The 57,671-nt window shown below is 43.4% G+C and carries 53 protein-coding genes, 5 pseudogenes and 1 riboswitch (1 of these 59 running past the window's edge); of the genes and pseudogenes, 11 read left to right on the top strand and 47 right to left on the bottom strand.

Annotated elements, in window-relative coordinates; genetic code table 11:
* The 4 genes from DW904_RS10995 to DW904_RS10985 form a co-directional block, all read right to left on the bottom strand.
* Positions 1-409: the 5' end (the start) of a recombinase family protein gene (locus DW904_RS10995; protein ID WP_243110391.1), read on the bottom strand. The gene continues 1,169 nt to the left of window position 1, outside the view; only the first 409 of its 1,578 coding nucleotides appear in the window; the start codon lies at positions 407-409; its stop codon lies off the left edge, out of view.
* Entirely contained in the window at positions 410-1,510 is a 1,101-nt protein-coding gene (locus DW904_RS10990) for a recombinase family protein (protein WP_243110390.1), read from the bottom strand.
* Positions 1,507-2,082: a recombinase family protein gene (locus DW904_RS23925; protein WP_243110389.1), complete on the bottom strand. Its 576-nt coding sequence runs from the start codon at positions 2,080-2,082 to the stop codon at positions 1,507-1,509. The genes DW904_RS10990 and DW904_RS23925 overlap by 4 nt, the downstream gene beginning before the upstream one ends.
* A 129-nt stretch (positions 2,083-2,211) precedes the next feature.
* Entirely contained in the window at positions 2,212-2,457 is a 246-nt protein-coding gene (locus DW904_RS10985) for a DUF6870 family protein (protein ID WP_008369874.1), read from the bottom strand.
* Positions 2,458-3,102: 645 nt separating this feature from the next.
* Here DW904_RS10985 and DW904_RS10980 point away from each other — a divergent pair.
* The 5 genes and pseudogenes from DW904_RS10980 to DW904_RS23920 all read left to right on the top strand — a co-directional run.
* Complete coding sequence (locus DW904_RS10980) at positions 3,103-3,654, top strand: helix-turn-helix transcriptional regulator (protein ID WP_118580436.1); 552 nt, start codon at positions 3,103-3,105, stop codon at positions 3,652-3,654.
* Between the two features lie 531 nt (positions 3,655-4,185).
* Positions 4,186-4,557, top strand: coding sequence for a GntR family transcriptional regulator (locus tag DW904_RS10975; RefSeq protein ID WP_015541858.1), 372 nt, complete (start codon positions 4,186-4,188; stop codon positions 4,555-4,557).
* A gap of 11 nt (positions 4,558-4,568) precedes the next feature.
* Positions 4,569-5,426 carry an ABC transporter ATP-binding protein gene (locus DW904_RS10970; RefSeq protein ID WP_016286642.1) on the top strand — a complete coding sequence of 286 codons (858 nt, stop codon included), beginning with the start codon at positions 4,569-4,571 and terminating at the stop codon, positions 5,424-5,426.
* Positions 5,423-6,049: an ABC-2 transporter permease gene (locus tag DW904_RS10965; protein WP_015541856.1), complete on the top strand. Its 627-nt coding sequence runs from the start codon at positions 5,423-5,425 to the stop codon at positions 6,047-6,049. Before DW904_RS10970 ends, DW904_RS10965 begins: the two co-directional genes overlap by 4 nt.
* Positions 6,050-6,157: 108 nt before the next feature.
* Positions 6,158-6,256, top strand: a pseudogene (locus tag DW904_RS23920) (cysteine-rich KTR domain-containing protein); the annotation flags it as partial.
* Positions 6,257-6,297: 41 nt separating this feature from the next.
* Here DW904_RS23920 and DW904_RS10955 read toward each other — a convergent pair.
* The 11 genes and pseudogenes from DW904_RS10955 to DW904_RS10910 all read right to left on the bottom strand — a co-directional run bounded on the left by DW904_RS10955 (position 6,298) and on the right by DW904_RS10910 (position 16,591).
* A complete protein-coding gene (locus DW904_RS10955) occupies positions 6,298-6,957 on the bottom strand; it encodes a DUF6040 family protein (protein WP_243110388.1) in 660 nt (219 codons plus the stop codon).
* A gap of 13 nt (positions 6,958-6,970) precedes the next feature.
* A pseudogene (locus DW904_RS23915) lies at positions 6,971-8,163 on the bottom strand (relaxase/mobilization nuclease domain-containing protein).
* On the bottom strand, positions 8,160-8,540 hold the full coding sequence (gene mobC, locus DW904_RS10945; protein WP_118392775.1) for a plasmid mobilization relaxosome protein MobC: 381 nt from the start codon (positions 8,538-8,540) through the stop codon (positions 8,160-8,162). The pseudogene DW904_RS23915 and the gene mobC overlap by 4 nt, the downstream one beginning before the upstream one ends.
* A gap of 238 nt (positions 8,541-8,778) precedes the next feature.
* Positions 8,779-9,051: a hypothetical protein gene (locus tag DW904_RS10940; protein ID WP_243110386.1), complete on the bottom strand. Its 273-nt coding sequence runs from the start codon at positions 9,049-9,051 to the stop codon at positions 8,779-8,781.
* A 311-nt stretch (positions 9,052-9,362) separates the two neighbouring features.
* Positions 9,363-9,815 (bottom strand): hypothetical protein, encoded by a 453-nt coding sequence (locus DW904_RS10935; RefSeq protein WP_118580433.1) that lies wholly within the window; start codon positions 9,813-9,815, stop codon positions 9,363-9,365.
* Positions 9,812-10,756 (bottom strand): ParM/StbA family protein, encoded by a 945-nt coding sequence (locus tag DW904_RS10930; RefSeq protein WP_182438266.1) that lies wholly within the window; start codon positions 10,754-10,756, stop codon positions 9,812-9,814. The genes DW904_RS10935 and DW904_RS10930 overlap by 4 nt, the downstream gene beginning before the upstream one ends.
* Before the next feature lie 197 nt (positions 10,757-10,953).
* Positions 10,954-12,783: a DNA primase family protein gene (locus tag DW904_RS10925; protein ID WP_302471791.1), complete on the bottom strand. Its 1,830-nt coding sequence runs from the start codon at positions 12,781-12,783 to the stop codon at positions 10,954-10,956.
* Between the two features lie 120 nt (positions 12,784-12,903).
* The gene (locus DW904_RS10920; RefSeq protein ID WP_330674573.1) at positions 12,904-13,257 is read right to left on the bottom strand and encodes a TnpV protein; all 354 of its coding nucleotides are present in this window, start codon (positions 13,255-13,257) and stop codon (positions 12,904-12,906) included.
* 189 nt (positions 13,258-13,446) lie between these two features.
* On the bottom strand, positions 13,447-14,571 hold the full coding sequence (locus tag DW904_RS25505; RefSeq protein ID WP_347562126.1) for a S8 family peptidase: 1,125 nt from the start codon (positions 14,569-14,571) through the stop codon (positions 13,447-13,449).
* A 26-nt stretch (positions 14,572-14,597) separates the two neighbouring features.
* A complete protein-coding gene (locus DW904_RS25500) occupies positions 14,598-15,197 on the bottom strand; it encodes a hypothetical protein (RefSeq protein ID WP_347562116.1) in 600 nt (199 codons plus the stop codon).
* Between the two features lie 212 nt (positions 15,198-15,409).
* Positions 15,410-16,591 (bottom strand): MFS transporter, encoded by a 1,182-nt coding sequence (locus DW904_RS10910; RefSeq protein ID WP_118580427.1) that lies wholly within the window; start codon positions 16,589-16,591, stop codon positions 15,410-15,412.
* Positions 16,592-16,849: 258 nt separating this feature from the next.
* On the opposite strand from DW904_RS10910, the gene DW904_RS10905 reads away from it, so the two are divergent.
* Positions 16,850-17,752, top strand: coding sequence for an AraC family transcriptional regulator (locus DW904_RS10905; RefSeq protein WP_118580424.1), 903 nt, complete (start codon positions 16,850-16,852; stop codon positions 17,750-17,752).
* Positions 17,753-18,052: 300 nt separating this feature from the next.
* On the opposite strand, the gene DW904_RS10900 is transcribed toward DW904_RS10905, so the two are convergent.
* From DW904_RS10900 to DW904_RS10835, 13 genes and pseudogenes are all read right to left on the bottom strand, one after another.
* The gene (locus tag DW904_RS10900; protein ID WP_202187708.1) at positions 18,053-19,774 is read right to left on the bottom strand and encodes an MATE family efflux transporter; all 1,722 of its coding nucleotides are present in this window, start codon (positions 19,772-19,774) and stop codon (positions 18,053-18,055) included.
* Between the two features lie 365 nt (positions 19,775-20,139).
* On the bottom strand, positions 20,140-21,018 hold the full coding sequence (locus DW904_RS10895) for a methylenetetrahydrofolate reductase (protein WP_118071790.1): 879 nt from the start codon (positions 21,016-21,018) through the stop codon (positions 20,140-20,142).
* Between the two features lie 41 nt (positions 21,019-21,059).
* Positions 21,060-21,680: a methylenetetrahydrofolate reductase C-terminal domain-containing protein gene (locus tag DW904_RS10890; protein WP_118580418.1), complete on the bottom strand. Its 621-nt coding sequence runs from the start codon at positions 21,678-21,680 to the stop codon at positions 21,060-21,062.
* A 1-nt stretch (position 21,681) separates the two neighbouring features.
* Positions 21,682-23,646: an electron transport complex subunit RsxC gene (gene rsxC / locus DW904_RS10885; RefSeq protein ID WP_118580415.1), complete on the bottom strand. Its 1,965-nt coding sequence runs from the start codon at positions 23,644-23,646 to the stop codon at positions 21,682-21,684.
* A gap of 274 nt (positions 23,647-23,920) precedes the next feature.
* Positions 23,921-25,089, bottom strand: a pseudogene (locus DW904_RS23905) (APC family permease).
* Positions 25,090-25,133: 44 nt separating this feature from the next.
* Positions 25,134-25,328, bottom strand: a complete 195-nt coding sequence (locus tag DW904_RS10870; protein WP_118580409.1) for a hypothetical protein — start codon at positions 25,326-25,328, stop codon at positions 25,134-25,136.
* A 110-nt stretch (positions 25,329-25,438) separates the two neighbouring features.
* Positions 25,439-25,783 (bottom strand): P-II family nitrogen regulator, encoded by a 345-nt coding sequence (locus DW904_RS10865; RefSeq protein ID WP_195409055.1) that lies wholly within the window; start codon positions 25,781-25,783, stop codon positions 25,439-25,441.
* 72 nt (positions 25,784-25,855) lie between these two features.
* On the bottom strand, positions 25,856-26,701 hold the full coding sequence (locus DW904_RS10860; RefSeq protein ID WP_118580404.1) for a helix-turn-helix domain-containing protein: 846 nt from the start codon (positions 26,699-26,701) through the stop codon (positions 25,856-25,858).
* Between the two features lie 39 nt (positions 26,702-26,740).
* A pseudogene (locus DW904_RS10855) lies at positions 26,741-27,780 on the bottom strand (tyramine oxidase subunit B).
* Positions 27,781-28,014: 234 nt separating this feature from the next.
* Positions 28,015-29,141, bottom strand: a pseudogene (locus tag DW904_RS10850) (FAD-binding oxidoreductase).
* The gene (locus tag DW904_RS10845; protein ID WP_118580504.1) at positions 29,134-29,463 is read right to left on the bottom strand and encodes a (2Fe-2S)-binding protein; all 330 of its coding nucleotides are present in this window, start codon (positions 29,461-29,463) and stop codon (positions 29,134-29,136) included. Before DW904_RS10845 ends, DW904_RS10850 begins: the two are co-directional and overlap by 8 nt.
* A 17-nt stretch (positions 29,464-29,480) precedes the next feature.
* Entirely contained in the window at positions 29,481-31,058 is a 1,578-nt protein-coding gene (locus tag DW904_RS10840; RefSeq protein ID WP_118580401.1) for an FAD-dependent oxidoreductase, read from the bottom strand.
* A complete protein-coding gene (locus DW904_RS10835) occupies positions 31,055-31,402 on the bottom strand; it encodes a (2Fe-2S)-binding protein (protein WP_118580398.1) in 348 nt (115 codons plus the stop codon). Before DW904_RS10835 ends, DW904_RS10840 begins: the two co-directional genes overlap by 4 nt.
* A 308-nt stretch (positions 31,403-31,710) precedes the next feature.
* Between DW904_RS10835 and DW904_RS10830 the strand changes: the two genes are divergently transcribed.
* Positions 31,711-32,169, top strand: coding sequence for a hypothetical protein (locus DW904_RS10830; protein ID WP_118580395.1), 459 nt, complete (start codon positions 31,711-31,713; stop codon positions 32,167-32,169).
* Positions 32,170-32,255: 86 nt separating this feature from the next.
* Here DW904_RS10830 and DW904_RS10825 read toward each other — a convergent pair whose 3' ends face one another.
* Both DW904_RS10825 and DW904_RS25495 read right to left on the bottom strand, forming a co-directional pair.
* On the bottom strand, positions 32,256-32,870 hold the full coding sequence (locus tag DW904_RS10825; RefSeq protein ID WP_118580392.1) for an NUDIX hydrolase: 615 nt from the start codon (positions 32,868-32,870) through the stop codon (positions 32,256-32,258).
* A 15-nt stretch (positions 32,871-32,885) separates the two neighbouring features.
* Entirely contained in the window at positions 32,886-33,029 is a 144-nt protein-coding gene (locus DW904_RS25495; protein ID WP_325064550.1) for a DUF6783 domain-containing protein, read from the bottom strand.
* On the opposite strand from DW904_RS25495, the gene DW904_RS25490 reads away from it, so the two are divergent.
* On the top strand, positions 32,961-33,140 hold the full coding sequence (locus DW904_RS25490) for a DUF6783 domain-containing protein (RefSeq protein WP_319017188.1): 180 nt from the start codon (positions 32,961-32,963) through the stop codon (positions 33,138-33,140). The genes DW904_RS25495 and DW904_RS25490 overlap by 69 nt on opposite strands.
* Here DW904_RS25490 and DW904_RS10815 read toward each other — a convergent pair.
* From DW904_RS10815 to prfB, 11 genes are all read right to left on the bottom strand, one after another.
* Positions 33,104-33,739: an ECF transporter S component gene (locus DW904_RS10815; protein WP_118580386.1), complete on the bottom strand. Its 636-nt coding sequence runs from the start codon at positions 33,737-33,739 to the stop codon at positions 33,104-33,106. The genes DW904_RS25490 and DW904_RS10815 overlap by 37 nt on opposite strands.
* 165 nt (positions 33,740-33,904) lie before the next feature.
* Positions 33,905-34,042: riboswitch (FMN riboswitch) on the bottom strand.
* A 94-nt stretch (positions 34,043-34,136) separates the two neighbouring features.
* The gene (locus DW904_RS10810) at positions 34,137-35,045 is read right to left on the bottom strand and encodes a mechanosensitive ion channel domain-containing protein (protein ID WP_226815076.1); all 909 of its coding nucleotides are present in this window, start codon (positions 35,043-35,045) and stop codon (positions 34,137-34,139) included.
* Between the two features lie 179 nt (positions 35,046-35,224).
* Positions 35,225-35,488: a DUF1294 domain-containing protein gene (locus DW904_RS10805; RefSeq protein ID WP_118580382.1), complete on the bottom strand. Its 264-nt coding sequence runs from the start codon at positions 35,486-35,488 to the stop codon at positions 35,225-35,227.
* Between the two features lie 110 nt (positions 35,489-35,598).
* Entirely contained in the window at positions 35,599-37,758 is a 2,160-nt protein-coding gene (locus DW904_RS10800) for a Tex family protein (RefSeq protein WP_118580379.1), read from the bottom strand.
* A 30-nt stretch (positions 37,759-37,788) separates the two neighbouring features.
* A complete protein-coding gene (locus tag DW904_RS10795) occupies positions 37,789-38,541 on the bottom strand; it encodes a DUF975 family protein (protein ID WP_195992725.1) in 753 nt (250 codons plus the stop codon).
* Positions 38,542-38,705: 164 nt separating this feature from the next.
* Positions 38,706-39,593: a DegV family protein gene (locus tag DW904_RS10790; RefSeq protein WP_118580373.1), complete on the bottom strand. Its 888-nt coding sequence runs from the start codon at positions 39,591-39,593 to the stop codon at positions 38,706-38,708.
* Between the two features lie 49 nt (positions 39,594-39,642).
* Complete coding sequence (locus tag DW904_RS10785; RefSeq protein WP_118580370.1) at positions 39,643-40,854, bottom strand: hypothetical protein; 1,212 nt, start codon at positions 40,852-40,854, stop codon at positions 39,643-39,645.
* 31 nt (positions 40,855-40,885) lie between these two features.
* Positions 40,886-42,094 carry an aspartate kinase gene (locus DW904_RS10780; protein ID WP_118580501.1) on the bottom strand — a complete coding sequence of 403 codons (1,209 nt, stop codon included), beginning with the start codon at positions 42,092-42,094 and terminating at the stop codon, positions 40,886-40,888.
* Positions 42,095-42,190: 96 nt separating this feature from the next.
* Positions 42,191-43,408 carry a homoserine dehydrogenase gene (locus DW904_RS10775; RefSeq protein WP_118580367.1) on the bottom strand — a complete coding sequence of 406 codons (1,218 nt, stop codon included), beginning with the start codon at positions 43,406-43,408 and terminating at the stop codon, positions 42,191-42,193.
* 7 nt (positions 43,409-43,415) lie between these two features.
* The gene (locus DW904_RS10770) at positions 43,416-43,868 is read right to left on the bottom strand and encodes an ACT domain-containing protein (RefSeq protein ID WP_118580364.1); all 453 of its coding nucleotides are present in this window, start codon (positions 43,866-43,868) and stop codon (positions 43,416-43,418) included.
* Positions 43,869-43,981: 113 nt separating this feature from the next.
* Positions 43,982-45,110, bottom strand: a protein-coding gene (prfB, locus tag DW904_RS10765) for a peptide chain release factor 2 (protein ID WP_118580361.1) whose coding sequence is annotated in 2 segments (ribosomal slippage) — positions 43,982-45,034 and positions 45,036-45,110 — 1,128 coding nt in all. Because the reading frame shifts where the segments join, the coding sequence is not laid out codon by codon here.
* A 383-nt stretch (positions 45,111-45,493) separates the two neighbouring features.
* Here prfB and DW904_RS10760 point away from each other — a divergent pair.
* Positions 45,494-45,862, top strand: coding sequence for a NusG domain II-containing protein (locus tag DW904_RS10760; RefSeq protein ID WP_226854382.1), 369 nt, complete (start codon positions 45,494-45,496; stop codon positions 45,860-45,862).
* Between the two features lie 3 nt (positions 45,863-45,865).
* Positions 45,866-46,351, top strand: coding sequence for a Gx transporter family protein (locus DW904_RS10755; protein ID WP_118580355.1), 486 nt, complete (start codon positions 45,866-45,868; stop codon positions 46,349-46,351).
* A gap of 296 nt (positions 46,352-46,647) precedes the next feature.
* Here the strand turns inward: DW904_RS10755 and DW904_RS10750 are convergent, their stop codons facing one another.
* The 6 genes from DW904_RS10750 to dapF form a co-directional block, all read right to left on the bottom strand.
* On the bottom strand, positions 46,648-47,703 hold the full coding sequence (locus tag DW904_RS10750; RefSeq protein WP_243110385.1) for an FAD:protein FMN transferase: 1,056 nt from the start codon (positions 47,701-47,703) through the stop codon (positions 46,648-46,650).
* A 193-nt stretch (positions 47,704-47,896) separates the two neighbouring features.
* Positions 47,897-48,685, bottom strand: a complete 789-nt coding sequence (locus DW904_RS10745; RefSeq protein WP_118580352.1) for a 4Fe-4S binding protein — start codon at positions 48,683-48,685, stop codon at positions 47,897-47,899.
* A complete protein-coding gene (locus DW904_RS10740) occupies positions 48,682-49,317 on the bottom strand; it encodes an FMN-binding protein (protein WP_118580349.1) in 636 nt (211 codons plus the stop codon). Before DW904_RS10740 ends, DW904_RS10745 begins: the two co-directional genes overlap by 4 nt.
* A gap of 86 nt (positions 49,318-49,403) precedes the next feature.
* Positions 49,404-51,287, bottom strand: coding sequence for an FMN-binding protein (locus DW904_RS10735; RefSeq protein ID WP_347562115.1), 1,884 nt, complete (start codon positions 51,285-51,287; stop codon positions 49,404-49,406).
* Positions 51,288-51,422: 135 nt separating this feature from the next.
* Positions 51,423-54,782, bottom strand: a complete 3,360-nt coding sequence (locus DW904_RS23895; RefSeq protein WP_243110383.1) for a penicillin-binding Tp47 domain C-containing protein — start codon at positions 54,780-54,782, stop codon at positions 51,423-51,425.
* A 522-nt stretch (positions 54,783-55,304) separates the two neighbouring features.
* Complete coding sequence (gene dapF, locus DW904_RS10720) at positions 55,305-56,153, bottom strand: diaminopimelate epimerase (RefSeq protein WP_118580346.1); 849 nt, start codon at positions 56,151-56,153, stop codon at positions 55,305-55,307.
* Between the two features lie 250 nt (positions 56,154-56,403).
* Here dapF and DW904_RS10715 point away from each other — a divergent pair, with 250 nt between their 5' ends.
* Positions 56,404-57,234, top strand: coding sequence for an AraC family transcriptional regulator (locus tag DW904_RS10715; protein WP_118580343.1), 831 nt, complete (start codon positions 56,404-56,406; stop codon positions 57,232-57,234).
* Positions 57,235-57,671: the final 437 nt, after the last annotated feature.

Genomic DNA, 57,671 nt, shown 5'->3' with positions numbered 1-57,671 from the left:
CACATACAGAAATAAACCGCACTTTCATAAAAGGAAAAATCTTTTCCAGATAGTTACCAGTTTCAATGTAATTTCTTCCAAATCGTGAGAAATCCTTTACCAGAATACAGTTTATTTTACCTGCCCTGACATCATTCATCATCCGCTCAAATCCCGGTCTGTCAAAATTTGTTCCGGTTTTTCCCAAATCAGAATATATGTCATATACAGCAATCTCATACTCTCTGTCTGGATTTTCATTGTGCTTCTGAATGAATTCTTTTATCAGCGTAACCTGTGTTTCAATAGATTCTGACTTTTTTTCATCACTGTCTACGGATAATCTGGCATAAATTGCAGCCATACATACCGGGATCCCAAGAACTTTCTTCTCTGTGTTTTTCTTATATCTTTTTGCTGTCCTTGCCATTTATCCCACCTCTTTCCTGCACTCTGTCCGGTGTTCTGCATAAAACCGTCTTATAACTTTCATTTTCTCAATCATATCCTGATAACGGATGTGAATTTTAATTTGCTTATTTTCATAAATATAGATTTTATCTACGGTCAGTGCCAACAATGTGCGATCCAGTTCTTTGATTTCCAGTGATTTCTTCCAGTCCTCCAACTGAACAGTTGCAGACACTCCACCCTCAAACATTTGCTTTACCAGCTTTTTCTGATTTTCAATCATCTGCTCCAGTTCTTCACATTTTCTTCCGTAACTTTCCCGAAAATCATCAAACTCCTCTTTGCTGATCAGTCCCTCTTTCAAGTCATCACCCAAAGATGCTTTCAGACTGTAATATCGGTTATATTCTTCCTGTAACTTACTAATCTGTGTATCATAACCAATTACCTGATCGTAGCTGACTTGCATCTCACAAAGTTCTTCCATAATCATCTGATAGTCTATAAAAAGTGCCGTATATGCCTGAATCTCTTTCAGCACAATTCTTTTCAGCACCTCTTCCGGAATACTATGTCTGGTGCAATCTCCACCTTTATTCTTTGTCTGGCAGATATAAAAGGATTTTTTCTTCCCCCTATACTGATTTACCCTGCGTATCATCGGTGTCTTGCAATCTCCGCAAAACACAAATCCCGAAAAAAAGTTTGCACTGTCTGATGTTTTCGATGCCCTGCCATCATATTGAAGCAGCTTCTGAACCACATCAAAATCATTCTGCCTGATAATTGCCGGATGCGTATTTTCTACTTTCACCCACTCTGATTCTGGCTTATCTAGGCGTTGCTTTACTTTATAGCTGATTCGTTCCTGCTTGCCCTGTACCATGTTTCCAATGTAAACCTCGTTGGTCAGAATCCTTTTGATCTGCACTGCCGACCATTTTGGTGTATCTGAACTATGGAATCCGGAATTGTAATTTTCACCATTTGCCTTTTTATATTCTTTTGGCGACTGCACATGACGTACATTCAGTTTTTCTGCGATTGCTCCAAGACTGAACCCATCAATTTTCCATGAAAATATTTTTCTTACAATATCCGCTGCATAAGAATCAATCACCAGACAGTTCTTATTCTCCGAATCTTTGCAGTACCATACGGTGCAAATGCTCCAATAAATTCACCTTTCTCACGTTTGATTTTCTGATGGCTTCGCACTTTACCGGAAATGTCCCGGCAATAGCTTTCATTTACAAAATTTTTGATTGGAACTACAAATGACTTCTCTGAAAAATCTGCTGTTTTACTGTCAAACTGGTCTGTAACTGAAATGAAACGCACATTTAAAGCCGGGTAGGTCTTTTCGATCCATCGCCCGGCTTCTATATATTCTCTTCCGAATCTGGATAAGTCTTTTACAATCACACAGTTTACTTTTCCAGCTTCTATATCAGTTGTCATTCGTTTAAACTCAGGTCGGTCAAAATTTCCTCCTGAGTATCCGTCATCCACATATATATCAAAGATCTGAATATCCGGCTGGCTTTTTACAAAGCTCCGAAGTAACTCTCTCTGATTTGCAATGCTGTTGCTCTCTGACTTCGCACCGCCCTCTTCCATATCATCTTTCGATAATCGAAGATACAATGCAGCATCGTATATATCTGGCATATTCATTTGCATCTGTTCCATTTTACATCGCTCCCAACTTACTTATTCCATTGAATTTGAAGTCAGAAACCATGTATCACGTTCATTTTCCCTGACCTCACATTAACATAACATCTGTAGCTTCGCAAGATATTTTTTCAAGACTTGCATCTAATACATCAACTCCGTTCTTTTTCTAAGATAATCACTAATGGCATCTGTGGCATCCATTTCTCCGGTCATTTCCACGACCACCACATACCCTTCATTCATGTGAGCATACGGTTGATCGCCGGATTTATCCAGAAAAGTTTCCACTTTCTCAGAAATAGCTTTATCCATATCAGGAATTAAATCTTCAATGTCCTTTAACTGCTCCAGATCAACACTGGAATCTATTACTGACTGATTCACCATGATGCTCACCTCTTTTCCAACATATTCTTTTTATAAGTCGTCCTATACCTACAATTTTCTCAACCGCATCACCTTAACTTTCTTCCTCTTTTCTCCAGTTATCCAGATATCTATAGCATTTTGTATTCTGTTCAGCGTATTGGCTTCCATTCGTATAATCTGTTGTCAGCGTTACGTCCAACCTCTATCAGAATATTTCTGAATGCTGGCAGCTTCTTCGCAAACTTACCAGCGTTTCCGGAGTATCTTCGACGCTCGCCCGTAAAATCATTTACAGGGTTATGGCATCTGTGGAATCAGATTATACAGCTCATGTAATTTTCAAGGTACAAAAGAGATTTTTTTGAATATCCTTTCACTTATTACAGCCTGGAAACACCAAAATGTTGTTCTCTTCAAAAAAATCCTCTCACTAATAAAGCCTGACAGAAGGATTTTACCAACCTCATTTTGCAATAATTTACAAAAAAATATTTATCCTTATCTGTACATTCGCTTTCATGCGAACCTTTATTGTACTGTCATTTTAATTCGCTTTTATGCGAATGTCAAGTATTTTGTTCGCTTCAATGCGAATCTTTCTGTTTACATTCCTTGTTTTTGGTAGTAAAATGGCTTTATCAAAAAGAAAGTTGGAAATCTGATATGACAATCGGTGATAAAATAAAAAAAATCCGGACATTCCGGAATATGACACAGGCAGAACTTGGTGCTGCCCTCGGCTGGGGCGATAAAGGTGCAAACCGCCTTGCCCAATACGAAACGAATTACCGGGTTCCCCGCAAAGATCTGGTAAGTGAAATGGCTAAGATTCTGGACGTGAATCCGCTGGCACTGCACGAACCTACTACTATGGATGCTTCGGAACTTATGGAAATTCTGTTCTGGATTGATGAATTTAACCCGGCAGCTATCAATCTCTTTCAATTAGAAACTTATCCGGGTGAAAAATGCAATTCTAATGAGGATACTGCTGTCCGTTATCATGATTCTGATAGCTGGCCAGCTCATCCACCTGTCGGCATGTGGTTTAATTATGGGGTTCTGAATGAATTTATGAAAGAATGGGTTCTCAGAAAAGAAGAACTGAGATCTGGTGAGATTACCAGAGATGAATATTTTGAATGGAAAATCAACTGGCCACAGACCTGTGACGGGTGTGGGAAATATGAACCTAAGAAAAAATGGCGAATATAGCAAATACAATGCTCTCCAAAACTGGAAAATATTCCAATAATGGGGAGCTATTCTTTTTTTAATCTAATGCTCTTCTACTATATGTATTCTTCACAGCATATTCCCGTCTATTTGGATATTCTTTAGCAACTACTTCACTGCCAATCTGAATATATGATAAGCGCTTAATTTTTAGGTATGATAGAAAAAATCCCCGACTACTTTTCAGCAGCCAGAGCCCCTTGACAATTCACATATGATTGATTTGATTCGTTTGCACGACGTTCGATTTCAGCTTTGACAATTTCGTTCCATGGAGCCAGAAGTTCTTAATTTATCATCGCTCATCCTATCATTATCGTGCTGATTTGCACAAAGAAATAACCTTGTTATGCCGGTTGACAGGTTGGATTACGCTGATTTTTTGAAAACTTTATATGGTATATTTTAATGAATTGTAGGATTACTTTATTGACATTTCTGACACTATCATATACACTGTACATATCGTATAAGTACGCATATATCGGAAGGTGGTGAGAGGAAATTAGAATGGAAATTATCATAAGTAATAGTAGTGATAAACCTATTTATGAACAAATTGCTATGCAGATCAAGAGTTTAATCATGAATGGTACCCTATTTGCCGGAGAAGCCCTGCCTTCCATGCGTGCACTGGCAAAAGACCTGCATATAAGTGTTATTACTGTTCAACGAGCTTACGAAGATTTAACTCGAGATGGGTTTATCGAAACCGTATCGGGAAAAGGTAGTTTTGTTGCATCACCAAATAAAGAATTTATTCAAGAAGAACAACTACGAATAGCGGAAGAACTTTTAGAAAAGGTTGCTATAATCGGTCGTACCCATGGTATCAGCTATGAGCAAATGGCTAATATTCTAAAACTATTTTTTGAAGAATGAGAGGTGGAATTATGGAACAGAACAGTATTGTTGTAAAAAATGTGACTAAAAAATTTGATGATTTTATGTTAGATCATATTTCATTTACAGTTCCTACAGGACGTATTGTGGGTTTCATAGGAGAAAATGGTGCTGGAAAAAGTACAACTATCAATTTAATTTTAGACCAGTTGAAGTTGGATGCGGGTGAAATAAGAATATTGGGTAAACAAAATCATTCTTATTTGCATAAAGAAAACATTGGTGTTGTTTTTGACGAATGTAAATTCCATTCCGTCTTAAATGCAAAAGATATTGCCCAAATCCTTTCGGGATCTTATAAAACATGGGATATGAATTTGTTTGAAGAATATATGAAACGCCTTGATGTTCCATTAAATAAATCAATAGGGCAACTTTCAAAAGGTATGAAGATGAAATTGTCAATTATTTGTGCACTATCGCATAGACCCCAGATTTTGATTTTAGACGAAGCAACAACAGGGTTAGATCCTGTTGTACGAGATGAAATTTTGGACATTTTTTTAGAATTTATTCAAGATGAAGAACACTCTATTTTGTTCTCTACACATATAACCTCTGACATACAAAAGGTTGCTGACTATGTAATTCTGATTCATAATGGAAAAATTATTTTTGAGGAAAAGAAAGATGACCTCATTTATAATTATGGAATTATACGCTGTAAAAAATCAGAATTTAATACTGTTTCACCAGATGACTATGTATGTTGTCGAGAAACAAATCTTAGCGTGGAATGCTTAATACATGACAAAGTAGCTGCAAAAAAAAGATACCAAAATCTAATTATTGATAATGCTTCTATTGAGGACATTATGCTGTTCTATATCAAAGGAGGTGTCAAATGAAAGGATTGGTTTTTAAGGATTTATTGCTTATGAAGAAAATGAATAAAAAAGTCATTTTTGTAATGTATTTTTTTGTAATAGCAATTTCATTCTTCGGAGAGAATGAAGTTTACTCAATTATGTCATCGGCTTTTTTTTCACTTTTTATCGGTATGCACTTAATGATGACCATGACCTATGATGGATTGACTTCATGGAAACAATATGAATTAACCTTGCCGCTGAGTAAGTACCAAATCATTTTCAGTAAGTATTTGACTAGCTTGCTTCTTGTTCCGATTAGTATAATGGGTACAGTTATCATTTATATCATTCGTTATGTGGTTTATCATAATTTTACGCTTAGCCAGTTTGGTTTTTCTATCGCCATTGCAATAGCATTACCTGTTTTATGGTGTTCTATATGTTTAGCAATAGCACAGTGGTTTGGCTATATGAGTGTTCAGTATGTGAGAATGATTTGCACACTTCTCGTTATCTTTTTCGTAAGTAAAATATCAAAAGATATGAAATACGTTACTCAAAATTTGGTTAAAAATTCTATGTTGATTGCTATTTTTGTTTTGGGTATAGTAGTTGCATCGTATTTTGTTAGTGTTATAGGATATTCAAGGAAAAAATAAAAAGTAGAGGCTCAAATAAAAGTAAGTGTCGAGTGGGTGCATTTCCCTGTCTACGGAAATAAAACACGCGACAAAATCTGAGAAAATGAGCCAGTAAAAAAATTTTCCACTCTTTTGTCGAAGTGCAAAAGCGAATGCCTAATCGACATTGAACAATTCCATATAACTGCTATTAAAACGCCAGACGCACAGCCGCAGAGCCGATAATACACAGTTCTTGAACTGTGGTTATCGGCTTTTGTATTTTCCTAATCATAGTGATTATCAGCATACAGGCTTTTCTCTTCAAACTTCTTTTGAAAATATATTTTAAGCAACATGATTCCCACATTGATAAATCCAAATGTCAAAATCAAATTCACTGGCAGATATTCTCTAATTACATCTCCAAGTACTGCTATCCCCGAAAGACTTCCGATTAAAAACATCTGTGAAATTTTATCCCACATTTTTTTGTATTTCTTTATTATTTCCATAATTATCGCCATTATAATTACCACTATGAGAAGGACAGCTACGATTGCCAGAATTCTGATAACCCATGCTTCTCCACATGTATATGCTATTTTCTGGTTAAATCCGTTATCATAGGTTGGATGTGCCAACCATTCACAAAATTGAAAATACCACATGAATGGAGTCCTGAAAAAATCTATGAAATCATTTTGAAAAGCACCGTTCTGTATAATTGCAAACAGGATTACCGTAATGTATCCCATTCCCCAAAAATATTCCGTATCCCTCATTTTTTCGGTTCTGGCTTTTACTTCTTTTTTCGCTTTACGGATTTCCAGCTCTGCCCGTTTCTTTTCGTTACGGGCCTTTGTTTCTGCCTGTTCCATCTTTTTCTCTGCTTCTTTCTGTTTCTTCTGTGCTTCATCTACTGCTTCAACAGATGATTTATTCACCTGTATCTGAAGTTTAGAGTTCTGGTCCCGAACGTCTCTTATTTCTTCTTCGAGCTGCTCTTGCTCGCTCCTGCTCTTCAAACCATTCCTGTTCCTCAGATCGTCGTTGCTCTGCTGAAGCGATTGATTCAGCTTCTGCGTTTCGGACAGTTCTGTTGTTAGACGCTGAATTTCTACGGTTGATTTCCGAACTTCTTCTCGCAATCTCTGCCTGTCGGATAAGATCGTCTGTTTCTCTTCTTCCAGTGTCTGGATCTGCTTTTTCTGTGTTCGCATGAACGCTTTCGCTTTCTCGAAACTCTGTACGAGAATATCCCTCTCCACTTTGAGTTTGATCGGCGATTCCTCTGGCGTCTTTGATGGCTGCTTCAAGCTCTCTGTAATAGTTTCTGAGTTCTTCGTCTGCTCTGCTGTCTCTGTCGGCTGCAACTCTGGATTTTTCCCTATTTCCATTAAATTCATTCTCTAGTCCCTCCTTGCTGATATCCAAATGAAATGTTTTTGACAGATTGCTGTCTCGCACCTTCTTCCCATCCTGATTCTGAAATGTGATGTGCTTCCGTTTATCTGTCCAGTTTACGTTCCATCCAAACTGTTTCATTTTTTCTATAAACTTTTCTTTGCTGATACAATTTTCCAGTGCCTTTAATACCGCCATTGCACAGTCCGCTGCAAAACTGTCCTTTACCTGTTGACGGAACAGGTTATATTTATCTTTGCTCCACGCAATGACTTCCCCTTTTTCAATCTGGCATCCATCAAAGTGCTTTCCTTTCTCGGCAACTGTCAGTCCACGTTCCCGGCACATCTGTTGGTAAGCTGTTTCATACGTTCCAGATCTTTTCTGGTATTATGCAGCTTTCTCCCATCTTCATAACTCACTGAATTAGTCACCAGATGGCAGTGGATATGGTCTTTATCCTTATGCACAGCCACTAAAGTCTGGAATCCACTGAACCAATTTTCTGCAAACTCTTTTCCAAATTCTAATGCCTGCTCCGGAGTAATCTGCTCGTCTTTATGCCAGGAAATAATGTTGTGAGCGTACATTCTCCCAGAATCTTTATCCCACATCTTCTTTTCTTCCAGAAAGGTTCTGTACACCAGATCATAATTAATCTCGTCATGACAGTACGGGCCTGTTACACAGGTAAATAATTCGTTGGTCTTGTCCTGTCGCAAAACATATTCGATGCAGTTTCTCATTGCTCCATGTGTATTTGTCCGCTTATTAATCGTCTTATTAATAGCCATATCTTTTCACTCTCCTTCCGGTACTTAAGAATATTTTTATTGAGGAAATACAGCGTACTGTCATTTGGAACTTCTCCATCTGTATGCAGCTTTCTTGCAATCTGATTGATATTTGTAGTAGCTCCCCGGAGCTGACTGATAATATCTGCAAACATCTGGTTCAATCTTTTTAGTTCTTCCACTTCCGCTGTAGAAGCTATCTTCAAATCTGCGATTGCTTTTATTACAACTTCCTGTTGTGTTCTTCCAGATTCCTTTACTTTGCTTTGAAGTAGCTCATATTCTGCTTTATTCATTCGTATGGTTACTGTATGATTTCGTTTTCTCATAGGCTTTTGTCTCCTTTCTTTGCCTGATTTTTCATTCTTTATTAACAGACACAACGTTTTAGTGTATATTGGCAGGAGATTTATAAGAGAGTGCAACGCTCTCTTATACAGGTGCAGGGTGCATGACGTCCAGTGACGTCAGCTTTGCACCGACCGGAGCGGTAGCGGAGACAAGTCCTAGTCAATCAGTAAGTATTCCGTAGGAATGTCCGGTGGACATTTCGCAGGAATACTTACGCTATTGACGTGCCGGGGTTCCAAGGGGCGGAGCCTCTGGCAAGTTTAGGAACAGCCCAAAGGCTGTCTCCGGTGCAGAGTGGCTTGCCACTTTGCGAAACTTGCCTGTCATCTCCCCACCACTGAACCGATACCAGCCAAGCAACATTTCCCCCACTGCATTATCAACCCTAAATGTAGATGACGGTGGTTTTGTGGTGCAGGAACAGACTGTGGAAGAAATAGAAAAGCTCCCATTTCGATAGATTTTCTCTTTCTGAAACAGGCTGTTCATGCATCACTCCGATGCGAAGTATCGGACAATCATGTGCCGTATCCGGCACTCTATTCTTTTCTTCGCCTTGCTTGTTCCATCCACCCATCTGCCAGCGCTTTTCTGTTATATTTTCCTGTTATTTCTGTCTTTCTTTTTCTGGATCTCTTTCCATTTCTGCTAAAAGACATAAAAATAGCAGTCATAAACATTTCTCCAATTCATAATGTCTGAAATGCCATCACTGCCATTGTCTTTTTCTGCTATTCTGTTTTTGTAAAGCTATTCCTTACTGTCAGTCTATTTTCCTGTTACTGCTATTTCATAACCATCTAAAAACTGTCCGCAAAATCCAGTGCTGCATCCATATCAGCTTCTTTCTCCCAGTCCAGATTATCTTCTGCGATCTCTCCATCCGTTTTCTCCATTGTTAGTGTTCTGTCCAGCAGATTAATTTCTCCTACCGATTCTTTTACAAACGGTACAAGCATTTCCATCAGATTCTTCGCTATAGCCATCGGAACGGATTCTTTCACTCCATCCCGGACAGCTGTTTCCACTCTTTCCAAAAACGCATCTTCCTTTTCTCTGGTTTCCAGATACGGATCTGCTTCATTCCTGTACTCTCTAGAAAAATAATCATTCAAAGCTACTACAACTGCTCTGGTGTACGATTTATATTTTTCCCTGTCCATCGTCTGCAAATATTCCCATGCCTGCCTGTCCTGTTCATCACAAAGGTTCAAACGGATATTTGTGTTGATGATTTTCCGTTCTTTTCTCATACAAGCATCCCTCCGTTTCTCTGGATTTTCCTTACGGTCATTACTTCATAGCCTTTCGCTGTGGCACAGATGTCCCGTACAATTGTCACCCGGCTCTTGTCATATTCTCCATAATTCTGGATCATACAACCGCCACCGCCGACCACATACAGACGCATCAGTTCTGGATTGTATTCCCGTTCCCTCAGCTTATGGAAAATTTCTTTCGTATAATCTCCGGCAGCTTTACGAATGACTGTCAGATATTTCTCACCAATATCTGCTGTCCCGGTACGGATCACCTGCTCAATCACCAGATCATCCACCACTGTTCCCAGTTCTTTCAACAAAGATTCCCTGACTGCAAGCACACACTGGTGCGTTCCATATTTCTCTGTAAAGCATTTCTTCTCTAATGGACGGGAATTATTGATATACATGATGTTCATAGTCCCGTTTCCAATATCCACAAGCATGTTGATTCCTTTGAAATCCTGTAAACGGTAAAAGGCTGCTGCAAATCCCTGTGGGTAAATATCAGCTCCTGCAAACTCCACATGATATTCTTTATTGCGGAATGTAAAATCCACACATTCATTCTGGAGAAGATATTTCTGGAAATCTTCTTTCTGTGTAGCTACCCAGGTAAGTGGAAGTCCGGCTGCAATGTGTACCTTTGCCCGATTCATACCTTTCCCATCCAGTTCCCTTGCGACAGCTACCAGTGTCAGCACATAATAGTCCTCGTCCTGCGTTTTCTCTGCACAGAACTCCTTGTGTTCCTCTCCGATCTGGTAATACATGCCATTGTAAACAAGAAGATTATTCTGGAAGATTGGCTCCTTGTCATATCTGGCTACACCGGCTGGAAAGCATCTGGTGGCTGTTTTCATGTTTCCATACCCATGATCAATCCCGATCACCATAACTGTCTCATTATTGTTGTTTTTCATCATTCTCATAATCATACCTCACACTTTCTTAATTTTTATTTTTTTACTTTTTCCCAAATTCGGGAAAAACCTATATTTGTATCAGCTAGAACATTGATACATGAAAAAGGGGCAGTCAGTGTAAAAAAAGCAAAATTTTATGTACTCTGGCAGCTATCTTTGTTATTTCTCCTGCTCCGGTAACATTTCTTTTTGCTTATTTTGCCCTAAATGCCCTTAATTCCCTGATTCATATTTAACTGTAACTGTTTATAATCTGTATCTGTTTCTTCAAAAGGTATTCTTTCTTCTGGATCTACAGGACAAAAATCTTCTTCCTTAACTGCAATATCCTGATAATAAAACTCACCATTGTACTGCTTCAGAAGGAAACCTTTATCTGTCATGTTCCTGAAAAAGTTGGATTTACCATGCCCCTGTCGGCCATTCTCTTTGCAGTATTCCTCATACATATGGAACACTTCACTTCGTTTCAGACGTTTTCCTTTGGCATGCACCAATGACTCATCAATAAAAGCACAGATACTATCTGACGTCCGTTGCACTTCTCTTACACATTCTTTGCTGTGTTCGCTCTCCGTGAACTTTCCCTGTTCGTACAGATTTTTCAATGCAATCATCGCCATATGAATTGCATAATCGGATTCTGCCTGTACCTTTTCCTTTAAGTGCAGATCTTTTTCACCACTTTTTACTACCCGGTTCATATCAAGAATCAGTAGTCTGCGATAAAAAGCATCCGACTTATCCTCAAGATTCTGCGGCATTTCATTGGTAGAAAAGAGTAACTTTGCATAAGAGTGAAAATGGATTGCATCCTGTCCCTTTTTCTCATAGATCAGTGTATCTTCACCGACTGCTTTCTTTAATACATCTGTGTTCTCCATTGCTTTACATGGAATATCCGCACAGGCATTTAGTAGCTTTCCGTACATTCCAGTCGCATAGAATCGTTTGTTCAAATCCTGTAAAGAAATGCTGGACATATTGGTGATTCCAACCACATACTGGATCAGTGATACTGCCACAGACTTTCCGGTTCCACCATTTCCTTTCAGTGTAAGGAATTTCTGAAACTGCGTATCCTGTGTCATGCAGTATCCAAAATACTCCCAGAATGTCTGCTGTTCTTCTTTATTTGGAAGAGACGATGCAAGATACTTTTTGATATTTTCTCCACCTTGTAACACCTGCTCACAATCCTCTGGATAATAGGGAAATGGAATCTGATTGATTGTCAGATAATCCGGATTGTGTTCCAGCATTTCACCCGTAACCGGATCATAATATCCATTTTTGAAGTTGATCCACCTCACAGGTTGTTTATTTAGTTCATATGCCTCTCGGTGAACTTTTGGCTGTGCGATCAGCAGATTATAGATTCTTTTGATCACTCCACTCTGTACCTGGTCACGATAGATCAGCTTCTGGATACGGTATTTCATTCTTACCCCATCATGGTCTTCCAGGAAAACACCATGCTCATAATAATACGGTGTGATTCCCACCACAAAAAACTGAACATTCTCCACCAGGTAATCTACAATCTCCATATCCCGGACACCTTTCACATTTCCTTTTGCATCAAATAAGTGAAAACGGCTCAGTTCCGGTTCTTCTTTCGGATCTCGCTCAAACCGAAGAATATACTTTTCCAGTAATTTCTCAACTTCTTTCTGATTATCCAGTTTGCCAAGGTACTCCTTCTCTTTGAACAACTGCCAGCCCGCTTTTCCATCAAGACCAGCGTCTTTGAAAAATGTCTGTAACTTATCATTCATCCACTTCACCGTACAGGCAGTCACATAATGATAGGCACTCTGACAGCTTCCAGTAAACTGAATAGATCTCATTTCCTCTATAAAAGAATCTGCACTGAAATAATATCCATCATCTTCCTGCACCAGACAAAGTGCCTGATAACCTGACATCACAATATTCAATGCGATATCCTGATTGTCCACCAGAAAAATATAGGTCTGTGCTGTCCCTTCCGGATTGGTTTCCATATAATGCTTCAAAAACTTCTTGTTCAAACTTATCACTTCCTTTCAGACAAAGAAAAAGACGCAAGCCATATTTTATGACTCACGCCTTACTTCACTCACAATATTCTATTTTTATCAGTTACCTGCCAGATTGGTTACTGGCAATTCTTATGCATAAATCAATTCTTTCAAGATAATCTCCTCTGCAATCGCTCTGTGCTGATTAGCTGCTCTTACCCATGCCATCTGATCTTTCTCCTTATCTGGCAGTGGTTCTTTTTCTTCCAACTGCTCCAAGATTACTTCTTCCCGTTCTCTTGCTGCCTTGTCCACTTCCAGAAGATGCTCGCCAATCGTATCCTGTAAAAGCATCACCTGATACGTTGAGTTTCGATGGTTCTTCAGATAATCTCTGCGAAGAAATCCATATTTGCCAAGTCGCTCCATCTGCTCACCGGATTTATAGGTGAGATTCGGAATCAGGTATCCATTTACATTTGTATAAGTCAGTTTCATATCCATATGACCTCTCTTTCGTTTAAACTGTTGTCTGTAACAGAACCAACTGTTCATGTTACGTCATTGCTACAAATCTTTCTTTCCATATCATTTTGAATCCAACCCGGGCAGATTTTCTTCAAAATCATGGTGAAAGTGCTTCGTTTCTGTGTTGGGAAAATGAACGGAAACACTTGATTTTACTGACTTTCTTCAATGTAACCTTATTATAACGTCCTCCCCCCACCCGATTAAGTCATTTGGCAACTTTTCCGATCCTTGCAAGGCTTTTGCACCACGACGGAGATAGGCTTTTAGTTTTTCGCCATAGAGGTAGGGATCTTTTCGGCGGGTGATTCCCCATTCCATAAGGAGGGCGGCTGCACCGGTAACGAAAGGCGTGGAAAAGGAAGTGCCAGTGAAGGATGCATAGCCTCCACCAGAGCGGGGAGCATAGATATCAACACCGGGAGCGACAAGGTCGGGTTTTGGATAGGGGAGGGCACGACAGCCGCGGCCAGAGAAATCAGCATAGGTATTTTGACGGGCGTCGTAGGCGCCGACGCTGATCACGCGTCTGGCAGTGGCAGGGATTGTAAGGGTTCCCTGAGGACGTGGAAGATAGAAGGCTGTGCCTGGGTTTAGCGTTTTGCCACCTGGAAGCCACAGGAAATATTCCCCGTTTTTTATATTTCTTGCTGCTAAGATTATTTTCCACACACCGCTGTCTACATAGGGGGTTTTCTCATCCTGCGGCAGAAAATCCACATAAATCTCCTGCGTCACATGATACGGTGCCGGTTTTCCATAATAAATCAGAAGTTCCGTATTTCCCGCCTGCCAACGCTGGGCGCCCAGTGTTTCAAAAAGGGGGCCAACACGCTCCCCGGCTGGATGTTCCAGATAGATTTCCATCTCATCTTCGTAATTTTTCCAAAGCTGCACATTTAAGGTAGGCTCAAAGGCACCAACACCAAGTTCAATTTCCTGGATTTCACCTGGCGAAAGCTTTCCTCCGGTATGCAGAGCATCATTTCCATTGTTGCCCATTCCTACACAGATCACATTTTTCCCCATGCCGGACACATTGTCCAGGTAAGTTTCCAGCAGAGAATCGCCTCTGTGTGAGCCATAATTATTTCCAAAGCTTAAATTGATCGCAATTGATCTTCCAAGCCGTATGGCCTGCCGAACCAGATAATCCACGCCTTGCATCAGCTCTGTAGTTCTTGGAAAAGAATCCTGTCTTGGAATTCCCATTTTTACAACCAGAAGGTCACTTTCATATGCCACACCCCGGTTCACTGCCCCACGGGAAAAATCGCTGCCAGCTGCCACTCCAAGCACAGCGGTTCCATGACCGCTTACATCTTCAGACGGAACAAGGCGCCGCCCCTCCTGTACAGAGAGGGACAACGCCTCATTAATTTCCTCATTGGTATATTCAGTTCCTGTTGCATAGCCCTCCGGGGGATTACCGGGAATGCTCTGATCCCACAAACGCAGAATCCTGGACTTTCCATCTGCTGTAAGAAATGCAGGATGCCTGTAATCCACCCCGAATCCACAATTCCGATCAACACGCCGCGCCCTGTCAGCTGCAGATTCCCCGGTTCATCGCGCTGTACCTGGGTAATACAGCTTGCCTCTTTTGAAAAAAGATCTTCAAAATACAGACGGGTGGGCTTTTCTATAAATTCTATCTGGGGACGTCGGGAATATTCTTCCAGCATACTTTCAGGAAGCGTCACAATGGCATACCCGCCAAGGAGAGGAACCACGGAAATTCCGGATCCACCAAGCAACGCCTCAACAGAATCACCCATTTCACTATACTTCACAATAATTTCCCACTTTCGTGTCTGCTTCTCATACCCCACATTCAGATTTCGGGATTTCTCTCTTTCCTCTTCTGTGGCATCCAGCGCAAGGTTCAAAAGATTATCCAGCTTCTGATCTGGCATATTTCCTCCATTTTGCAGCATATGCATACTCAGAATATACTTATCTTTAATTTACGCCAACCCGTTTTAAATAATACCTCAGCCTTCCTATTATATTTCAGAGCGTGTTTGAAAATCATTCCCACCATCTGTACTCCCTGCTTTATGGAATTTTTTTGCAGAAAGCCTTTTTCAAACACGTTCTAAACCCTCTGTAGATTTTCAAATACCAGTTATTTTTCCTCTACTTTCACCTTTTTCAGCAGAAAAATCATCACCAGCAGCACCACTGGGAAAATCAGTCCTACGCCCATACCCACGCGGATATTATCTCCTGCATTCTGTGTAACACGCCCCACGATTCCAGGGCCTATGCTGCCTCCAAGGTCTCCTGCCATGGCAAGAAGGGCAAACATGGCGGTTCCGCCGGCTGGAAATTTCTTAGAGGAAATACTGATGGTTCCAGGCCACATGATTCCAACGGAAAATCCGCATACAATACAGCCAATCAGTCCTGCTGCCGGATTAGAAGACAGGGATGCAAGAAGATAGCAGAATACGCATAAAATTCCGGATCCTGCCATAAATTTCATCAAGTCCATTTTATCTCCGTATTTTCCAAAGATCATACGGCTGATTCCCATCGTAATGGCAAACATGCAGGGACCGGCCAGGTCTCCGATGGTCTTTGACAGTCCAAGTGCCGCCTCTGCATAGGCAGATGCCCACTGGGACATGGACAGCTCTGATGCCCCTGAACACACCATCAGACACACGGCAATCCAGAACACAGGCTTACGAAACAGTTCCCTGATTTTCATGCCTTCCCCTTCATCCACCAGATGTTCGATGGGACAGGTGGCAAAGTTGTAAACATTAACGGCCGGAACGATTGCCCACAAAACTGCCAGCCACTTCCAGCTGTCCATTCCAAAAACTGCGAAAAACAGGGTGGAAACTGCAATGGTTCCCACAGAGCCCCAGCAGTAGAAGGAATGAAGAAGACTCATGGTCGCTTCTTTATTTTTGAAAGGACATGCTTCCATAATAGGACTGCACAGCACTTCAATCAGTCCGCTTCCAACAGCATAAACAATAACACTAATGATAATTCCCATAAAAGGATCTGGCAAAAGCTCCGGAAGAAATGCCAGTCCCACCAGTCCTAAAGCGGAACTGATCTCAGAGGTTACAATGCACACGCGATATCCGATTTTGTCCACAAATCGGGCACAAAACAAGTCAACCAGCAGCTGGGTAAAGAAAAAGCAGGTGGAGATCAGTGCAATATTTCCAAGGGAAATATGATAATCTGTGTGAAATTTCAGAAACAGCAAAGGTGCAAAATTTGCTGCTATAGCCTGGGTGATAAAGCCCATATAACAGGCTCGTTTGGTTTTCTGGTAATTTGGCATGATTGGTTCTCCTTTTTTCTTCTTTAAAGAAGATTTTTGTCTTATTGGATTATATTATATTTAAATGTGTTTTTCATTGGATTATTTCTGATTTTTATTGTATAATATCGTAAAAACATTAATTTTCTATTTTTTCGGGGCACTTCCCAGAGCGGTTCGAAAAAGGTTTTCTGCAAAATATACCGCAAAGTGGGACGAGCAGATTGCGGGAATGATTTTCAAACAGGCTCCAGGTCTCGATTTGAGGATAAACAAGATATGAAAGAAACCAACGTATATACCAAAATTATTACCGACGAAAATTTAATGGAGACCATTCCCCACGGAAGCCAGGACTATCCCTTTCGCTACTATTATGAGCATTTAGCCCAATTTGATTTTAACTGCATAGACTGGCACTGGCATACGGAGCTGGAATTTGTGTATATTCAATCCGGAACCGTAACTGCATGGATTGGGGAAAAACAGCTGGAGCTGCCAGCTGACAGCGGCATTTTTATTAATTCCAAATTCCTTCACCGTTTTTCCTCTCCTGTGGATGCTGTCATCCCAAACTTTCTCTGCATGCCCTCTTTCCTTGCAGCTACAGACAGCTATATCTACCAGAACTATGTAAAGCCTATCGTTACATCGAATATTCCTTTTTGGATTTTTTGCAGAGAGATTTCCTGGCAGGCCAGAGTTCTCGATCTTATGAAGCAGATTTTTTCTGCGCAGACTTCCGGTTCTTCCTGCCATCTTCTGACCTCTGCCCTTATGCAGCAGCTCTGGCTGGAAATATACGAACATACAGACCTTTCCACTTCACCGGAAATCACTGGACAGTTCTCTGTAAACCGCGCAAGGCTCCAGCTGATGATGCAGTTTATTCACGAAAATTACAGAAGAAATCTTTCCCTGGATGAGATTGCTACACAGTCTATGATCAGCAAAAGCTCTGCCTTAAATCTTTTTCGGAGCTATCTTCACATCACGCCGGTTAACTATCTAATAAACTATCGGCTGAAACAGGCTGCCCTTCTGCTCTCCCATACAGAGAAAAAAGTCAGCACCATTTCAGCCGAAACCGGTTTTCACAATGTAGATTATTTTTGCAGAGCTTTCAAAAAGCACTACCAGGTGACACCTGGGGAATATCGGAAAGAAAAGTGGGATAAATAGCTGTTATTTGTTATTTTTACATTTCGCATTCAGTGCATTCACAACAGCGTCATAAAGCGGTTTCGCCTGCGGTGCAGCCCCAAGCAGCTCTGCCACTTCATAAACACCATATGCGGTTGCATACAGGCGGACTTTCTTTACCTTTTTATCAAGTACAAATGTCTTTCCAAATACCGGGAACGTGTGATCAAGGTAGCAGAATCCTTATTCTCCCAGAAACACAGTCTGGCTCATGAGTGGTCACCTCCATCTGGTAATTTATTTAAACTCAGTTTAGCATGTTGCCATATGTAAAACAAGTTATATCGTCACATAAAGATAATTGAACACCAGCTTTCTCTGATACTCATAATACTTCGCCTTTTTCTTGATCATTTCCATTACAGCACGGTCAACCTCGTCACCGCGAAGGTCGAAAGGATTGTAGGAATTGACATTGTCCCGGATCCGCAGGATGCATTCACCGTTGTTATCCATTACTTTTACGGATACATAATATTTCTTATCTGTTTCGCCGATACCAAATTTCATAATATTCAGAAGCAGCTCCTCCACGATCAGATGGATAAAGAAGGACTGTTTAAAATCAAGTTCCCATTCATCGCACAACCCTTCCAGATTCTGGGACATTTTTTCCATACTGCCTTCCTCGATGGGATAATATTCCTCAAAAACCCGGTTGGTAAAACTGTATTTTTCTTTTATGTAATCTTTTATTTTTCCAAATATCTGTATTGCAAAAACCAGCAGCAGGCAAACTCCCTCACTTATCACATACACAAGCGCAAGCCCTACGATTCCCTTTTTCTCAATCAGTAAAAATCCGGCCACCAGCATGAGAATGAAGTTACGTAAAACAGATAACCCGGAAGCATACCTTGTCTTTCCAATTGTTTGCCAGAAAGATGTCGTTACCACATTCACTCCTGCCAGAGCAACGCTTAATGCATAAATACGAAATGCAGCTGCTGCTGTTTCCAATGCAGGACCATCATTCAGACCGAAGAATATCAGTATGTTTTTTGCCCCGGCTGCAAAAAACAATGCCATAATCATTCCTGCTGCTGCAACAATCCGCAGTCCATCGTGGTACACCGCCAGCATTCCTTTCCAGTCCTTCTCACCACCTAAAATAGAGATAACCGTGGATGCTGCGGCTCCGGCACCATCAAACATGGCTCCCGGAATAGTGCTCATGGTATAAATAACGCCAAATACAGCCACAGAAAAAGTGCCATTTTCAGAATTTTCCTTTAACAGCATGGTATTAAACACCAGCATAACCACTGTCTGAAAAATAAATGCAGAGCCTACGCCAAATCCATTTTCCACATATTCTTTGATCTCATTCCAGGTGGGAATGTGAAAATGAAAGCTTAAAAGCGCCTGCTTGTTCCAAAAATGAGTAAGCAGAATCAGAGTTCCTACTGTTTCCGCAATACATAAAGACGCCGAAGCCCCAACCAGTCCCCAGTTCAGCACTTTCATAAACAGCAGATCTAGGCTTAAATTTGTGACAATAACGCCAGCTGAAGAAATGGCAGCCAACTTTGGTGCGCCGTCTGTACGCACTGCTATGGAAAGAATATTATACACTACATAAATCGGGGCAAAAGCAAATACCACAGTCAGATACTGCAGTGCCTGTGGCAAAAGCTCCGGTGTGGCACCAAGCAGACTGCATAATGCGCTGCGAAATACGAGCGATGCTGCTGCGAAAAGCACACCTGTTATCAGTCCTGCACTTAATACGGAGCCGAAAACCCGATTTGCACCTTTCAGATCTGCTTCACCAAGTTTTTTCCCAATTAAGACGCCTGCACCGCCGCCTAAGGTGATTCCCATAAGTAGATAAAGCAGAAATACCGGTGTTGCAATGTTCGCCACAGCCAGGCCGGTACTGCCTATAAAATTTCCTACCAGAGTAGCATCCACAAGGGTGGATACGGTAACCCCAAGAGAAGAACATACTCCCCAGAATAAAAAGGTTCTGTATGCACTTTTTGCATAGTTTGTTTCCATATAATTTTCCTCCTGCCCATCACTTCCCAATAATAAAATTATATCGTTCATTTCTGTTTAAAACAATACTATTTTTATATGAAAGTCAGCTGTTCCGCGCCTATGGCACTCCCACAGCTGCCGACCGCATTCGTAATCCGGGCTATCGCCCTACTTACTCATACGGTCTAGCCCGTCCGATACCCAAGAATTCGCTGATGCAAGCATGGCTCATTCTTGGTTGCCGTCCAGGACTTTCATAGCAAGTAAAAAAACGAGCCATCCTCCACAAACGCAGATTCCTGCATTCATGGTTCGGACGGCCCGTGTAATTTTACCGAATAAAGTAAGTCCCCTGCTGGGGTTGCGAATATCCGCTTGACTTTTTAGATTTCAGCTAATTTCAGCAGATCCGGAATCTTGGACTCCCAGCCAAGTGCCATGATATGAACACCCTGGCAGTATGGCTTGCACTCTTTGATAATACGTGCAGCGATCTCAACACCGGTAATTCCAGCTTTTGTCTTTTCTTTGTCAGCCTTCAGTTCCTCAATCATCTCATCCGGAACATGAATGCCGGCAACATTGTTATTCATGAATTTCGCCATTCCAGCGGACTTCGGAATAATAATTCCAACCTGTACAGGTTTTCCGAACTGTTTTGCTTTTTCCATAAATTTGATAAATTTCTCCGGCTCAAATACAGCCTGTGTCTGGAAATAATCAGCACCAGCAGCAACCTTTCTCTCCATCTTTGCAAGCTGTGCATCGACAGAATCACTGCATGGAGAAACAACAGCACCCTTGGAGAATTTCGGAGGCTCTCCAACAAGCTGGTTTCCACCAAGATCTACGCCAGACTCCAGAAGCTTCACTGTGTGAAGAAGAGATACGGAATCAAGGTCGAATACCGGTTTTGCCTGAGGATGATCGCCCATTTTAGTATGATCACCGGTAAGACAGAGAATATTGTCAATACCAAACATAGCTGCGCTGAGAAGATCAGACTCCAGAGCGATACGGTTTCTGTCACGGCATGCAAGCTGGAAAATGGGATTCATGCCTGCATCTTTAAGAACCTTACACATTGCAAGAGATCCAAGACGCATAACAGAAGACTGGTTATCTGTTACGTTAACTGCATGAACACCTGTAAGGTATGTTTTGGCTTCTTCTACCAGCTCATCTACATGGATTCCTTTCGGCGGTCCTACTTCTGCTGAAACTGCAAATTCACCACGATCGAATAATTCTTTCATTTTCATATTATATTTGCTCCAATCATTAAAAATTTAGGATTAACCTTTTATTTCACTTCATCATCTGTAGCAAAATTGTGGATCTGTGTCGGGCATTTCAGCACATCAAGGCGTCCAATCTCTTTCAGGCGTCTGTAAATACGCTCCCATCCACACTCCATTTCGCTGTCCACTTCGCATTTTCCATTCTTGGAACCGCCGCACTGACCATTCACAAGGCTCTTGGAACATGCTGTGATCGGGCAGATTCCACCTGTCAGATTCAGATAACACTCACCGCACTGATCGCATTTATATTCTAATGGTGTCACTCCCTGGAAACCAGGTACCGGATATGTATCACAGGCAGCACAGACCATCTTATCTTCCAGATATTCAGAAATTGTCTGCACGCCAACACCACAGGAAAATACAAGAACCAGATCTGCTTCCTGAATTTTGCTCATATGTTTCTGAAGACGCAGCTCCATATTTTCCGGATTACAAATATAATCAGTAGTCATAATTCCTGTCACATTTCCTTCAGCGGAAAGCTCCTTCTGAAGTTCAACAGCTTCTTTTTCCGGAAAATGAACCTCTTTACATCCATGACAGTTAATAATGAAAACTTTTTTTCCGGCTGTCAGTGATGTGATTGCTTCTTTTGCTTTTAACTGGGTAATCAACATATCACTTCATCCCCCTTACTGCATTTTTTCCGGCTTTAATACTGTCGATGATCGGAATCTTGGAAGAACAGATATACTGACAGCATCTGCACTCAACACAATCCATAACATTCATGTCCTTCATGCCCTGCCAGTTCTCGTCTTTGGCATATTTTACAAAGTACAGCGGAGACAGCTCCATCGGACAGACATCTACACAGCGTCCGCATTTGATACATGGCTGCTCTTTGGTCTCATCTGTATCAATTGCAATGATACCGTTGGAGCCTTTCATCATAGGTACATCCAGTGTATTCAGAGGGAATCCCATCATAGGTCCACCCATCTTAACCAGAACATCCTCATCTGTAAATCCACCGCAGTAGTCGATCAGCTCTCTTACACTTGTACCAATTTTGATGATAAAGTTTCCAGGATTCTTGATCTTCTCGCCTGTAACAGTGGCAACACGCTCAATCAGAGGCATTCCTGTCTGGATTGCGTCTGAAATTGCCTTTACTGTACTGATATTATCTACTACAACACCAACATCTGCCGGAAGACCGCCGCTTGGAACAATTCTGCCCATAACACGCTTGATCAGAGTTTTCTCAGCGCCCTGTGGGTATTTGGTTCTGGCAACAAATACTTCCATATCTCCGATATTGGCAACTTTTTCCTGCATTAATTCAATGGCATCCGGCTTATTATCCTCAATAACAATGATACCCTTCTGGGCGCCGGTTGTCTTAAGGACTGCTCTCAGACCAAAAATAATATCATCTGCATACTCAAGAAGCACTCTGTGGTCTGCTGTCAAAAGCGGCTCACATTCGCATCCATTGAGAAGGATGGTATCAACTGGTTTCGCCGGTTTCAGCTTGACACAGGTCGGGAAACCTGCACCACCCATACCAACGATTCCTGCTTCACGAATGATCTCAATGATTTCATCCGGAGTAAGCTTGTCAAGGTCTCCATGTGGCTGTACGGATTCGTGTAGAGTATTTTTTCCATCCGATTCAATAACAACAGCCATCACTTCACTGCCTCTTGTGCCGTGCATACGAGGTTCAACAGCAACTACCGTTCCGCTTACGCTGGAATGTACAGGAGCGCTGATAAATCCGGCAGCTTCGCCGATTTTCTGACCGACTTTTACAATGTCACCAACCTGAACGATGGGATTCGCCGGAGCACCCAGATGCTGAGACATGGAAATTACAACCGTCTTCGGATCCGGGAACTTCTTAAGAGCAATGTGCTCACTGAATTCCTTGCGCTCTGACGGATGAACACCACCATAATAACCATCCAGTCTGTTTTCTCTGATTGATTTCACATAATCATTGATCACCTTGAAATTAACCTTGGAGAAATCACGAACCTGTACGGGCTGATTAAGGAATTCTTCCAGACGTCCCTGTTTCGCCAGTCTCTGGTAAATTTTCTCCCATGCGCAGTCCTTATTGGGATCTACTTCGCACTTTCCATTCTTTGCTCCACCGCACTGACCATTCACAAGACTCTTGGAACAGTCGACGATAGGACAGACACCACCGGTAATATTCAGATAACACTGTGCACATGCATCACAGCTCTTCTTGGTAAGTGCCATGCCATGATGACCTCTGTAGTTAAGGGTATTGCTTGCAGCAACAACCGGCTTACCTGCCAGATCTGCAACAGTCTGAATACCAAGACCACAGGAAATTACTACCACATTCTCTGTTCCTTCCGGAAGCAGATCCTGCAATTTTCTTTCTGTATGCATTTTGTTGCATAAGAAATCAACTTTCGCACTACCTGTGACAGTCTTTCCCTGCTCCTTCGCAAACTTCAGGAATTCATCGCAATCCGGTTCCTCAACCGTCTCAAATTCCTTAAAGCACTTATTACAGGCAATCACAAACAGGTTGTCCTTGCCGTTCAGCACTGATGCAAGCTCATCACTGCTTTTCAGCTTGTACTTAGTATAATTTTCCAATTGCTCACCTTCCTTATAATAGAAATTATATTCTTATACTATCTGTTCTTATCCGTTCCCTCCACAAAAGACTTATAAAAGCAGATAAATAAGTTACTGTTTTTTCTTATATAATTTACCACAAATTGACTATTTTATCCAGTCTTTGTGACTATTCTGCCTTCAAATTATCTACAAAAATTCTAAAAAGCAAAAAAAGACGTTTTCTTTCTTCACCGGGAAAGAAAACGTCTCATTCTTTATAAACTATTTATCTGTTACCGCAGTCTACGCATTACCGCCACATTCCCCGCCTTTTCCGAATAGTATAATACATACTGTTCTCCATGGCCATAACCTTCTGAAGAGGCACACTTTTGAATACGGGCATTTTCATCTTGTATTTAATCCAGAAGAAGGAGTAAATACCAAGCACCAGGAAGGTAATGCCGGTTACCAGCCAGATCATGTTCCTCTCTACAGGATCTGTAGAAATATTCAAAATCATATATACTGTTCCACAGATTCCGATAATTGGGAAAAGAGGACCGCAGGGAACCTTAAAGGAGCGAGGTGCCTTTGGAAGTCTTTTTCGCAAAATCAGTACGTCAATATGAGCCAGTATGTAAGAGATCATCCAGAAAACAGAGCCAACCAGGATCAGGAAGGAAATGGCATCTGAGGAGCCATCACTGAGGGCTGCGAATATGAAAATAAATGCACTTACAAATACAACTCCGAAATACGGAACCCCATGTTTATTTGTTTTTGCAAAACACGAGGCATCATGTTCATTTTCGCCATTCCCTGACAGATTCCTGCCAGACCGTTTACTGTAGAATTCTGTGTACTTACAACTGCAAGTGCCGAAACAAACGTCATCCACACTTTTCCCGCATTGCCAAGAAGATTTCCACCATAAAGCAGGTGTGGTGCAGCGGAATTTTCCAGTTCCGCCCAGGGTGTATAGTTATGGAAACCAAGAACCATCACAGACTGCACCAGACAGATCAAGGCAAGTCCGATCATCATTCCAAGAGGGACATTTCTTCTGGCATTTTTCACATTCTTAGATACCGGTATTACATATTCCGCTCCGATAAACAGCCAGAATGCCACTGCTATGGTGGACACAACACCTTTAAAATCCGTGGCCATACTGTAAGGCTGATGCACCACTTCCCCTGTACCCAGTCCCAGCATACCGATCACACCAAGGATCAACATAGACCCAACCAGAAGAAATGCTACCAGATCCTGGATCTTGGCAAACATATCCACACCGTAAAGGTTGGCGATCATAACCACAGCTGTCATAATGAAGGTGTACATCAGGCTCGGAATCGGCAGATGAATGGTAGATGCCATAGCATAAGCAAAAATAGAAGCCTCAACACCTGATGACATGATATTGCAGATCAAGTATCCGCCTACCATAGAAATCAGTGTCGGAAAAGGTCCCATACAGGCCAGGGTATACTGAGCCAGACCTCCTGTGGTATTTGGCATCAGGCATTCAGCTCAGAGAGCGATGCCACCGTGGTCATATTCAAAAGACAGGCAATCACCATTGCCCCGATAAATACCACACCAATACTTCCGGCTCCCTGTCCCAGAGAAACCAGACAACTGGTCGCAATAACAAGTCCCACCGAGATGGAAACCACACTTCGCAGTCCCAAAGTTCTGTCCTTTTCTTCCATCCTGAATCACTCTCCTTCGTCACTGATCAAATATCGCGCTGTACTGGTCTGTGAGGAATAATGCTAACACATGTTTGAATAGCTTGCAGAAAGCCTTTTTCAAACACACTCTACAGTGCATCAATTCCCTCATCGCCAGTTCTCACACGGATTACATTTGTAATATCATAAACAAAAATCTTTCCGTCACCAATATGTCCTGTATAAAGCTCCTGTTTGATCAGCTCCACGATCTCCGGTACCTTGGACTTCTCTACAACCACCGCAATCTGCTGCTTTGGAAGCAACTCCATCTCATAGTTTTCATCCACTTCATATTCCTTAGTGCCTTTCTCAATACCGCATCCCAGCACCTGTGTCACTGTCATTCCACGAACACCAGCCTTGCTCAAAGCAGATTTCAATCCGTTAAATTTTGACATTCCTGTGATAATTTCAATTCTTGATAATTCCATAACAATCATCCTCCAGCCAGATTAATATCTTTATCCTCTATTCCCGTTATCTTTCATTCTAAAATTGGAATTTTAAACTCTCAATTCTATTTTCCCCGCTGCTAAGTTCTTACTTCTGTCCTTCGTCGCCAGATACTTTTTATATTTCTCCGGTGTGGTCCCTGCAAAAGCCCGGAAATCCTTCAGCATATGAGACTGGTCGTAATATCCGCAGTTCAAAGCCGTCTCCTCACTTCCCGCCTGCTCTGGCGACTTGGTAATTTCTCCCAGAAAAGCCTGAAAACGGATAAACCTCTCAAACTCTTTGGGCGAGATCCCATGGATTTCCTTAAACACTCTGCGGATGTAACACTCCGAATATCCTGTCTCACGGCTTAGCATCTGAATGGAAATATTTCCATCTGTAGCGTAAATCCTCTGCCGCATATATTTTTCCAGAACATGTGCAGAATCCTTTGAATGATTTCCCTGATTGCTGGAAAGATACTGCATCAGGATCTGCGCCCTCTGCTTCACATCCGCCGCCTCCGCCAGGCTCTCCGTAAGTCCGCTTCCATACTCATTCCGGTCAATCTCCACATCTGCATTTACTACTTCTTTTATGGAAAGAGATTTGGGCAAAATACATTTTCCTGGCAAAAATCTTGCCCCAAAATAATATCTCCCATCATCAAACTCCCAGTTCTTTGCCTTCAGCACCGTTCCACCAACAAAAACCTTTACATCCTTTTCTCCAATTCCAAAAACAAGATCTGTACTCCCATCTGGAACTGCCCGAAAATTCCCTGAGTTTCCGTTTTTTACATTAAATTCATAAAAACTGGAAATTCCCATTCTTCTGTTCAATAATTCCTGATAATCTTCCGCATCCAGTGTCAGATAAGGCTGCACCGGAGTTACGATTTTCTTGTCTTCCATAGGCTCAGCTCCTGAAATCCACCGCTATGGAGCCTTTCCTCACGCCATCTCCGGTTTGTCCCAAAGCGGTAATTTTATTCCGATGCCAAGCTTCACTGCATTGCGATAAACGGTTCCACCCCAGGCAATGTCCTCAACTGGCATGCCTCCTACAGAATATACGATAATCTCGTCATCACTTGTTCTTCCCGGATGTCTCTTCTCAATAATGTCTGTAATGTCGATAATATCCTCTGCCTCAATTTTTCCATCATGCTTCAGGTCTGTGAACTTGGTTCCGATGATCTGAACCTGCGGATAGGTAGGATAAGGATACTCTTCCTCCCAGGACTCATAAAGCTTGGAGTTATCTACCACCAGCTTACAGCCTGCAAGAAAATCATCGTCAAATCTTGCAGCTGACGGCATGCTGATCAGCGCGCCCTTTTTGATCCAGTCTCCGTTAATATAAGGGAAGGAAGAAACATCATCACGGACAGTTGTGGTAAAGCTGATGATATCGCTGTCCTTTACTGCTTCCTCCACAGAATCACAGATCTCAATATTTTTGATCTGAGGCAGTTCCTCCCTGATAAACCTGGTAAAAGCATCCAGAGACCGCTGGCTTCTTCCCTTTATTTTCACCGTATCCAGGTTCGGGCAGACACTGACGAAAGCTGCCAGAGATGTTTTTCCCATAACACCAGGTCCGATAATGGAAACTACCCTGAGTCTTTTCGCGCCAGATATTTCGCGCCAACTCCAGGAATTCCACCGGTACGGTAAGCGCTTACCAGATTTGCTGACATCAGCGCCAGTGGAGCACCGGTATCCTTATCGTTCAGAATCATCATAAGAATAGATCTGGGCAATCCCACTTTCTTGTTCTCTACATTGGAACCATACCATTTCATTCCAGCCATCTGATAGCTGCCGCCCAGATACGCCGGCATTGCCATAAATCTTCTGTCATCTGCATTCTTCGGCATTCCAGGAAACTGGGGATCATCCGGGAACATGATCATGCAGCCATGGGAATTATGATTAGCACCTCCCATTACATAGTCACCTTTATATAATGTAATCAAAAGATCCTCCATCACATCCACGCAGGATTTCATGTCCTTTACGCCTGCTTTGATCATATCCGGTTCACTTAAATATAAAAAATCAATCTTGGAATCCATATCGCCATTCTCCTTTCTGAGTCTGTAGCTGTCAAATATACTCATCCAGGAGCCGCTTTAATTCGCTTGGCTTCGCTAGGATGGAGTATAGCACATCTTTTTATTTTTGTACACTAGCATTTTAACGTGTGAAATTTTTAGCTTATTTTAAATCGCGGCATGAAACCTATCATACCTGAACGCTGACAGATCTAACGTTGTCTCCTCTTCCAGTGCCGTTTCCGCCAGCAATTTTCCCACAATCGGTGAAATTCCAAATCCATGCCCGGTAAACGCACATGCCACGATCAGCCCCGGCACCTCGTCCACATTTCCCAGAACCGGTACACCGTCAATGCAAACATCCTCATAACCAGCCCAGGTCCTTACAATCTTTGCATTTGCCAGCTTCGGGATATACTTCATAATTCCACGGCAGATACAAGGAGCTGTAATTCCCGAAGTCATATTATGTCCATTATCTTTATTCACTGTTTCAAATCCGGAGCTCCGCCGAATACAAAAGAGCCATGGTCTGTCTGGTGTCCGTAGAAATCTGCATCCGCAGTACCAAGCATCTGACCAAACATTTTCGGCTCTGCCTCTGTAACCAGCGCCTCGATCAGATCATTTGACATTGGAACATCAATTCCCACAGTGCCAAGAAGCTTCCTGCTGGCATAACCAGCCGCCACAATTACCTTATCGCCCTCGTAAACGTTTTTCTGCGTAACAACCTTCCTCAGCTTTCCCTTCACCTTCTGAAGCTCCACAACTTCTTCCCCGGTGAAAAACTGAACGCCCAGTCTCCTTGCTGCCCGGTAATACCCCAGAGTGGTCAAAAGAGGATTTGCATGTCCGTCTGTGGCGCACCAGCTGGCTCCAATTACCTCATCACTTAAGAACGGATTGATTTCCCGAACCTCTTTCCCATCGATCATTTTTACATCCAGCCCACAGGCAGTTGCCCGGTCTGTAAGCCCCTGGAGGATTTCCATATGACGAGCTGTTTTTCCAAGCCGCAGGTTGCCCTCTTTGTGATATTCCACATTGATTCCAAGCTCCTCTGAAAGAACCGGCCACATATTTTTCACTGCATACATGGCAAGTGGCAACTCCCTTGGATCTCGGCCTGACTGGCGGACACCGCCTCCATTTCTGGCAGAACCGCCATTTCCAATACTCTCATCACGGTCAAGGACGATTACGGAAGTCCCCTTTTGGGCCAGATAATAGGCTGTAGCACATCCAATTACGCCGCTTCCCACAATGATCACATCTGCTGTCTTACTCATCGTCCTCACCTTCCTTTGCGTAAATTTTCATCTCTAAGGGTCTCATGGGAGCTCTTGAGGTTGCCGGTTCCAGAAGTGCCGGGGAAACTCCAAGCTCTGCCGCCACGATCCTCTTTACCAGCTTGGCGCAGGTCTGTCCCTGGCAAAGCCCCATTCCACAGCGGAGATATCTTCTGATCTCTGTGATGGTAAACATTCCATCGTGAACTGCTCTTCTGATTTCCCCTTTTGTTACTTCCTCACATCTGCATATAATTCTGTCATCGTCAGGCTCCGGGACGTATTCTCCCAGCTGAACGGTTCTGTCATAAATACTTTCCATCATACAATCCCTCCGCCTTATTTTGCTCTGTAAAATCTGGCCTTCATTGCCATATCTGCCGGAACCTTTATGGTAAGAAGATTGGTATGGTCAAAGGCTTTCGCACTCTTTACCGATACCACCTCTGCCTCACAAACCGGCTGACCGTTTCTTCCAAGTCCCAGCCCTTTTTCCCCTTTTTCCGGCAAAGGAAGAAATTCATAAGGAATGGTGACTGTGGCAAAACCAGGTTCAAAGGTTTCGTCTACCAGGAAGATGGCCTGTCCTGAACAGGAGGCTACACACATTCCGCATCCAACACATGTGGCGTTTTCCTCCACAGCCGGAAGGGAGGTAATATGTGCCCCAATCTTAATGCAGTGCTTTGGACATGCATCCTGACAGGGGTTGCAGGGAATGTTCTGTGTGCATTCCATCACCGGATGAACGCCTGCTCTGTGGGTAACTCCCGGAAAGCGTTCAATTTCCTCATCTGCCACATAGCCTTTTGTGAGAAGATTCATGGAAACATCGATTCCCTCTTCTGTCTTTTCGATCAGCCTGCCTCTGTTCTTAGGGGCAAACATGCCTTGGCGAAGTCCGTCAAGGGCTGCCTCGTTTACCTTTGCCCCTTCTTCCAGTTCTGCCTCCTCTATGTAGCCAAGATATCTGGAAGCTGCAATTCCAGCAATTCTTCCCTCGATCATAGCGGAGCTTGCTTCCTCGATTCCGGATACATCGCCCGCTACGAAAATTCCTTTAATGGAGGTCTCCCCATACTCATCTACGATTGGCACCTGGCCACCGCGCTTCGGATTATCTTCCATCTCACAGCCGGCCATTTTTAACAGCTGTGACATTGGGGAAAGACCAACTGCCAGGCAAATGGTATCCACGTCGAAATGCTTTTCTGTTCCTAGAATAAACTGAAAATGATTGTCAACTTCCGCAATCGTTACACCTGTCACATGATCTTTTCCTTCTGCTTTCACAATGGTATGGGAAAGGTAAAATGGAACTCCCGTTCTGGCAACCTTTGCAGCATGTACGCCATAACCTCCGATTCTCGGTGCCGCGTCAACCAATGCAACCACATCACAGCCACACTGTTTCAGCTGGAAGCTGACAACCAGACCAACATTTCCGCTTCCCAGCATCAGGATCCGGTTTCCAGGCTTTACACCGTGAAGGTTCATCATGGTCTGTGCGGCTCCTGCTCCAATCACACCCGGAAGCGTCCAGCCCTCGAAGGTAACCATATTTTCTGCTGCTCCTGTGGCAATAATAATGGCATCTCCTTTATAATGGAAAATTTCTTCTCCCTTTTTTACCACGATTTCTTTGTCCTGATACATTCCAATGACTGTGGAATTCAGTTCTACATCAACACCTGCCTTAGCCGCCTCTGCAAGAAGCTCTTCACCGATTACAAAGCCTCTGATCTTCGCCTTATGCTCTTTGGAGCCAAAAAATTTATGGATCTGCTTAAACAGCTGTCCTCCAGGCTTTTCATTCTCATCAAATACAACTACCTTCAATCCTCTTTTTTCTGCCTCAATTGCCGCTGACAGACCAGACGGGCCTGCGCCAACTACGATCAAATCATATCTTTTCATCTTGTCTGTCCTCCTGTTTTCTGTTCCTCAAATGGCTCTGCCGATACACCATATTGTGTCTGAACCTTCATTCCTGCCTTCAGCGGGGTTACACAGGTTCTCACGTTCGGAACTCCGTCCACAACCATAACACAGTCTGTGCAGCGGCCAATTGCACAAAAGATTCCTCGAGGCGTATGCTCCTTCTTCGTGTAACGGTGAATCAAAATTCCCGCCGCTTTTAATGCCGCTGCGATTGGTTCCCCTTCATACCCCTGAATCTTCTGACCATCATATGTGAAATTTACTAATCTTCCCTTCTGCGGTACTCCTAAAATCGGATGCTCTGTAATACGTGTACCCATGGTATTTCCCCCTTTTTTGATAGACGGACAAATCTGCTGTCCGGGACTTTCTTCGCCAAAAAGGCGCCTGCAAAATAAATTGCAGACGCCTTTGTCTTTTACGTTGTTGGTTCTTTTTCTTAAGTTGTTCGTATTATAGTTTATGGGAATGGATATGTATTGTAAAAAACGATACTATTTTTACAAAATCATCTGAAGATATGTTATAATGGGAATATCTGTTGAATATCGTTAAAAGAAATATTATGATTCCGTTCAGCATAGAACATTGAATCATTAATGAAAGATACTTACGAGGTGTAAAGCTTATGAAATACAGAGATGAGTTCCACATTGCATCCACTGCGATTCTGCTCAGTGTGGCTATGGTGGGAATTTCCGTAGTCGTTCCCAAAGAAAGCAGAGTGCCAACTGCCAAGACCACATTAACAGAGGCTCCTGAAACAGCTGCAGAAGCGGAAGCTGCACAGCAGGAAGAATTTCCAATTTACAGCCAGGAAGATAGCTCCTACGACAACAGCTATGATTCTTCGGACGGCGATTCTTCAGGAAGCGAACAGATCACTTATCCTACTGAGGATTCTGGAGATAGCTCAGGAAGTGACACTTCCGATATTCCGGATTATACAGAAGATACCTCCGATGATTCCGGACAAGATAACAATGAGAACTGGGATTATATTGATAATGGAGATGGTTCTGGTTCCGATAGCGAAGGAGACTATACGGAGGATACCTCCGATCAGGATATTGAATACTATGAATAAAAAAGAATCCTGCCCGGCAGGGCTTGGAAATTCCAACGGAATTTCCTGTTACATAATAAAATCCCGGACTTCCGGGGATTTTATTATTATCTGATTTTATTCAAAAATCCAAATGGTTCCTTATCTTCCAGAAAATGCATCAGCATATATGCCGTCATGATCGCTACATTCTCTTCCTTCAGAATCCGCTTCACTTCCTCGCGGTCCGCCAGAATCACTTCAATCTCTTCCGTATCTTCCTGTGCCTTGGAACTGATTTCGCCGCTGGCATATCCATATACAGTCGCACAAGACTCGTCTGTCATTCCTACAGTAGTGAAATAGGGCTTCTGGTAAGCTTCTGCTACCGGAATAGGATCAAGCTTCAGTCCGGTTTCCTCGTACATTTCACGAATTGCGCCTTCATGGTAATTCTCATCTGGCTCTACCAGACCAGCTGGAAATTCATAAATATAATCACCTAATGTATAACGATACTGGCGAATCAACACCACTTTGTCATGTTTTTCGCCATAAATGCTATAAATGATCACACCGTCCGGATTGTTCTTATGTGTCACCATTTTCAGGCTGTCTACATCTTTTGCACGGGAAGACACAAAATAGTTTACCGGGGTATTGTGCACACTGGTGGCTTTTACATTATAAAGGTTTACATAACGGTTATCTGTCTGTTTGGTAATGCTGTTGATTTTTCCCATAGGAACCTCTTTTCGTCAGTTCTTGCTGTTCTGGTCAGAGGTCTCGCTAGAGCGTGTTTGAAAAAGGCTTTCTGCAAGATATGCGTCACAATTTGTGGGAGATTTTGTCCGGATAAGGGCGCCGTAGCGGGCTACGGCAACCGAATTCGGGCAAAATATACCGCAAAGTGGGGCGTGCAGATTGCGGGAATGATTTTTCAAACAGGCTCTAGATCTCACCAAGGAACAGAGAATCAGTCACCGCGAAGAATCACACGGATTCTTTTATAAATAAAGAACACGATCACTGAGGTTAATGTGTATTTGAATAAATTGAATGGTACAAGGATCATAATTGCAAAAGTAAGAAGGTTGGTTACACCGCTGTGTACTGCTGCACCCATTTCAATAAATGCCTGTACCGGCATTCCAAATGCCTTGCCGTATGCCGGAAGAAGTACAAATGCGTTTACAAAGCATGCAAGCACTGTGGTAAGAATTACACCTGCTGCCATACCTGCCACTGCGTGTGTTCTTGTCTTCTTATGCTGATAACGATAAATCAGTCCGGCTGGAACTACATAAGAACAGCCAAAGAGGAAGTTTGCCACATCACCAACGCCTGCTGTCATAGTTCCCTTGGTTACCAGATGTACCAGAATTTTCACCAGTTCAATCAGTATACCTGCTACAGGTCCCATTGCAAAAGAACCGATCAGTGCTGGAATCTCAGAGAAATCCAACTGATAAAAGGACGGTGCCAGAAATGGCAGCGGTACCTCAAAATTCATCAACACACCTGCCACAGCACCTAACATCGCTACCTGGGCAATGGTTCTGGTACGGCTTCGCTCCATTACGTTTCCATTTTTGATTACTTGTTCGCTCATACTCATTGCTCCTTAAATTATAATATTTAAAGAAAATTTCTGCAAGTATGGGATTAAAATGTTACCAGTAACCAGTAACGTTAAAATCACCACATAAAAAGCCCCGGAATCTCTTCCGGGGCAATGAGCACGTACAAAAAAATATCAACCGATCTAAATATTCTGCGCGTTCTTCTCTCATCCAGACTTTACTGTCGGTTTTGGAATTTCACCAAATCAGCCGCCAAAGCGGGTCGCGGACTATACCGCCGGTAGGGAATTTCGATTTCCAAGGATTTCGATCACCCTGCCCCGAAGAAATTTTCTTTTCATGGTGGATTATACAATAGAAATAAGATAATTTCAATAGGAAATCTATTTGTACATCTATTTCATATTTTCTATTATATATCTATTATCATTTGTCTTTATTTGTCTCCACCACATGTACATCCATCTGCGGATACGGAATGGAAATTCCGTTGGCATCAAAAGATTCTTTGATTTTCTCATTGAGGCGCCATTTGATCTTCCAGTATTTATCGGTAGGCACCCAGACGCGAAGGCCCATGACTACGGCACTGTCAGCAAGTTCGTCTACAAAGACCAGCATGTCTTTGTCCGATTTGGTTCCGGGATCTTCCTGTAAAATGTGCTGCAAAAGCTTTTTTGCTTTCTTAATATCGGAATCATAGGAAATTTCCACTTTGATTTCCAGGTTACGCAAATTCTGCGCAGTTACATTGATAATGGTGCTGTTGGATAATTTTCCATTTGGAATGATTACGTGCTTATTGTCAATGGTGATCAGGGTCGTATAGAACATCTCAACCTTATATACGGTTCCCTCCGTTCCACCAGCCTGATCCTGTATAATATAATCTCCTACCTGAAAGGGCTTAAACAAAAGCAGCATAACACCGCCAGACAGATTCTCCAGACCGCCCTGCAAAGCAAGACCAATGGTAACGCCGGCAGTTCCCAGAAGAGCTGCTACGGAAGATTCCTTCACACCGAAATTAGTAGCTATATTAAAAATCAGAATCAGATACAGCAAAAATTTTCCAAAAGAACAGATGAACTGGGCAACCCCCATGTCTATGCCGGCCTTTTCCATGGAACGCTTCGCAACCTTCAGCAGCCACTTGATCAGCTTTGTTCCCACATAAAACGCTACAATAGAAAGAACCACTTTCATTCCGAAGCTGATCAAATCCGGAATATGACCGTTAAAGTAAGCCTTGATCTGATCCCAGTTGGAGTTTACTTTATCCACTGTTTCCTGGACAGTCTCCTGAACTGCATTTTCTATAACCTGTCCTTCCAAATTCCCATCTCCTTTTTTCAGTCCTTTCCCACAAACAACTCTGTCCCTTATTATCCAAAAACTATTTCGTCCACTCCGCTCAAAATCGCAAAAGCGGCAGGAACTAATACCCATTTAAAACAGGGCAATCTGCCCTGTTTTCCACTGGAAATTCATTTTGGGAACAAATTATCCACCGCCTACTGCAAAACTCTCCACAGTATCAACTGCGCTGCCAGAATTAACGGCACACCCAGGCGAAATTTCCACTTTCTGGTTTTATGATGAAAAAACTGCATTCCAAGAAGAGCCCCAGCGGAACCGCCAATGACAGCCACCGCAAGAAGCTGAGCCTCTGGGATGCGCCACTGTTTTCTGATGGCTTTCCGCTTGTCCATGCCGTACATCCCGAAGGCTGCGATATTAACTAAAACCAGATACACAACAAGCATATTTTCTAACATTTTAATCCAACTCTCTAATTCCTCTGCCAAACACGCTATAAAGCGTGTTTGAAAAAGGCTTTCTGCAAGGCAATGTCAAGAGAAGAGAAATAATGTTTTCCCTCTTCTCTTTATTTATTCAACCCTTTCATAGAAAGGCTGATCCGGTTCTTCTTCTCATCCACACCGAGAACACGAACCTCCACAACATCTCCGACGCTTACAGCTTCCAACGGATGTTTGATAAATTTTTCACTCATCTGGGAAATATGAACAAGTCCATCCTGATGAACTCCGATATCAACGAAAGCTCCGAAATCGATTACGTTGCGGACAGTTCCTTTCAGGATCATACCCTCTTTCAGATCCTTGATATCCAGTACGTCTGTGCGGAGAATCGGCTTCGGCATCTCATCACGCGGATCTCGTGCCGGTTTCTCCAGCTCTTTTACAATATCCCGAAGAGTAATCTCTCCAATTTCCAGTTCATCTGCAGTCTTCTTGTAATCCCTGATCTGTCTGGAAAGTCCGGCAAGCTTGCCTCCTGCAATATCTTCAGCGGAATATCCCAGTTTCTCAAGAAGCCTGGAAGCCGCCTCATAGCTCTCCGGGTGAACGCTTGTCGCATCGAGAGGATTGGAGCCGCCTGTAATACGCATGAAACCAGCACACTGCTCGAATGCTTTCGGACCAAGCTTCGCAACCTTCAGAAGATCTTTTCGGCTTGTGAAACGGCCATTCTCCTCACGGTAAACTACAATGTTCTTCGCAATAGCCTTGGAAACACCGGAAATATACTCAAGAAGGGAAGCCGAAGCAGTATTTAAATCCACACCTACTTTATTTACAGAATCCTCAACCACACCTGTCAGAGCCTCGCCAAGCTTCTTCTGGTTCATATCATGCTGATACTGCCCTACACCAATGGATTTCGGATCGATCTTAACCAGCTCAGCCAACGGATCCTGCACACGTCTTGCAATGGATGTGGCACTTCTCTGTCCTACATCAAAATTGGGAAATTCATCTGTAGCAAGCTTGCTTGCAGAGTAAACAGAAGCACCCGCCTCATTTGTAATTACATACTGAACCTTCGCTTCCGGAATCTCCTTCAGCATATCAACAATCACCTGCTCAGACTCTCTGGAAGCAGTACCATTTCCAACAGAAATCAGGGAAATGCCATACTTCTTGATCATAGCTTCTACTGTATCCTTCGCAGCGCGAATCTTCTTCTCGTTAGTAGGAGCAGTTGGATAAACAACTGTGGTATCCAGAACTTTTCCAGTAGGATCTACAACAGCCAGCTTACAGCCTGTACGGAAGGCCGGATCCCATCCAAGGACAGTCTGTCCGGCGATTGGAGGCTGCATGAGAAGCTGCTCCAGGTTCTTGCCAAAGACTTTGATAGCACCGTCTTCTGCCTTCTCTGTCAGGTCACTTCTGATCTCACGCTCGATTGCCGGCGCAATAAGACGCTTGTAGCTGTCCTCTGTTACCTCTTTCAGGATTGGTGTGGTAAACGGGTTTTCACGGGTGATCACCTGCTTCTCCAGGTAGCGGAGAATATCTTCCTCCGGTGCTGCTATCTTAATAGTAAGGAATTTCTCTTTCTCACCGCGGTTCAACGCCAGCACACGATGTCCAGCCAGCTTCTTCACCGGCTCTTCAAATTCGTAATACATTTCGTAAACAGACTGTGTCTCCGGATCCTTTGCCACAGAACTGATGGTTCCTTTCTTTGCAGTAAGGTCACGGATGTGGATTCGGTAATCTGCCTCGTCGGAAATATGCTCTGCAATAATATCCTTCGCACCAGCAATGGCGTCTGCCACAGAAGCAACCTCTTTTTCCTCTGACACAAAGGCTTCTGCCTCTTCCTCAATAGACTTGTTTGTCATCTGGAGCATAATGATATTTGCCAGGGGCTCCAGGCCTTTTTCCTTGGCAATGGTTGCCCTGGTACGTCTCTTCGGACGGTACGGGCGGTAAAGGTCCTCTACGACTACCAGCGTCTGTGCTGCCAGGATCTGTGCCTTCAGTTCTTCTGTCAGCTTGCCCTGGTCCTCAATGCTGGAAAGGACCTGATTCTTCTTGTCTTCCAGATTTCGGAGATAAGTCAGTCTCTCGTTCAGGTTACGAAGCTGCTCGTCATTTAAGGTTCCGGTAGCTTCTTTTCTATATCGTGAAATAAAAGGGATAGTGTTTCCCTCGTCGATCAATTTAACAGCAGCTTCTACCTGCCATTTCTGCACCCCCAGTTCCTGGGTGATTGCCTGTAAAATATCCATTTTTTCAATCTCCTCTTGTTGCTTGTATTTCTAAATAGTCCTATCTTCCGGCAGTCTGTAGTCCAGTTCTCCATCCAGATCCCGGTAAAATGCCACCATGGACATTTCCATATAAGGCATGATCCAGAAAAGTGCAATATAGAACGTGAACACAGATAATAACAAAAGCGGGATAAAGCTAAGATTCAGCTTCACATATCTCCAGATATTTCCCTTCATCAGCCTTGCGCTCTCTTTCAGTGCCTGGATTCCTCCAAGCTCTGTGTCATCCGCCATAAGAAAATAGGTCATGGCAAATGGAAGGGAAATAAGAAAATTCAAAAGCGTACTTACAGCCAGCAGTCCCAGAGTCATGGAAAGCCACTGGATCTGGGAATCCACAGTCAGTCCCGGATCTGTGGTAAAGCTCACATAATAGTAAGGGATTGCTGTGATCAGCTGGATCATCGCAAGCACAAAGCCTGCAACGATCACCCTGTCTGGCTGGTTTTTGAAAAAGTAGCCAAGATCTCCCAGAGAAAACTCCTTTTCCCGGGAAATATTCAAAAGCATATACCCCAGACCAGCAGAAATGATTCCCACGATCAGTGACACCACCAGCATAAATATTTCGCTGAGAACCAGATCCAGCGCGGATGTGCCAGAAAACAAATTGGTAGAAAGGATTGTTCCTAAGGTATTCAGACCATACACTGCCAGAAGCCCAAGGATCACAGTTCCAACATGTCCCTGCAATGACTTTTTGGCCTGCAGTTTGATTTCCTTCGTACTTCTTTTTTTCATAATCATCATTCTCCTTTGCAGTGAAACAGCAGGCCGGGATTCTGATACATCCCGGCCAGATATATTGCAGCACCATTTCGCTGTTTTCACTTTTGCTCCATTAAACCATGCCAGCTGTTCCTAATATAGCATTTTCCCATCTGACATCTGTAATTTTTTTATAACTACGCCGTCCTCTTACTTCCCCAGAAAAACACCGCTACCGTACCAGGACCTGTATGACTCCCGATGGTGGTTCCGATGTTGTTGATCTCAACCTTCCCATTTAATTTCGGGAAACGCTCTTCCACCAGCCTTGCCACTTCCCTGGCATCCTCTATACATGCGGACTGGGAAATATAACATTTCCCACTATAGTCAAGTCCGCCCTCGGCGTACTCTTCCATTTTGTCTACAATAGCCCGGATCACCTTTTTCTTGGTACGGATCTTAAATCTTGGGATCAGTTTTCCCTGATCATCCATATTCAGAAGCGGACAAATATTCAGCATAGTGCCGAAAAAGCCGCTGGCCTTGGAAATACGGCCTCCTCTGATATAGAACGTAAGGTCTGTGGAAAAGAACCAGTGATGCAGGTTCAGCTTGTGTTCTTCTGCCCAGGCATGAACTTCCCCGATGGATTTACCCTCATCCCGGAGGTCAGCAAGTTTATCCATAAAAAGACCATATCCTGAAGACGCGCCCAGAGAATCCACAACCAGAATCTTACGATCCGGGTATTTTTCCTCCAGCTCCGCTTTTGCAACGTTGGCTGAATTTATAACACCGGAAATCCCGGAAGAAAGGCAGACGTGAAGCACATCCTTGCCCTGTTTCAGAAATCCTTCAAAATACTCTTCAAACTCATCTGCGTTTACCTGGGAAGTCTTGGTAGATGCCCCATCCTGCATGGCTTTATAAAACACATCAAAAGGCATGGACTGTCCCAGATCATCTGCATATTCTTTTCCATTTAATTCATAATGAAAGCAGATATAGGAAATATTTCTTTTCTCAAAATGTTCTTTCGTAAGGTCCGCTGTGGAACAACAGCTGATCACATAGTTGCTCATATTTCCCTCCTGTTACTAATTTTGTAAAACCTCCAGATCGGGTTCTCCCTTATTCTGGAAGAATTTCATTTCTGTACGCAACACTTGCCACTGTATCCGGATCCTCATCCTTGTTAAACCAGAACTGTGCCCGGTTGTCAATCTTGGTATCTGCAGTCTTATAAATATTCAGGTAATCTCCGTCCTCATCACACGAATAGCCTTTTTCCTCTGCAGCTGCGATCAGGTCCGCCTTCTTCGCACCCAGGGTAAATCCACCGGAAAGAGTAAGGGTAAGAGCATCACTGTCGTAATTGCCTACCTCAAGCTCCCGTACAAAACAGTTCTCGATGGCAGTTGCATCCTGGGTAAAATTGTAAACACTGAAATGCACACTCTGGTTATTCTTCATCATGTCTACAAATTCCAGATCCCGGCCAGCCACATAAGCGCCATCTTCCACATTCTGAAGCTCCCAGCCATTCTCAAGGAATGCAGACACCGGAGCCGGAAGGGAATAAAGATCTCCGCAGAATTCCAACTGTGGAGCCAGCAGATCATCTCCCAGCTCAGTAGGAGCGGTATAGGAAGATACGATTTCCGGAACTTCCTCGCTTACACTTCCCTTGTCATATCCTTCTGGCTCTACGAAGTTACGCATATCTACCTGCTTCAGAGTATTGTCATCCTTATATACATAGAAATGAACTTCCTCGTAATAATCTTTCGAGTAGGAATACTTGGTATACAGGTCTCCCTCGTAAGTATCGCTTGGATCACCATAAGCAGCTTTGATATCATCAAAATTGGATTTTCCCATTACGATTCCGCCAGGCAGTTCTACAGGAGTAGCCGCCACATCAAAATCATAGCTTGCATCAATATCAATTCCCGCCACCAAACACTGGTTTAATGGCAACTGGTTGATTCCAAGATTGATCACATCTACGGAAACGCGGTCGTCCCCTTTGTAAAAACTGATGGAACCATAGGAATTGGTTCCAACGCCCATCTCCGGGTCCTCGTTCTTGCCAAGTGTCCAGTCTGCTGCAAAATCCTGGTAATACATAGGGAACTGGTAAACCTTATCCCCGATCTTCACCTGAAAATCGTACAGGCTGTCGGACAGCTCTGTAACCGTTTCTGCACCAGCCTCAGGCTCATCAGCAGCCTCTCCTGCTGCCTCTGTAGTTTCGGCTTCCTGTGCCTCTGCATAAGCCGCGGACGGAACCGCACACAGGCACATTGCTGTAAAAAGCACTCCCAATACTTTTCTTTTCATACAGAAATTCCTCCTTAGAATTTATATTCGATCAGTCGGCAAGGCCGAAAGCATCGTGTACTGCATTCATAGCCCGGATTCCGTCTTTTTCATTGATGAGGACGGTAATACGGATTTCAGATGTGGAGATCATATTAATGTTTACCCCTTCATTGTAAAGGCTCTCAAACATCTTGGCAGCCACGCCAGGATTGCTGAGCATACCGGAGCCAACAATGGAAAGCTTGGCGATATTGCGCTCAGAGTGAAGCTCCTTGAAGCCAAGGCGCTCCTGGCTCTCCTCCAGAGTGGCAACTGCATCATCCAGATCATCCTTATTTACTGTAAAAGAGATGTCCTTTGTTCCTGCACGTCCGATAGACTGCAGAATAACATCTACATTAATATTCTTCTTTGCAAGGGTATCAAACACCTTAAATGCAACACCTGGCACATCACGAAGTCCCAGCACTGCAATTCTTACAGCATCTGTATCCAGCGCAACACCGCTGATCAGCATTCTTTCCACGCTAACTACCTCCTTCACTACCGTTCCTTCACTGTTATTCAGGCTGGAGCGGACCACAAGGGGCACTCCGTATTTCTTCGCCATTTCCACAGAACGGTTGTGAAGTACACCCGCTCCTGACGTTGCCAGATCCAGCATCTCATCGTATGTGATTTCTTTCAGCTTTCTGGCATTTGGCACCTTACGCGGGTCGGCTGTGTAAACGCCGTCCACATCTGTATAAATTTCACAGGCATCTGCATGAAGTGCTGCTGCCAGTGCCACTGCAGTGGTATCAGAGCCGCCGCGTCCCAGAGTGGTGTAGTCATCGTATTTATCTACGCCCTGGAATCCGGTAACGATTACGATCCTGCGGGCATCCAGCTCCCGGCGGATACGCTCTGTATCGATTCTTTTTAATCTTGCATTCTGATGGCTGCTTGTGGTATGCATGGTCACTTGAAAGGCATTCAGGGAAACCGCCGGAACGCCTAGCTTGTGCATTACCATTGCCATCAGGGATACGGACATTTGCTCACCGATGGTAAGGAGCATATCCATCTCACGCTTCGGAGGCTTGTCGTCCATATCATGAGCCATACGGATCAGCTCATCTGTATATTTTCCCATGGCGGACAAAACCACCACCACGTCATTTCCTTTTTTATATTCTTCGATACAACGGTTAGCAACATTATACATTCTCTGTTTGTCCCCAACGGAAGTACCGCCGAATTTCTTAACTATCAGCATAGTTTTTCCTTTCACGCTGTCAGTTTTATTTTTATCTGCGCATGCAGACAGTTTCACGCAGCTGCCCATTACCTGAATAACTGCGGTTTCATGTTATCAGTCTTTCACTCGGATCATGCCCAGAACATTCTCTCCAAGCGCTTTCACACGCTCTTTGTACTCGCCCTGTGTCATAAGTCTGGTAATAAAACCAAATTCTTCCGGAAGGGAATCCGGCTCGATCACAGCCTCAACCTTACCAAAAGCCTTATCCACTTCATCCAGGGAAGTATCCTTCACACGGACAAAGAAACGGCCTTCTACAGAATCCGGCTCCATCAGGGTCATCTCTTCATTGCTCCAGTTATTCGGAATCGTATCATGAAGATGCTTTGCAGCCTCCACAACGTCTGCTACAACTGCACTTGCAGTAGGAAGCTTGCCGGCTCCGCTTCCATAGAACATGGCATCGCCAAGCATGTTTCCATGTACGAAAATACTGTTGAACACTCCCTTTACGCCATAAAGAGGATTCTCCTGTCCTACAAGGAAAGGTGCTACAAGTGCGTAGAAGGAATCGTCTCCCAATTTCTTGCTTGTGCCAAGAAGCTTGATACTTCTGCCCATTTCTCTTGCGTATTCCATATCCTCTGGTGTGATCTTTGTAATTCCTTCTGTATAAACATTTTCAAAATTCAGGAATTTTCCATATGCCAGAGAGGAAAGAATGGCAATCTTACGGCATGCATCCTGTCCTTCCACGTCAGCGGTAGGATCAGCCTCTGCGTAGCCTTTTTCCTGAGCCTCTTTCAGAACAGTATTGAAATCAGCGCCTTCTGTGATCATCTTATCCAGCATATAGTTAGTAGTTCCGTTCAGAATTCCGCTGACCTCATCGATCTCATCTGCGGTAAGAGAACCGTTGATGGCACGAATGATCGGGATTCCACCGCCGCAGCTTGCCTCGAAAAGGAAGTTAATCTTTTTCTCTTTTGCAATTTCCATAAGCTCAGGACCGTATTTGGCAACCAGAGCTTTATTTGAGGTACACACACTCTTGCCGGCTTCAAGTGCTCTTTTTGTAAAAGTATAGGCAGCACCGGTTCCTCCCATTACTTCTACTACAATTTTAACTTCCGGATCGTTTACGATCTGCTCAAAGTCATGAACAAGAATCTCTTCTACCGGATCTCCAGGGAACCCACGAAGATCCAGTACATATTTGATCTTAATCTCTTCCCCGGCTCTTTTGTTGATCAATTCATGATTGGTGCGGATGACTTCTACTACACCGCTTCCAACTGTGCCATATCCTAACACTGCAATATTTATCATCTGTCCGTTACTCCCTGCCTAAAATTTTTAAATAATGGATTCCTTCCATCTGTTCAATGTCATCCACCATTGCCTCAGCATCCCCTTCTCCCTGAAGGATCTGCACACTTAAGGTAAGAGTGGCAATACCACTGATGGGAATACTCTGATGTATGGTCAGAATATTGCCATGGTTTTCTGCAATAGCCCGAAGAACATTGGATAAAATTCCCGGCTCATCATCCATCTGTATAATAAATGTGATGGTCTTTCCCTTGGCTTCCTCGTGGAAGGGAAAAATATCATCTTTATATTTATAGAAAGAGCTTCGGCTGATTCCCACAGCGTCTGCAGCTTCCTGAACCGTAGCTGCCCGCTTTGATTCCAGAAGCTTCTTCGCTGCAACTACATTCAGAAGCACCTCTGGCACAGCCCGCTCTTTTACTACAAAATATTTATTCTTATCTGTTGTCTTTGGCATCCTGCATTTCCTTCCACTTTCACTGCGCCCTGCAAATCTCTGCCATTACAGCCGCTGTATCCAGACATAATCCGGAAGCTGGTACCGTTCCCTTCGTGAACAGCAGCATGCTTTTATTGCTGTTCTGCAGGTCTCTTCGCAAGTGCGATCCATTTCAAATATGCATTAATAAAGATATCAATGGCACCATCCATAACTGCATCTACATTTCCGGTTTCTTCATTGGTACGGTGATCTTTGACCATGGTATATGGCTGCATAACGTAGGAACGGATCTGGTTGCCCCAGCCGATATCCGTTACTTCACCTCGGATTCCGGAAAGCTTGGCTTCTGCTTCCTGCTGTTTCAGAAGATATAACTTCGCCTTCAGCATCTGCATAGCCTTATCTTTATTCATATGCTGGGAACGCTCATTCTGACACTGTACCACGATTCCTGTTGGAAAATGAGTGATACGGATAGCGGATGAGGTCTTGTTGATATGCTGTCCGCCGGCACCACTGCTTCGGTAGGTATCAATACGGATGTCCTCATCATTGACTTCTACGTCCAGATCTTTCTCAATATCCGGCATTACATCGCAGGATACGAAAGAGGTCTGGCGCTTTCCAGCCGCATTGAACGGGGAAATACGTACCAGACGGTGAACACCTTTCTCAGACTTCAGAAGTCCGTATGCGTTCTCTCCGTTTACCTGGAAGGTAACAGATTTGATACCAGCTTCATCACCGTCCAGATAGTCCAGAACTTCAATTGAAAAGCCCTTGCGCTCAGCCCAGCGTGTATACATACGATACAGCATACTGCACCAGTCGCAAGCTTCTGTTCCACCAGCTCCTGCATTCAGTTTTATAATGGCATTCTCGCCGTCATACTCTCCTGAAAGAAGTGTCTTCACACGGATACTGTCAAACTGTGCCTGGAACTCATCCAGCATTTCCTGGATTTCTTCGATCATGGACGGATCATTTTCCTCATAGCTCATCTCGATCAGGGTCTCCATATCTTCTTTCTGGGTTACCAGATTCTGATAGGTTTCCATGTCGTCCTTCATACCCTTTAATTCTTTCATTTTCTTCTGGGATATTTCTGCATTGTCCCAGAAATCAGGCGCTTCCATTTCGCGCTCTAATTCTTCAACCCGCTTTTCTTTGTTAGCCAGGTCAAAGTGAATCCCTCACTTCCACTAATGGTTCTGTGTATGTTGCAAGAATGCTCTTGAACTGGTCTAATTCAACCATAGCTTCACCTTCTTTCTAATATTTCTGTGTAACTGTCCAGTGTTTTCTGAATCGTTACATTTCTTCAACAATGCCGCCGGCCTGGAACGTGTTTGAAAAATCATTCCCGCGATCCGCACGGCACACAGACTTTCAAACTATACAATAGCATATTCCGTGGGAAATTACAATAAAAAGCGGTGTGGAAAGGAATAGCCACCCGTTACCGTTTTCTTTGTGAATAACAGGCATTCTCTCTGTTGCGATTTTTTCTCAAAAATGGATTTTAGAATAGGTTGAAAAATCTCTATATTTCTTATATCATAAACTAATAATCCGTTTGTGGGACATGTTTCTATGATATAATGATTTTTGTTAAAACTATTAATGAAGAGGTATCATTTTTGAAGAAAAAAGAAGCGGTATTTATTGGTGCACTATTGGTTATTTCAGTGGCACTTTGTATTTTTGTTTATGCGGTTCCACATGGAACTCATGGGTCGATCCAGATTACGGTGGACGGGAAGCTTTATGGGACTTATTCACTGGCGGAGGATCAGGTGATCCAGATTGGGGATACCAATGTGTGTGAAATTAAGGACGGCGAGGTAAAGATGACAGAGGCGGACTGCCCGGATCATCTTTGCATGAAGCAGCCGGCAGTGGGCAGTGCAGGCGGATATATTGTGTGCCTGCCAAACAGAGTAGTCATTCAGGGAGAGGGCGATTCAGATTCACAGGATTCCGAAAGTGGATTTGACGCAGTGGTGTAAGTGATGGATCAGAAAAAGACAGCGTATCTTGGGCTGTTTGCAGCCATTGCCATTATTTTCGGGTATGTGGAATCGTTGATTCCGTTTTTTGCGGGAATTCCGGGAATGAAACTAGGGCTTGCAAATCTGGCGGTGCTTTTTGTGCTGGAGAGGTATACGTGGAAAGAAGCGGCGCTAGTTTCCATTGTGAGAATTTTTATTATCGGTTTTATGTTTGGAAGCGGCTCCAGTATTATGTATAGTCTGGCGGGGGCGACCCTTAGTTTGATTGTGATGGTTTTTGTGAAAAATAAGATTGGATTCGGGCAGCTGGGTGTAAGTGTGGCTGGTGGCGTTTCCCATAACATCGGTCAGCTGCTGGTGGCGATTCCGGCAACGCATACGGTGGGACTGTTGTATTATTATGCTCCGGCGCTGATGGTGTCGGGAGTGATTACAGGACTGCTGATTGGAGTGCTGACGAAGGAAGTGCTTAAGAGGATTCCGTAATATGTTACCACCGTACGCATCTGGGCTGAATATATTCCACGCGGGGAGGCGCAACATTCCGCGGAGCTAACTGCTAACTGCGACTAAACATCTCAGGAGAGCCTTCGATGTTAAGTCTTCGTAAGCAGTGGATCTCCGCTCCATTAAAGGCGCGCTTGAATGCCCCGCTTAGGAATATATTCAGCCCAAATGCTGTTGATTGAAAAAGAGCTCCTGACGATAGTTTTGAACTATCGTCGGGAGCTCTTCTTGCTATTCCATAAGTTATCATTTTCTATGAATTTATCATGGACAACTTATAATTCGTTTACTATATATCCGTCTTTCATTAATTCGAATTTATCCATCAATCCACTTGTCACATACACATTTTTGTCTTCATCTACGAATACAGCTTCTGCATCATATTTCTCTAAAAGAGGTTTGGCCGCGTCCATACCCAGGACGAAGCAGGCGGTGGAAAGGCCGTCGGCCAGATAACCCTGGTCGCAGACGATGGTAACAGAGGTGAGACCATTCCAGACAGGGTAACCGGTCTTTGGATCCAGAATGTGGTGGTAGCGGATTCCATCTTCTATGAAGTATTTTTCGTAGTCGCCGGAGGTGGAAAGGAACTGGTTGGCGTCCAGGGTGATGGCGCCAAGGTAGTCACCTTCGGTGTCACGGGGATCGGTGAGGGCTACTTTCCAGGGGGAACCGTCTGGCTTTTCGCCGTAGGTCATGACACTGCTGCCACCAAGGTTCAGAATCATACCGAAAACGTCTGGCTGGGTTTGCAGGTAATCCATGATCTGGTCACAGCCCATGCCTTTTCCAACGGCACCAAGATCCAGGGTACATCCATCAAGAAGGGTTACATTGTTTCCGTCCACCTGAATTTTCTCGTAGCCCACTTCGGGAAGAAGGGTGTCGATTTCGGACTGATCTGGGACATGAGGGTTCTCGCCGGCAATGTCCCACAGGCGGATAATTTTTCCAAGGGTGGGGTCAAAAGCACCGTTGGAATCCTGGGAAAGCTGGCGGATTTTCTCAAGGTCGGCGGCAAGATCATCAGAGACTTCCATGGTCTTGCCCTCAGCATTGTTCAGCTGGGAAATCTGGGAGTTTTCCTCTGTCCAGGAAAGGAGGGTGGTTTCCATTTCGCGGAGCTTTTCGCCAATCTGGGTATTGATGTCCGCGCCTGAGGTGTAAAGGGTTTCGGAAACTACCGTGTCCATTGCGAAATCTGCGTTGGTGTATTTTTCTACGTCAGCAGCATAAACAACTGTAGTGGTTTTTCCCAGTACTGTTGCAGAAATGACAGTGAGAAGCAGGCTGCCGCAGAGGATTCCTGCCACACTTCTCTTTCTCAAATGCCTTCTCCCATTAAACATATCCAAGCAGGTAAGTGATTGACCTCTGGACTGCTTTTTATAATGTACCTTAATTAAATCGACTTCATTCTGAAATCTTACTTTACTTCTTTTTTTACTCATATCCTGTTCTTTCTGATTTTATTTTCTCTTATTTTCCAATAGCTTTCGCCCATCTTTTTCCAGCGCTTGTTTAAAAAAGGCTCTCATCTTTCGCCTTCGGAATCTCGATCCGGATATTCTTCTTCGGGCAGATTCCCTGGCAGGCGTGGCAGCAGATACATTCTCCGGAGAGAGAGGTATCACCGTCAATGTCCAGATGAGCAGGGCAGCGTTTTTTGCAGGCTCCGCATTTCGCCGGACAGGTGCTTCTGTCACGATTGAACAGTGCAGAAGGCGCTATAGGCATTATAGCAAAAATCGCGCCCATTGGGCAGAGGAACTGGCAGAAAAATCTTTCCTGGGTACACATTCCGATCAGGATCAGAAGCAGCAGCACAATCCCCACCTTGTAGGAGGCGCCAGGAAGTCTGCCAGCGGTAAGCATGGAAAACACATCCCAGGGGCTCATGCCCTGAAGCTTGCTGTACCAGCCGGTAAGGATAGATACAAGAAGCACCAGAAGCCAGATATTTTTCACCTTCTGCAAAATACGGATGGCTTTTTCTGAATATCCGTGACGGCCTTTTTTATGAAAAACCTTCTGGCGGATAAACACAGTCAGCTCATACAATGCATCCCCAAGGGAACCAAATGCGCAGGCATATCCGCAGAAATGCCGTCCGAACAGGCAGGTTACCACCAGCAGCACGGCAGTCACATCCAAAAAGGAATTCCAGCTGATTGTCTGATGTGCTGCGATTGCCTGAAAAATGGACTTCACGCCTGCGAATGCCGTGGAAAAAAGTGCCGGAGCAAAAATGAAAAACAGAAGCTGGATGCCGGCGCGGATCAGCCGGATTTTTCTCTGTCTCTTTTTCATTGATTTTCCGCCTTTCCAAGTGCATCATTTACAGCGTTGATAATTCCAGTGGAACTGAAGGTTGCGCCGGAAATGGTGTCAACGTCTGTACTCTGGGAAGCCAGAATGGTGCTGATCACGCCTTGTCCCTGGGAAAAGTATGCAGAGTCTTCGCCTGGTGCACTTACCACCTGAATGTCTGTAATCGTATCATTTTCAAGTGTAACCTGAACCTGGATGTTGCCGCCAAAGCCCTGGCCGTCTCCTGTATAGGTTCCGTTTTTATAAACAAGCTCTTCACTGTCTTCATTAGAAGAAGTGTCCTCAGCCTCTGTCTCATCTGTATTTTCCTCATCTTTTTTCGCGTCCTCGGAAGCATCCCCGGAAGATGTTTCCTCCACCTGGGCTTTCTGATTCTTCGCTTCCTCTTCTGCCTTTTTCTTCGCCTCTGCCTGCGCTTTTGCAGCCTCTTCAAGGGCACTTAATATCTCATCCTGCTGTTTTTCCAAGGCCTCCACTCTGGTTGTCAGACTGGCGATCTGCTGGTCTTTTTCGGTATCACTGTCTTTTTTCTGCATGGAGTTGTAACCAAGGACGGCACCAACGATCAGAAGCAGACATAAAACTCTCATAATAAAACTCTGGTATTTCATGGGTTATGCTCCTTTTGCCTGATTTAATGCATTTCTAAATGCCTGAATAAATCCCTGGGAGGAATATGTGCATCCAGATACTGTATCTACACTGTCTGCGGACTGCTTTCCCATAACCTGTCCAAGAATTCCCTCCCAGGCTGTATCTGCATATTCTTCATCATCATAGGAAAAATAAGTTGCTCCCACAATCTGCCTCCGGATATTGTTACGGTAACCTGTACACTGTCTGGTCCGTCATTGCCTTCTCCAATGCCAGTGTAGGTTCCATCTGTATATGCACCAGCAGGCACAGGCGTGGGTTCTGGCGTAGCTGTCGGTTCCGGCGTCACAGAATTCTCCGGTGTATCCGTCGGTTCCGGTGCAGAAGTTGGCGCTGGCGTTTCAGTAGGCTCTGGTACAGCTGTAGGCTCCGGTGCAGTCGTTGGTTCCGGAACAGAAGTCGGCTTTGGCGTATTTGTGGGTTCTGGCTTCTCGGTGGAATCCGGCGCCTCAGTGGGCTCTGGCGTTACTGAAGGCTGTACCTCTGTATTTTTTGCCTGCTCCAATGCTATTTTGGACGCATCCAGAATTCCCATAGAAGAAAATGTTGCACCACTTACAGTGTCAATTCCTTCTGTACTCTGCTTTTCCAGTATTTTAGGCTGTATGGATCTCCATGCCTTATTGAAAAAGCTTCGGGTATCTGAGTTTGTATTGGTTACTTCCGTAATTTTTCCATCTTTAATTGTCAGTGTTATGTTGACCTGTCCGGAATATCCCATTGCAGACCCTGTATAGGTGCCATCTTTCAAAAGATTTACAACCGGCTGCTCATCTGACGGATTATCCGGAGTCTTGGTAGGCTGTGGAAGCTCCGTTGGAATTGGTGTTACAGTTTCATCAGGTACAGCAGTCGGTGTTGGAGTTATATCTTCTTCCTTTGAGTCTGTAGTTCCTGATTGATCAGCCTTTGAAAGAGCCTGGGATAAAGCTCCGAGAATTCCATTGGAAGAAAATGTTGCACCACTTACAGTATCAATTTCAGAAGTACTCTGTCTGGAAATCACATTGGACTTGATTGTTTTCCATGCTTTATTAAAAAATTCAGGTGTATCTGTATTTGTGTTGCTTATTTTTTTGATTTTTCCATTTTTTATTGTAACCTTTACCGTTACGGTTCCATCAAAGCCTTCTGCCTGTCCCTCATATACGCCATCTTTATAGCTGACAGAAGTATCTTTCTTCGGTTTCTTTGCAGGTTTTGGCGTTGGCGTTGGAGTTGGTGTGGCAGCCGGTGTGGCAGAATCACTGTTTCTTGCCTGTGAAAGGGCATTCTGTACTGCCTGGATAATCCCGTTTGAGGAATAAGTTGCACCGCTGACTGCATCCACATTCGGGGACTGGCTTGATAAAACCTTACTTACAACGCCCTGTGCAGAGGCAAAATAAGAGCCTGTTTCTCCAGAGGCACTCAATATATCAACAGCTGTGATTTTCCCACCTGATACAGTTACCTGTACGGTAATCGTTCCTCCAAAGCCAGTTCCGCTTCCCTGGTAAGTTCCATCTTTATAGCCGCCTTCCGGAACTTCTGTAGTTGGTGTAGTGGTGGAGCCCTGACCTACCCCTGAAGATGCAGCCGTTTTTACTGGAAGGGTCTTTGAGCTTCCTTTTTTTATACCACTTTTTTTCTTTGAAATTTTGGAGGTTTTTTTCTTTGAAGAAGCTGATGATGTGTTCTTGCCTGCTTTCAGCAGACTCTCCTCTTCTGCCTCGTCATCTGCTGCCTCATAGGAATAGGCTGTTTTCAGAAGCGATTCCAGATCCTGGGATTTTACAACCTCTCTGGTTTCAGCAGTCACTTCTTTTCCACTGCTGCCAGCCTGAGCACCTGCTGCAGCCACAGCCGCAATAACCACTGCTGCTGGAGCAAGTTTCACCAGATTCTTTTTTTCAAAAGGATTCTTATCACTGTCTCGTTTTTTCATGCTGTCTCCTGTTAAAATATGTAGCAAAATAAGTTTCTTTTTACAAGCAAAAGCAGGGGCTGTTAAAAACGGCCCCCGTTCCTTTGCCTTGTTTTTGCACAAGTATTATTTGTTATCGTAAAAGCTTTGTAATCATTATTTTACTTTTACTTTGAATTTCTTAGATACTCCATTACTTGTAACAGTGATGGTTGCAGTACCTTTCTTCTTACCTTTTACAACACCTTTTGCAGTAACAGTCGCTACTTTCTTGTTGCTGGACTTGTATGTTACTTTTCCGGATGGTGTTGCGGTTGCTTTGATTTTTACTGTTTTGCCTTTCTTGATTGTTGCAGAAGATTTTGCAAGCTTCAGAGAAGGTTTCTTAACCTGGATTACTACCTTCTTAGTGTAGTTTCCAACTTTTACCGTAATGGTTGTCTTTCCTGCTTTTTTCGCTTTTACAACGCCCTTGGAAGTTACAGTAGCAACTTTCTTATTGCTGGATGTGAATTTAGCTTTTCCTGTTACACCTGTTTTTTCAACAGTGATTGTTGTGGATGTTTTTCCTTTGGTGTAAATCGTGGAAGCTTTTGCAGTTGCTGTAATTCCAGGAGTTGCAGTCGGTGTTGGTGTTGCTGTTGGAGCCGGTGTTGCGGTCGGCTGTACAGGTGCCGGTGTTGCGGTCGGCTCTGCCGGCACCGGAGTAGCGGTTGGAGCTGGAGCTTTTACAAGCATGTTAAGAGCTTCTCTTAAATGTCCGATCTGCTCTTCTACGCCATAAGTTGTCTGATTCTTAATATTTGCAAGCATTTCCTCGCACTCTTCAAGCTCATTTGCAATGCTGTCTTTTGCAGCAGCCCAGCTCTCCGGAGTATAATCAGCCTCGTTCAGGGCTTTTGCTTCTGCGATAATGTTTTCCAGTGGTGTGGAATCTGCATCACCTGCAGGTTTTGCAATATTCTCAGCTGTTGCCTGGAATTTTACAACGTAATCCTGGTATCCAAGGGCATGAACAGTAAGGATCCAGTAACCAGTTCCGTCAGTTCCTTCCGGAAGCTTGCATCTTCCAGATTCTGTAAGACCAAGCTGGATACCCATCATTTTATGCATCCAGTTATCAGCTGCAAATTTTGTTCCATAGTTTGCAAGTCTGTTTGTATAAGTGGAATCATTTCCATAATATGCCCACTCAACAGACTGCATATGTGCACCAAGATCGCCATAGTTTCCAGTCAGGTCAACTCTCAGGAACTCACCATAGGAACCATTTCCAGGCTTTACAGCTGCTGTAATTCCGTCTGCCACTTTCAGCTCTGCATCTTTGATACCAGACTCAGTTCCGTTCTGTCTTGCTCCGATTACAAAGCTTCCATCTTCAGCTTTTGTAGCTTTTTTCAAACCATTTGTATTTGCAGTTACATTTGCAACGGCTTCATAGGATTTCAGTTCTTTCTCGCCATAACCGCCGATCAGCTGTCCGCCATTTTTTACAATTGCATGGCTTTCTGCAAAAGCAGCAAGGTCAGCTCTCTTAATCTCAACCGGTACATATTTCAGTCCAGTTACGGTATATCCGGTTACATTGTTCCGGTTAAATACTTCTGATGTTCCATCGGCATAATAAACTGTTTTTCCGTCTGCGCTCCAGTGGGAAACTGTTTTTCCATTAAGAACCGCGATTGCCTGGAAGCTTCCTCTGTGAAGGCCATGGTTTGCAGTTGCTCTTGTTACAGCATCAAATGCTCCAAGGTCTGACTCACCTCTTCTGTCTTTTTCTTCAGAAGAAGCTGTGGAGCCTGCATTGTATACATCCTCGGAAGCCCAGTACTCAGCCCATGTAAGACCTGCGTATACATATACGTTTTCGTTGTAAACAAATGTTACATCTGGGTATCCGGCAGCACTTACAACTACTGTATCTCCATCGTTTACAGCTGTTTTAGAATAATCAAGAGTTCCATCCTCCTGAACAATCTTGACAGCACCTTTTCCGCTTGCAGCATACTCTTGGTCACCAATTTTTACTTTTGAAACTGTTTTGGTAAATGCAACAAACTGCTCAGCGGTAATATCTGCCGCAGCAACCAGTTTTCCTTCATACTCATCATAGGAAGCCATTACAGTATCTGTTGTTGCTGTAAAAGTAGCGCTGACAGGAGCATATTTTCCATTTGCATCGGAAATTGTCAGAGTATGTGTTCCAGGTGTAAGATTTGTAACCTTTACTCCTGTCTCTGTTGTCGCTGCTTCCACATCATCAACTGCATATTTCTTTGAATAATCAGATGGAAGTGCTTCAGATAATTCAACTTTAACCTCTGCATCTGTTACCTTGATGTTGTCAACGGTTGCACTGACACCTGTTTTTACCGGAACATAAGTATCTGGAATATCAAAATTAATTTCCCCCTTATCCGTATAGTACGTTACGCTGGAAATAGTTTTTCCCATCATGGATTTGTAGTGGTCAGAGCTTATTGGGCAACCGTGAGATTCTGTTGTAAAGCCGGTGCTCCATGCAAGTTCTTTTCCTTTCCAGATATTCTCAAGATGACGGAGTGCATAAGTGGTTCCGTCTGTTGTATTGATGATTACACCATAAATCTTATCACCATTAGATGCATTTACTACTGCCTTTACTGCTGTCTCATCCAGCTCAAGCTGATAATCTCCATATTTGGAATTAAGCTTTAATTCAGCATTCACACTAACATTCTGTTCGGACATTCCCTGAACAGCGCCAAAAGAAATATTTTCGTTCTCATCTACGCTCATTTCCTTGTAATATGCAGGAGTTTCTGCCGGAACATAATAAGTATAGCTTGGCTGTTCAATAAGAGCCGCTGCACCAGTATATGTATTAGTACTTACCTGGCCTTTCATGTTCGTAGTAATCTCTATAGTAGTGCTGTCTGTAATCTGTTTAAAATTTTCCAAATCAGAAGCTTTATTCACTTTTACCGGAAAAGTAACACCTGCAAGTTCATTTCCTTCCGCGCTTGTATGATAAGCAGCATTTCCATTCATCACGCCGCTCATCTTTGTTTTTGCTTTCGTCGCGGATGTAAATGCATCTACTTTTACATCATTGTTTTTCAACTCAGATCTGTAAAAAGCTTCATAGGGAATGTTCATCAGTACGATCTGACCATCCTCCACTGTTTTCACAGCTCCCGCTTCATTGTTGGTTTCGCCCTCAGTGTTTGCTAAAAAAGCATCTTCTGTGTCTCCGGTTTCGCCGTCCTCAAATCCAGACTCCTCTTCTGCGGCTTCTCCAGATTCAAAACCATCCTCTGTGTCTGTACCAAAATCTGCTGAATCGTCAGCCTCTGATGATTCGTCATAGTCGTCTGAAATCTCATCAGAATCATATATAGTCTCATCAGAAACCTCAACAGACACTTCACCAGAAGTAAAATCTTCTGCCATTACTCCAACTGGTGAACTGGTCATCGCTACAGCTGCACTCATAATGATCGGAGCAATTTTTCTTAATAACTTTTTGTCAGCCATCCTCTTCCTCCTCATTTAACTATTATTAGTATTTTCTAACCTTTGTTTATTTTACAGAATCGCGTTAGAAATGTCTATCTTTTTTTAGTTTAGACATTGCACTTTTTTTATCAACAAGAGTGGGCTTCCGTATACCGACAAGCTGATTCTGTCTCCATATTTTAATTACTTTCCTCTCTTCAGATATAATGACATCGCTTACAGACAGCACACTCATTTGCAGCAAAAAAATCCAGGCACGGAAGTCTTCTTACTTCTATACCTGGATTCTCGTACATCGAAAATTAAGTAACTGCCATATTGACTTGTCTGATTTTTCATCTGCTGCACCGCCTTCCTACGCGATGCACAAAAATTATACTGTGTATCATTTCCCTTTGGCAGCCTTTAAATTTCATTTTTATTTATCTTTTCTGCCATATCTGCATTTTGCGCCCTCTGGCGGTCACAAATACGTTTTAGAACAGCCGTTTTGCTACACAGACACGGCCGTTTGGATGCGCCATACACCATATTTTCTTTCTATGAGAAAAAGCTTTCAGCCACGCTCATCTCCGCAATATATCCAACAGTTCCTGTCATAAAAATAGTTCCATCTTCTTTAATGTCGATCTGGATCATACCACCTGGCTGGTTTACATTGATTCTGTTTTCCATCAGACCTTTTCGGTAGGCTGCAATGGCTGCTGCACAGCTTCCTGTACCGGAAGCTTTTGTGTAACCGGAGCCACGCTCCCAGATCTCGATATCCAGATTTCCTTTATCAATCTGGCGGCAGATCTGCAGGTTCACTCTTTCCGGGAACTCATCTGCATTTTCCACATATGGCCCCAGCTCTCTTACTTTTTCCTGAGATACCTGATCCATGAAAATAATGCAGTGTGGATTTCCTACTGTGAGACAAGTTGCCTTGTATTCTTTCTTGTTAAATGTAAATGGCTCATCGATCACCTCACGCACCTCGCCAGTTACCGGAATCTCTCTGGAAAGGAAAGAGGCTTTGCCCATGTTTACGCGGAACTCTGTCGCTCTGGCATTCAGACACTCTACTTCGATTGTTCCGGATAAGGTCTCAATGGCAAATTTTTTCTCTGTAACATACTCATTGTCCATAAGATATTTTGCAAAAATACAGACACCGTTTCCACTGATTGTAGCTTCACTTCCATCGGAATTAAAAATACGCATTCCCATTTTTCCGTTAATGTCAACTGGTCCGTAAAGCACACCATCCGCTCCAAGTCCGAATCCCCGCTGGCAAAGAAGTGCAATTTTTTTGCCTTGCAGCTGAAGCTGGTTTTTTTTCGCATCCAGTACCAGATAATCATTTCCAAAGCCCTGATATTTTGTCATGATAATGCTGTCTCTCATTGTTTTCAATTCCTTTCTGACGAAGCGCCCGTGATCTTTTTTCTCAAATCACATCTTATATATCCAGTATAGCGTTTATTTTTCCCATGTACATAGAATAACTTGCGAAATATATTGCAAAAAATGCGGTATTTCATTTATAATAAAGTCATATTTCAAGCGCAGATTGAATTATGACGCTACGCAAACGTAGCTGCAAGCAAAGTTTGCGGTTCCATACACACTATAGTTAAAACAGGGGCCATAACATATGAATTCTTTCAATGAACCTACTGAAAAAACCGGCTATCTGGAGCAGGATTTCCGGCTTTTTCACATCAAGGACCAGACCAAGCGAGAATTTTCTTACCATTATCATGATTTTCACAAGGTGATCATCTTTCTTTCCGGAAAGGCAGCCTACCACATTGAGGGAAAGTCCTACTACCTGAAGCCCTGGGACATTCTCCTCGTGAACCGTCACGCCATCCACAAACCTGAAATTGATTTTTCGGTTCCATACGAACGTTTTGTACTATGGATCCGCGACGACATCAAATCCACAGAACTACTCCGCTGTTTTCAGAAGGCGATTGACCGGAGTTACAATCTAATCCGTCTGGACTCTGACACTCAGGAAAAATTAAAGCAGCTTCTCTACGAACTGGAAGCTGCCCTGAAAGACGAAAAATTTGGAAGCGAGCTTCTTGGCTCAGCTCTTTTCACCCAGTTCATGGTTTATGTAAACCGCATTTTTCTGGAAAAGCAGTACATTTATGACGCTCATTCCTACAGCAGTGATTCCCAGATAGAAGAGCTTCTACGTTATATTAACCACAACCTTACTGAAGATCTTTCCATTGAGACCCTTGCACGGAAATACTACCTGAGCAAGTATCACATGATGCGGAAATTCAAGGAGGAAACCGGTTACACCGTCCACAACTACATCATTAGCAAGCGCCTTCTTCTCGCCCGCACAAAAATTTCCGAAGGCACCCCCATCCTGAAGGCCTCCCAGTTAAGCGGCTTCTCCGACTATACCACCTTCTCCCGGGCCTATAAAAAACAATTTGGCACCGCGCCGAGCCAGACAACATAATTGCTATTTAGTGTGTTGAAAGTTATTCAAGGCGGACGCATTCGGACAATGGTGATTGCTCACTCGCCGGCGCAACGCTCCAGCGAACTAACTGCTAACTGCGACTAAATCGTTCAGGAGAGCCTTCACGATTAAGTCTCCGTAAGCAGTGGATTTCGCCTACGCTAAAACCGCGCCTGAAATGGCTCGCTAGAGCAATCACCATTGCCCGAATGCTGTGTACTGGCTGGGACTTATTTGTACATAGGAACTTTCAACAGGTGGGGTGGGTGAGTGATTGGTTTCCCTATACTGTATCGGAAACGAAAGTTTATGGGAATCTTGCCGGAAATTAGCGGCTTTTATAATTTCTATGAAGTATTTGCACATTCTTAGGGCTGTTTTGCAAACAAAGAACTTGACATATTATTTTATGTGTCTTCGATACCCCATTTAGA

The organism is Ruminococcus sp. AM42-11, from assembly GCF_003480145.1.
Lineage (GTDB): Bacteria > Bacillota > Clostridia > Lachnospirales > Lachnospiraceae > Blautia_A > Blautia_A faecis.
This window is presented reverse-complemented; position numbering and strand designations above follow the sequence as displayed.

Excerpts from the sequence above, each read along its gene's own strand:
- DW904_RS10835 (WP_118580398.1), bottom strand. The coding sequence starts at position 31,402 with ATGGGTACACGTATTACAGAGCATCCGATTTTAGGAGTACCGCAGAAG.
- dapF (WP_118580346.1), bottom strand. The coding sequence starts at position 56,153 with ATGAGAGACAGCATTATCATGACAAAATATCAGGGCTTTGGAAATGAT.
- DW904_RS10815 (WP_118580386.1), bottom strand. The coding sequence starts at position 33,739 with ATGAGCGAACAAGTAATCAAAAATGGAAACGTAATGGAGCGAAGCCGT.
- DW904_RS10795 (WP_195992725.1), bottom strand. The coding sequence starts at position 38,541 with ATGAAAAAAAGAAGTACGAAGGAAATCAAACTGCAGGCCAAAAAGTCA.
- DW904_RS10900 (WP_202187708.1), bottom strand. The coding sequence starts at position 19,774 with ATGGAAACAAACTATGCAAAAAGTGCATACAGAACCTTTTTATTCTGG.
- DW904_RS10770 (WP_118580364.1), bottom strand. The coding sequence starts at position 43,868 with ATGCCAAAGACAACAGATAAGAATAAATATTTTGTAGTAAAAGAGCGG.
- DW904_RS25500 (WP_347562116.1), bottom strand. The coding sequence starts at position 15,197 with ATGCCAGATCAGAAGCTGGATAATCTTTTGAACCTTGCGCTGGATGCC.
- DW904_RS10870 (WP_118580409.1), bottom strand. The coding sequence starts at position 25,328 with ATGGAAGAAAAGGACAGAACTTTGGGACTGCGAAGTGTGGTTTCCATC.
- DW904_RS10930 (WP_182438266.1), bottom strand. The coding sequence starts at position 10,756 with ATGAGAATGATGAAAAACAACAATAATGAGACAGTTATGGTGATCGGG.
- DW904_RS10780 (WP_118580501.1), bottom strand. The coding sequence starts at position 42,094 with ATGCTGATAGTTAAGAAATTCGGCGGTACTTCCGTTGGGGACAAACAG.
- DW904_RS10860 (WP_118580404.1), bottom strand. The coding sequence starts at position 26,701 with ATGGAAGACAAGAAAATCGTAACTCCGGTGCAGCCTTATCTGACACTG.
- DW904_RS10905 (WP_118580424.1), top strand. The coding sequence starts at position 16,850 with ATGAAAGAAACCAACGTATATACCAAAATTATTACCGACGAAAATTTA.
- DW904_RS10715 (WP_118580343.1), top strand. The coding sequence starts at position 56,404 with ATGAATTCTTTCAATGAACCTACTGAAAAAACCGGCTATCTGGAGCAG.
- DW904_RS10985 (WP_008369874.1), bottom strand. The coding sequence starts at position 2,457 with ATGGTGAATCAGTCAGTAATAGATTCCAGTGTTGATCTGGAGCAGTTA.
- DW904_RS10775 (WP_118580367.1), bottom strand. The coding sequence starts at position 43,408 with ATGATAAATATTGCAGTGTTAGGATATGGCACAGTTGGAAGCGGTGTA.
- DW904_RS10920 (WP_330674573.1), bottom strand. The coding sequence starts at position 13,257 with ATGGATATGAAACTGACTTATACAAATGTAAATGGATACCTGATTCCG.
- DW904_RS10805 (WP_118580382.1), bottom strand. The coding sequence starts at position 35,488 with ATGTTAGAAAATATGCTTGTTGTGTATCTGGTTTTAGTTAATATCGCA.
- DW904_RS10975 (WP_015541858.1), top strand. The coding sequence starts at position 4,186 with ATGGAAATTATCATAAGTAATAGTAGTGATAAACCTATTTATGAACAA.
- DW904_RS10825 (WP_118580392.1), bottom strand. The coding sequence starts at position 32,870 with ATGGGAAAAATCAACAGCATTACCAAACAGACAGATAACCGTTATGTA.
- DW904_RS23895 (WP_243110383.1), bottom strand. The coding sequence starts at position 54,782 with ATGGCTGACAAAAAGTTATTAAGAAAAATTGCTCCGATCATTATGAGT.
- DW904_RS10740 (WP_118580349.1), bottom strand. The coding sequence starts at position 49,317 with ATGAAATACCAGAGTTTTATTATGAGAGTTTTATGTCTGCTTCTGATC.
- DW904_RS10865 (WP_195409055.1), bottom strand. The coding sequence starts at position 25,783 with ATGGAATTATCAAGAATTGAAATTATCACAGGAATGTCAAAATTTAAC.
- DW904_RS10790 (WP_118580373.1), bottom strand. The coding sequence starts at position 39,593 with ATGAGCAACTATGTGATCAGCTGTTGTTCCACAGCGGACCTTACGAAA.
- DW904_RS10895 (WP_118071790.1), bottom strand. The coding sequence starts at position 21,018 with ATGAAAATGAAAGAATTATTCGATCGTGGTGAATTTGCAGTTTCAGCA.
- mobC (WP_118392775.1), bottom strand. The coding sequence starts at position 8,540 with ATGAGAAAACGAAATCATACAGTAACCATACGAATGAATAAAGCAGAA.
- DW904_RS10840 (WP_118580401.1), bottom strand. The coding sequence starts at position 31,058 with ATGAAAAGATATGATTTGATCGTAGTTGGCGCAGGCCCGTCTGGTCTG.
- DW904_RS10890 (WP_118580418.1), bottom strand. The coding sequence starts at position 21,680 with ATGTTGATTACCCAGTTAAAAGCAAAAGAAGCAATCACATCACTGACA.
- DW904_RS10980 (WP_118580436.1), top strand. The coding sequence starts at position 3,103 with ATGACAATCGGTGATAAAATAAAAAAAATCCGGACATTCCGGAATATG.
- DW904_RS10745 (WP_118580352.1), bottom strand. The coding sequence starts at position 48,685 with ATGAAAAAGAGACAGAGAAAAATCCGGCTGATCCGCGCCGGCATCCAG.
- DW904_RS10830 (WP_118580395.1), top strand. The coding sequence starts at position 31,711 with ATGAAATACAGAGATGAGTTCCACATTGCATCCACTGCGATTCTGCTC.
- DW904_RS10965 (WP_015541856.1), top strand. The coding sequence starts at position 5,423 with ATGAAAGGATTGGTTTTTAAGGATTTATTGCTTATGAAGAAAATGAAT.
- DW904_RS10970 (WP_016286642.1), top strand. The coding sequence starts at position 4,569 with ATGGAACAGAACAGTATTGTTGTAAAAAATGTGACTAAAAAATTTGAT.
- DW904_RS10785 (WP_118580370.1), bottom strand. The coding sequence starts at position 40,854 with ATGAAAAGAAAAGTATTGGGAGTGCTTTTTACAGCAATGTGCCTGTGT.
- DW904_RS10910 (WP_118580427.1), bottom strand. The coding sequence starts at position 16,591 with ATGCCAAATTACCAGAAAACCAAACGAGCCTGTTATATGGGCTTTATC.
- DW904_RS10940 (WP_243110386.1), bottom strand. The coding sequence starts at position 9,051 with ATGAACAGCCTGTTTCAGAAAGAGAAAATCTATCGAAATGGGAGCTTT.
- DW904_RS23925 (WP_243110389.1), bottom strand. The coding sequence starts at position 2,082 with ATGGAACAGATGCAAATGAATATGCCAGATATATACGATGCTGCATTG.
- DW904_RS10800 (WP_118580379.1), bottom strand. The coding sequence starts at position 37,758 with ATGGATATTTTACAGGCAATCACCCAGGAACTGGGGGTGCAGAAATGG.
- DW904_RS10845 (WP_118580504.1), bottom strand. The coding sequence starts at position 29,463 with ATGGAAAGTATTTATGACAGAACCGTTCAGCTGGGAGAATACGTCCCG.
- DW904_RS10735 (WP_347562115.1), bottom strand. The coding sequence starts at position 51,287 with ATGAAAAAACGAGACAGTGATAAGAATCCTTTTGAAAAAAAGAATCTG.
- DW904_RS10935 (WP_118580433.1), bottom strand. The coding sequence starts at position 9,815 with ATGAGAAAAGAACGGAAAATCATCAACACAAATATCCGTTTGAACCTT.
- DW904_RS10755 (WP_118580355.1), top strand. The coding sequence starts at position 45,866 with ATGGATCAGAAAAAGACAGCGTATCTTGGGCTGTTTGCAGCCATTGCC.